The organism is Actinoplanes siamensis, assembly GCF_016862395.1.
GTDB lineage: Bacteria > Actinomycetota > Actinomycetes > Mycobacteriales > Micromonosporaceae > Actinoplanes > Actinoplanes siamensis.
Map to the genome: position 1 here is coordinate 1 of NZ_BOMW01000013.1, position 57,671 is coordinate 57,671.

General features: G+C 72.0%; 49 protein-coding genes (1 of these 49 running past the window's edge). 29 read left to right on the forward strand and 20 right to left on the reverse strand.

The features are described 5' to 3' along the window. The first annotated feature begins 512 nt into the window (after positions 1-512). Positions 513-761 (forward strand): hypothetical protein, encoded by a 249-nt coding sequence (locus tag Asi03nite_RS06150; RefSeq protein ID WP_203677440.1) that lies wholly within the window; start codon positions 513-515, stop codon positions 759-761. A gap of 273 nt (positions 762-1,034) precedes the next feature. On the opposite strand, the gene Asi03nite_RS06155 is transcribed toward Asi03nite_RS06150, so the two are convergent. Then, the gene (locus Asi03nite_RS06155) at positions 1,035-2,030 is read right to left on the reverse strand and encodes a TerC family protein (protein ID WP_203677441.1); all 996 of its coding nucleotides are present in this window, start codon (positions 2,028-2,030) and stop codon (positions 1,035-1,037) included. 163 nt (positions 2,031-2,193) lie between these two features. Continuing rightward, positions 2,194-2,955, reverse strand: a complete 762-nt coding sequence (locus tag Asi03nite_RS06160) for a dioxygenase family protein (RefSeq protein WP_203677487.1) — start codon at positions 2,953-2,955, stop codon at positions 2,194-2,196. 433 nt (positions 2,956-3,388) lie between these two features. Between Asi03nite_RS06160 and Asi03nite_RS06165 the strand changes: the two genes are divergently transcribed. The 10 genes from Asi03nite_RS06165 (at position 3,389) to Asi03nite_RS06210 (ending at position 12,609) form a co-directional block, all read left to right on the forward strand. After that, a complete protein-coding gene (locus Asi03nite_RS06165; RefSeq protein WP_203677442.1) occupies positions 3,389-4,039 on the forward strand; it encodes a GOLPH3/VPS74 family protein in 651 nt (216 codons plus the stop codon). A 52-nt stretch (positions 4,040-4,091) separates the two neighbouring features. Further along, a complete protein-coding gene (locus tag Asi03nite_RS06170; protein WP_239102443.1) occupies positions 4,092-5,627 on the forward strand; it encodes an APC family permease in 1,536 nt (511 codons plus the stop codon). Beyond that, complete coding sequence (locus Asi03nite_RS06175; RefSeq protein WP_203677444.1) at positions 5,624-6,226, forward strand: GNAT family N-acetyltransferase; 603 nt, start codon at positions 5,624-5,626, stop codon at positions 6,224-6,226. Before Asi03nite_RS06170 ends, Asi03nite_RS06175 begins: the two co-directional genes overlap by 4 nt. 220 nt (positions 6,227-6,446) lie before the next feature. Further along, on the forward strand, positions 6,447-6,788 hold the full coding sequence (locus Asi03nite_RS06180; protein WP_239102445.1) for a PfkB family carbohydrate kinase: 342 nt from the start codon (positions 6,447-6,449) through the stop codon (positions 6,786-6,788). Next, positions 6,781-7,674 (forward strand): 5-deoxy-glucuronate isomerase, encoded by an 894-nt coding sequence (gene iolB, locus Asi03nite_RS06185; RefSeq protein ID WP_203677446.1) that lies wholly within the window; start codon positions 6,781-6,783, stop codon positions 7,672-7,674. Before Asi03nite_RS06180 ends, iolB begins: the two co-directional genes overlap by 8 nt. Further along, the gene (locus Asi03nite_RS06190) at positions 7,671-7,940 is read left to right on the forward strand and encodes a hypothetical protein (protein ID WP_203677494.1); all 270 of its coding nucleotides are present in this window, start codon (positions 7,671-7,673) and stop codon (positions 7,938-7,940) included. Before iolB ends, Asi03nite_RS06190 begins: the two co-directional genes overlap by 4 nt. Before the next feature lie 518 nt (positions 7,941-8,458). Then, on the forward strand, positions 8,459-9,436 hold the full coding sequence (locus Asi03nite_RS06195; protein ID WP_203677447.1) for a substrate-binding domain-containing protein: 978 nt from the start codon (positions 8,459-8,461) through the stop codon (positions 9,434-9,436). Next, complete coding sequence (locus tag Asi03nite_RS06200) at positions 9,433-10,503, forward strand: ABC transporter permease (RefSeq protein ID WP_239102447.1); 1,071 nt, start codon at positions 9,433-9,435, stop codon at positions 10,501-10,503. Before Asi03nite_RS06195 ends, Asi03nite_RS06200 begins: the two co-directional genes overlap by 4 nt. After that, positions 10,500-11,321 (forward strand): ATP-binding cassette domain-containing protein, encoded by an 822-nt coding sequence (locus tag Asi03nite_RS06205; RefSeq protein WP_203677448.1) that lies wholly within the window; start codon positions 10,500-10,502, stop codon positions 11,319-11,321. Before Asi03nite_RS06200 ends, Asi03nite_RS06205 begins: the two co-directional genes overlap by 4 nt. Positions 11,322-11,532: 211 nt before the next feature. After that, entirely contained in the window at positions 11,533-12,609 is a 1,077-nt protein-coding gene (locus tag Asi03nite_RS06210) for a Gfo/Idh/MocA family oxidoreductase (protein WP_203677449.1), read from the forward strand. A gap of 143 nt (positions 12,610-12,752) precedes the next feature. Here the strand turns inward: Asi03nite_RS06210 and Asi03nite_RS06215 are convergent, their stop codons facing one another. After that, the gene (locus Asi03nite_RS06215; RefSeq protein ID WP_203677450.1) at positions 12,753-13,391 is read right to left on the reverse strand and encodes a TetR/AcrR family transcriptional regulator; all 639 of its coding nucleotides are present in this window, start codon (positions 13,389-13,391) and stop codon (positions 12,753-12,755) included. Positions 13,392-13,495: 104 nt separating this feature from the next. Here Asi03nite_RS06215 and paaN point away from each other — a divergent pair, with 104 nt between their 5' ends. The 8 genes from paaN (at position 13,496) to Asi03nite_RS06255 (ending at position 20,405) form a co-directional block, all read left to right on the forward strand. Further along, positions 13,496-15,166: a phenylacetic acid degradation protein PaaN gene (paaN, locus tag Asi03nite_RS06220; protein ID WP_203677451.1), complete on the forward strand. Its 1,671-nt coding sequence runs from the start codon at positions 13,496-13,498 to the stop codon at positions 15,164-15,166. Positions 15,167-15,180: 14 nt separating this feature from the next. Next, positions 15,181-16,104, forward strand: coding sequence for a 1,2-phenylacetyl-CoA epoxidase subunit PaaA (gene paaA / locus Asi03nite_RS06225; protein ID WP_203677452.1), 924 nt, complete (start codon positions 15,181-15,183; stop codon positions 16,102-16,104). Next, positions 16,101-16,397: a 1,2-phenylacetyl-CoA epoxidase subunit PaaB gene (gene paaB, locus Asi03nite_RS06230; RefSeq protein WP_203677453.1), complete on the forward strand. Its 297-nt coding sequence runs from the start codon at positions 16,101-16,103 to the stop codon at positions 16,395-16,397. Before paaA ends, paaB begins: the two co-directional genes overlap by 4 nt. An 8-nt stretch (positions 16,398-16,405) precedes the next feature. Beyond that, on the forward strand, positions 16,406-17,365 hold the full coding sequence (paaC, locus tag Asi03nite_RS06235; RefSeq protein WP_203677454.1) for a 1,2-phenylacetyl-CoA epoxidase subunit PaaC: 960 nt from the start codon (positions 16,406-16,408) through the stop codon (positions 17,363-17,365). Further along, positions 17,359-17,850: a 1,2-phenylacetyl-CoA epoxidase subunit PaaD gene (paaD, locus tag Asi03nite_RS06240; protein WP_373872092.1), complete on the forward strand. Its 492-nt coding sequence runs from the start codon at positions 17,359-17,361 to the stop codon at positions 17,848-17,850. Before paaC ends, paaD begins: the two co-directional genes overlap by 7 nt. A 1-nt stretch (position 17,851) precedes the next feature. After that, positions 17,852-18,889: a 1,2-phenylacetyl-CoA epoxidase subunit PaaE gene (paaE, locus tag Asi03nite_RS06245; RefSeq protein ID WP_203677456.1), complete on the forward strand. Its 1,038-nt coding sequence runs from the start codon at positions 17,852-17,854 to the stop codon at positions 18,887-18,889. A gap of 91 nt (positions 18,890-18,980) precedes the next feature. Further along, a complete protein-coding gene (locus Asi03nite_RS06250; RefSeq protein ID WP_239102449.1) occupies positions 18,981-19,760 on the forward strand; it encodes a TIGR03089 family protein in 780 nt (259 codons plus the stop codon). 42 nt (positions 19,761-19,802) lie between these two features. Continuing rightward, positions 19,803-20,405, forward strand: coding sequence for a class I SAM-dependent methyltransferase (locus Asi03nite_RS06255; protein ID WP_203677457.1), 603 nt, complete (start codon positions 19,803-19,805; stop codon positions 20,403-20,405). A 273-nt stretch (positions 20,406-20,678) separates the two neighbouring features. Here Asi03nite_RS06255 and Asi03nite_RS06260 read toward each other — a convergent pair whose 3' ends face one another. The 6 genes from Asi03nite_RS06260 to Asi03nite_RS06285 form a co-directional block, all read right to left on the reverse strand. Beyond that, positions 20,679-20,963: a peptidoglycan-binding protein gene (locus Asi03nite_RS06260; RefSeq protein ID WP_203677458.1), complete on the reverse strand. Its 285-nt coding sequence runs from the start codon at positions 20,961-20,963 to the stop codon at positions 20,679-20,681. Between the two features lie 569 nt (positions 20,964-21,532). Beyond that, the gene (locus Asi03nite_RS06265; RefSeq protein ID WP_203677459.1) at positions 21,533-21,934 is read right to left on the reverse strand and encodes a hypothetical protein; all 402 of its coding nucleotides are present in this window, start codon (positions 21,932-21,934) and stop codon (positions 21,533-21,535) included. A gap of 327 nt (positions 21,935-22,261) precedes the next feature. Beyond that, a complete protein-coding gene (locus Asi03nite_RS06270; protein ID WP_203677460.1) occupies positions 22,262-25,750 on the reverse strand; it encodes an ATP-binding cassette domain-containing protein in 3,489 nt (1,162 codons plus the stop codon). A 133-nt stretch (positions 25,751-25,883) separates the two neighbouring features. Continuing rightward, positions 25,884-27,062, reverse strand: a complete 1,179-nt coding sequence (locus tag Asi03nite_RS06275; protein ID WP_203677461.1) for a metallophosphoesterase — start codon at positions 27,060-27,062, stop codon at positions 25,884-25,886. A 21-nt stretch (positions 27,063-27,083) separates the two neighbouring features. Continuing rightward, a complete protein-coding gene (locus Asi03nite_RS06280; RefSeq protein WP_203677462.1) occupies positions 27,084-27,752 on the reverse strand; it encodes a nucleoside/nucleotide kinase family protein in 669 nt (222 codons plus the stop codon). Between the two features lie 84 nt (positions 27,753-27,836). Then, entirely contained in the window at positions 27,837-28,490 is a 654-nt protein-coding gene (locus tag Asi03nite_RS06285; protein ID WP_203677463.1) for a hypothetical protein, read from the reverse strand. Positions 28,491-28,927: 437 nt separating this feature from the next. Here Asi03nite_RS06285 and Asi03nite_RS06290 point away from each other — a divergent pair, with 437 nt between their 5' ends. From Asi03nite_RS06290 to Asi03nite_RS06300, 3 genes are all read left to right on the forward strand, one after another. After that, positions 28,928-29,881, forward strand: coding sequence for a sulfotransferase family protein (locus Asi03nite_RS06290; protein ID WP_203677464.1), 954 nt, complete (start codon positions 28,928-28,930; stop codon positions 29,879-29,881). Positions 29,882-29,934: 53 nt separating this feature from the next. Next, the gene (locus Asi03nite_RS06295; RefSeq protein ID WP_203677465.1) at positions 29,935-30,846 is read left to right on the forward strand and encodes a hypothetical protein; all 912 of its coding nucleotides are present in this window, start codon (positions 29,935-29,937) and stop codon (positions 30,844-30,846) included. Between the two features lie 256 nt (positions 30,847-31,102). After that, entirely contained in the window at positions 31,103-32,089 is a 987-nt protein-coding gene (locus Asi03nite_RS06300; RefSeq protein WP_239102451.1) for a serine/threonine-protein kinase, read from the forward strand. On the opposite strand, the gene Asi03nite_RS06305 is transcribed toward Asi03nite_RS06300, so the two are convergent. Continuing rightward, positions 32,018-32,878, reverse strand: a complete 861-nt coding sequence (locus tag Asi03nite_RS06305) for a universal stress protein (RefSeq protein WP_203677466.1) — start codon at positions 32,876-32,878, stop codon at positions 32,018-32,020. The two genes, Asi03nite_RS06300 and Asi03nite_RS06305, sit on opposite strands and share 72 nt — an antisense overlap. Then, a complete protein-coding gene (locus Asi03nite_RS06310; RefSeq protein ID WP_203677467.1) occupies positions 32,875-34,326 on the reverse strand; it encodes an amino acid permease in 1,452 nt (483 codons plus the stop codon). Before Asi03nite_RS06310 ends, Asi03nite_RS06305 begins: the two co-directional genes overlap by 4 nt. 230 nt (positions 34,327-34,556) lie before the next feature. Here Asi03nite_RS06310 and Asi03nite_RS06315 point away from each other — a divergent pair, with 230 nt between their 5' ends. Next, the gene (locus tag Asi03nite_RS06315; protein ID WP_239102454.1) at positions 34,557-34,910 is read left to right on the forward strand and encodes an STAS domain-containing protein; all 354 of its coding nucleotides are present in this window, start codon (positions 34,557-34,559) and stop codon (positions 34,908-34,910) included. 305 nt (positions 34,911-35,215) lie between these two features. Beyond that, positions 35,216-36,619, forward strand: a complete 1,404-nt coding sequence (locus Asi03nite_RS06320) for a N,N-dimethylformamidase beta subunit family domain-containing protein (protein WP_239102455.1) — start codon at positions 35,216-35,218, stop codon at positions 36,617-36,619. 148 nt (positions 36,620-36,767) lie between these two features. On the opposite strand, the gene Asi03nite_RS06325 is transcribed toward Asi03nite_RS06320, so the two are convergent. From Asi03nite_RS06325 to Asi03nite_RS06345, 5 genes are read right to left on the reverse strand one after another with little or no spacing between them, the layout of a single operon-like run. Further along, positions 36,768-38,045, reverse strand: a complete 1,278-nt coding sequence (locus tag Asi03nite_RS06325) for a cytochrome P450 (RefSeq protein WP_203677468.1) — start codon at positions 38,043-38,045, stop codon at positions 36,768-36,770. A gap of 29 nt (positions 38,046-38,074) precedes the next feature. Beyond that, positions 38,075-40,273 carry a glycoside hydrolase family 9 protein gene (locus tag Asi03nite_RS06330; RefSeq protein WP_203677469.1) on the reverse strand — a complete coding sequence of 733 codons (2,199 nt, stop codon included), beginning with the start codon at positions 40,271-40,273 and terminating at the stop codon, positions 38,075-38,077. Between the two features lie 13 nt (positions 40,274-40,286). Further along, entirely contained in the window at positions 40,287-41,543 is a 1,257-nt protein-coding gene (locus tag Asi03nite_RS06335) for an ATP-grasp domain-containing protein (RefSeq protein WP_203677470.1), read from the reverse strand. Positions 41,544-41,558: 15 nt separating this feature from the next. Beyond that, positions 41,559-42,260, reverse strand: a complete 702-nt coding sequence (locus tag Asi03nite_RS06340; protein WP_203677471.1) for an alpha/beta hydrolase — start codon at positions 42,258-42,260, stop codon at positions 41,559-41,561. Between the two features lie 9 nt (positions 42,261-42,269). Further along, positions 42,270-43,403 (reverse strand): tetratricopeptide repeat protein, encoded by a 1,134-nt coding sequence (locus Asi03nite_RS06345; protein WP_203677472.1) that lies wholly within the window; start codon positions 43,401-43,403, stop codon positions 42,270-42,272. A gap of 253 nt (positions 43,404-43,656) precedes the next feature. Here Asi03nite_RS06345 and Asi03nite_RS06350 point away from each other — a divergent pair, with 253 nt between their 5' ends. Next, entirely contained in the window at positions 43,657-45,849 is a 2,193-nt protein-coding gene (locus Asi03nite_RS06350; RefSeq protein ID WP_203677473.1) for an ATP-binding protein, read from the forward strand. Here Asi03nite_RS06350 and Asi03nite_RS06355 read toward each other — a convergent pair. Continuing rightward, on the reverse strand, positions 45,786-46,226 hold the full coding sequence (locus Asi03nite_RS06355; protein WP_203677474.1) for a response regulator: 441 nt from the start codon (positions 46,224-46,226) through the stop codon (positions 45,786-45,788). The two genes, Asi03nite_RS06350 and Asi03nite_RS06355, sit on opposite strands and share 64 nt — an antisense overlap. After that, complete coding sequence (locus Asi03nite_RS06360) at positions 46,219-47,847, reverse strand: PP2C family protein-serine/threonine phosphatase (protein WP_203677475.1); 1,629 nt, start codon at positions 47,845-47,847, stop codon at positions 46,219-46,221. The genes Asi03nite_RS06355 and Asi03nite_RS06360 overlap by 8 nt, the downstream gene beginning before the upstream one ends. A gap of 33 nt (positions 47,848-47,880) precedes the next feature. On the opposite strand from Asi03nite_RS06360, the gene Asi03nite_RS06365 reads away from it, so the two are divergent. The 4 genes from Asi03nite_RS06365 to Asi03nite_RS06380 all read left to right on the forward strand — a co-directional run bounded on the left by Asi03nite_RS06365 (position 47,881) and on the right by Asi03nite_RS06380 (position 53,055). After that, complete coding sequence (locus Asi03nite_RS06365; protein ID WP_203677476.1) at positions 47,881-48,309, forward strand: DUF5990 family protein; 429 nt, start codon at positions 47,881-47,883, stop codon at positions 48,307-48,309. A 190-nt stretch (positions 48,310-48,499) separates the two neighbouring features. Then, positions 48,500-51,607 carry a DEAD/DEAH box helicase gene (locus Asi03nite_RS06370; protein ID WP_203677477.1) on the forward strand — a complete coding sequence of 1,036 codons (3,108 nt, stop codon included), beginning with the start codon at positions 48,500-48,502 and terminating at the stop codon, positions 51,605-51,607. Beyond that, positions 51,600-52,403, forward strand: a complete 804-nt coding sequence (locus tag Asi03nite_RS06375) for an SWIM zinc finger family protein (RefSeq protein ID WP_203677478.1) — start codon at positions 51,600-51,602, stop codon at positions 52,401-52,403. Before Asi03nite_RS06370 ends, Asi03nite_RS06375 begins: the two co-directional genes overlap by 8 nt. Positions 52,404-52,482: 79 nt before the next feature. Then, the gene (locus Asi03nite_RS06380; protein WP_203677479.1) at positions 52,483-53,055 is read left to right on the forward strand and encodes a hypothetical protein; all 573 of its coding nucleotides are present in this window, start codon (positions 52,483-52,485) and stop codon (positions 53,053-53,055) included. 59 nt (positions 53,056-53,114) lie between these two features. On the opposite strand, the gene Asi03nite_RS06385 is transcribed toward Asi03nite_RS06380, so the two are convergent. Then, positions 53,115-54,524, reverse strand: a complete 1,410-nt coding sequence (locus Asi03nite_RS06385) for an SDR family NAD(P)-dependent oxidoreductase (RefSeq protein ID WP_203677480.1) — start codon at positions 54,522-54,524, stop codon at positions 53,115-53,117. Positions 54,525-54,651: 127 nt separating this feature from the next. Continuing rightward, a protein-coding gene (locus Asi03nite_RS06390) for an MMPL family transporter (RefSeq protein ID WP_239102457.1) crosses the window boundary here: on the reverse strand, positions 54,652-57,671 show its 3' portion. Its footprint extends 859 nt past the window's final position; the window shows 3,020 of its 3,879 coding nt (coding positions 860-3,879); its start codon lies off the right edge, out of view; its stop codon occupies positions 54,652-54,654.

A 57,671-nucleotide genomic window follows, 5' to 3' on the forward strand; every position in this document is an offset into this window, starting at 1 on the left:
AACCAACAGGGCCAGCCGGGTCGTGTTGGCTCGGCCTGGTGGTTGCTATACGCGCCTTGAAGCAACCATCAGGGCCAGCCCGGCCCGCTAATTAGGGCTGGGACTCATCGTCGTCATTCGAGCGTCGAAGCAACCATGACCGCCAGCGGGCCGCGCCCAGCCCGCGGTGGTGGTGGTTATTCGTCTTTTGGCCAGCTGCTAGTACTTGGACCCCGCCCTCCTCAGGGGGCTGACCCTCGACCATTGTGACCCGGATGGGCGATCTCGGGGTTGGGGCCTGTGGATAAACCGCCACTGTGGAGGAGACGCCCGTCGTGTCTGAGATCACGATACCTTCGCTGACCAGCCGAATTGGTGACGGAAAGTGAGCTGGATTACGGCAATACCGTGGCGACGGTCACTTTCATCTTCCAGGTTTTACCTGGTTGATTTGGGGATGACGCACGAGCCGGGCAATCTTGTAGCCGGAAGCGACGAGGCTTTCTCCGTCACTATCCGTTAAGGAGTGCCCGATGCCGTTCATCCATGAAATCCGTACGACCATCTCTCGCCGGCTCGCCGAGCGCCGCGCGCACCGTCAGCTGTCCGCGGAGCTGGCCGCGTTCCGCACCGCCGCCGAGCGGACCGAGCTGGACCTGGTCCTGGGCCGGCACACCGCCGAGGAGACCCGCGAGATCGAGGCCATCCTCAACCGGCAGGACGCCGAGCGCCGCTACACCGGCGCTGTCCACACCACCGCGGCGGGTATCCACAACCCCTGATGTGCAGGCGTGGCGGTGCCCCGGGCGGCCGGCGACGATGCCGCCGCCAGACCAGGCCGCGAACGTACGGCGAAGTGACCGCCCCGGTCCGCGCGAGCTGACCGCACGACGTCCTCAAACCCACGAGCTCGCCGGCGAGCGCCCCCCGATCCCGACCGTCCCGGATCGCGTGGGTCGGCCGGCAAGCGCCCCCGATCCGGACCGTCCCCGGATCGTGAGGGCCGACCCGGAACCGCCTCCGGCGCCACGCGCGCCGGGGGCGGTCCCACCCCCCTACTTCTGTTGCTCCGGGTGCGATCGCAGACTCCCGGCATGCGCCTTCATCGACGGATCCTGACGGGCTTTGATCAGGCTGGCGACAGTCGTCACGACCAGGATGCCGATGATCACGGCGAGGGACACCGGAGTGCCGACCTCCGGAACCGACGCGCTCAGCGACTTGTGCGCCCAGTGCAGCACCAGTTTCACCCCGATGAAGGCGAGAATCACCGCCAGCCCGGTGGACAGGTACACCAGGCGGTCGAGCAGGTCCTTCACCAGGAAGAACAGGGCGCGCAGGCCGAGCAGCGCGAAGGCGTTGGCCACGAAGACGATGTACGCCTGCTCGGTAACCCCGAACACCGCGGGGATGGAGTCGAGCGCGAACAGGATGTCGGTGCTGCCGATCGCCAGCAGGACCAGGAACAGCGGCGTGACCATCCGCTTCCCGTCGATCCGGGTGATCATCTTGCCGCCGACGTAGTCGTCGGTGACCGGCAGGAAGCGGCGACCGGCTCTGACCAGGCCGTTGTCCTCGACGCTGGGGTCCTCGTCGCGGTGCCGGTAGAGCTGCACCGCGGTGTAGATCAGGATCGCTCCGAAGATCAGGAACATGAACGAGAACAGGTTGAGCAGCGTGGCGCCGAGCGCGATGAAGACGACCCGCAGGACCAGCGCGATGATGATCCCGAAGGTGAGCACCTCCTGCTGGTAGCGCTCGGGCACGGCGAACGTGCTGATGATGATCACGAAGACGAAGAGATTGTCGACGGACAGGCTTTTCTCGACGATGTATCCGGCGAAGTACTCCGCGCCGTAACCCCAGCCGGCGACGCTCGCGAAGACCACTCCGAAGGCGATCGCGACAGCGATGTAGAAGATCGACCATCCGGCGGCTTCGCGGAAACCTACGACGTGCGGACGCAACACCCCCAAGGTCAAATCGAGGGCGAGCAGGGCGACGATGACGCCGATCGTCAGGGTCCAGCCGAGCGCGGTGACCTCAAGCATGCTCAAAGGATCCCCGAATTCCTGCAAAGAACCCCCCGAACTTCCTGCAAGATCCCTGAGGGTACGGGGGTATGTGCCCCCCTGGGGGAATCCCGGGGCGAGGGGGCACCTGGTCACGCCCGGGTGAAGGCACGTGACCAGAAAGACTCCCCGAACGGGTGATTCAGGCGGTCACGAAGGACCGCTTCGCCAGCCCCATCCAGAACCCGTCGATCGGTTGGTCGGGAGCCTGCTCAGGAACCCCGGACGCGCCCAGGGTCAGGAACATCGGGGCGAAGTGCTCGATCGTCGGGTGCGCGTAGGGCATCCCGGGCGCGACCGAGCGGAAGTCGGCCAGCTCGTCGACGGCGCCCCGGGCCAGGGTCTCGCAGGTCCACGCGTCGAACTCGCGGGACCAGCCGGGCGCGGCCGCGTTGGGGCTCCAGTCGCGGAGGAACGGCAGGCCGTGGGTGGTGAAGCCGGACCCGACGATGAGCACACCTTCGTCACGCAGCGGAGCCAGCCGGGCTCCGAGCTCCAGGAGCCGGTCCGGCTCGAGGGTGGGCAGCGACATCTGTAGGACCGGAATGTCCGCTTCTGGATACATTACCGTCAGCGGTACGTAGGCACCGTGATCCAGGCCACGATTCGTCCTGGCGACGGTCTCGCCGTCGGGCATCAGCGCGGCCACCTGATCCGCCAGAACCGGGGCACCCGGGGCACGGTACTGCACCTCGTAGTAACGCTGGGCGAACCCTCCGAAGTCGTACACCAGGGGCACCGTCTCGGTCGCGCCGAGCATCAAGGGGGCCGACTCCCAGTGCGCGGAGGCCATCAGGATCGCTTTCGGCCGGGGTAGGGAGCCGGCGAGATCGCGTAGCTGTGCGACCCAGGTGGGGTCGTCCACCAGGGGCGGCGCGCCGTGGCTGAGGAACAGGGTGGGCATCCGCACGGTGACCTCCGTTGAAGCTTCAACTTTCTACGCACAACCGTACGCCGAAATATTTGATCGTTCAACTATCCGCATGGAAACTTACGTACAGTAGTAATTGATCTTGACTTGTGACGCTCCGCCACCGCGCCGGCGATGTGTACCGGCATCGACCATCGTTCCAGGATGGTTAAGTCCTGGTTGATATCCCAGCTCTCCCCGGGGTTATTGACAGTCGCTCGAAATAGCTGGCAGGCCCTGTGATCAACTTCGCCCACTGTGGATTCGGCTTTTGTCGCATCTGGACGTTGCAAGAAGCGACCGGGTTTGGCAGGCTACACGCGGTCGCGCTACGGGGAGCGCAACGTCATTGCTTCGTGGTACGTCACCTTGATTACGTTCGGTGAACTGCGCGGGCATTCCCAAGGCGTCGAGAGGAGATTGCGCCGTGGCGTCACCGCCGCAGCTACCGCCCGCGGATGATCTTTATTTGACCGCACACGACACGATCCGCGGCAAATCGCTGCTGTCACCGGCCACTCTCGGGCTGGGTCTCGGTGCCGCGCTCCTCGGGGAGCTGATGCTGTGGCGCCGCATCGACCTGGTCGAGACCGAGCTGATCGTCATCGACGAGCGCCCGACCGGTGATGCCGCCACCACCGCCCTGCTGGAGCAGATCCGGCGGGAGGCCGGCCAGCACGGCGTACGCAACTGGATCTCGTATCTCTCCGCGGGCATCGCCACCGACCTGGTCGAGCGTCGTCTCGCCCGCGGTGGCCTGATCAAGCGGGAGGAGAAGCGCGGCCTGTTCGGGACGAAGACGTCCTTCGTGCCGGCCGACTCGATGACCGCAGGCTGGCCGGCCACCCGCATCCGCACCAAGGTCGCCCGCGACGAGCAGCTCGACGTGGCCGACCTGCTGCTGGCCGGTCTGATCCTGGCCACCGGCCTGGACCAGCACGTGCTGGCCACCCTCAACGCCCGCGACCGGGCCCGGCTCTTCGACCAGTTCCGCCGCCTCTTCCCGGCGATGCTGCAGCAGCTCGTCGCGCACGCCGAGGCCGCTGTCGGAGACGCCGTGATGGCCCGCCGCGCATAGCCGCAAACCGTTTTCCTCTACCCCCTCACCCCTGACAACAATGGAGATTCGCGTGTCTTCGACCGCAACCCAACCCTCGGAGAGTCAACTCTCCAACGCCCTGGCCCGGAACCGGCTCGGCGTCGCCGCCGTGGTCTTCTTCGTGATGTCCGCGGCGGCCCCGCTCACCGTTGTCGCCGGTGTGGTGCCGACCGGTCTCGCGGTGACCGGCCTGACCGGCATCTCGATCGCGTTCGTCGCGGTCGCCCTGGTCCTGGCGATCTTCTCGGTCGGCTACGTCGCGATGGCCCGGCACATCTCCAACGCGGGCGCGTTCTACGCGTACGTGTCCCGGGGGCTCGGGCGCCCAATCGGTGTCGGCGCGTCCTGGATGGCGCTGCTGGCGTACAACATGTTCCAGGTCGCCTCCTACGGCGGCTTCGGCGCGATCGGCCAGCCGCTGTTCCAGGACTGGTTCGGCGTGGACATCCCGTGGTGGGTGCTCGGCCTGGTGGCCTGGGCGCTGGTGGCGGTCCTGGGCGTACGGGACGTCGCCGTCAACGGCAAGGTGCTCGCCACCCTGCTGGTCGCCGAGATCGCGCTGACCGTGATCTTCAGCATCGCCGAGATCCTGTCGGACGGCTTCCAGGCCTCGTCCGCGCCGGTCGACGTGTCCAGCCTGACCGGCGCCGGCGCGGGCGCCCTGCTCGTCATGGCGATCACCGGCTTCGTCGGCTTCGAGCAGTCGGTGGTGTTCAGCGAGGAGTCGCGCGACCCGAAGCGCACCGTGCCGCGCGCCACGTACATCGCGATCGCCCTGATCGCCGTGCTCTACGCGTTCGCCTCCTGGGCGATGATCTCCGCGGCCGGCTCCGACAAGGTCGTCGCCCGCGCCGGTGAGGAGGGCCCGGAGCTCTTCTTCAACCTGGCCTCGGGGCCGCTCGGCGGTATCGCGCTGGACCTCGGCCACATCCTGTTCCTGACCTCGCTGATCGCCGCGATGATCTCGTTCCACAACATCATCTCGCGGTACATGTTCTCGCTCGGCCGCGAGGGCGTGCTGCCGCGCCTGTTCGGCAAGACCGTGCCGGGCACCGGCGCGCCGAAGAACGGCTCGCTCGCGCAGTCCGTGGTCGGCCTGATCGTGATCGTCGCCTACGCGGTGGCCGGCTGGGACCCGCTGGTCCAGCTCTTCTTCTGGGGCGGCACCGGCGGTGGCCTCGGCGTCCTGCTGCTGATCACGGTTACCGCGTTCGCGGTGATCGGCTACTTCGCCCGCAATCGCGAGGGTGAGGACGTGCTGCACCGCGTCGTCGCCCCGGTGGCCGGCGCCGTGCTCCTGGTCGTCGTCTCCTACCTGGCGCTGGACAACATCGCCACGCTGCTGGGCGTCGAGCCGGGCAGCAAGCCGGCGATCGTGGTGCCGGCGGCGTTCGCCGTGGTGCTGGTCCTCGGCATCCTCTGGGGCCTGTACCTGAAGAGTTCCCGCCCGCAGGTCTACTCCGGCATCGGCCTGGGCGCCAGCAGCGCGACCGCCGGCACCGGCGGCGGGTTCGCCGCCGCGCTGAACGAGACCGCCGACCCGATCGACGGGGGTTACCACCGATGACCGACTTCACCATCCGCCCGGCCCGCGCCGACGAGCTGCCCGCGATCGGTGCGCTGATCTCGCGCTCGTTCGACCACCTGGACGCCGACGCGTACCTGGTGCCGGTTCCCGAGGACCGCGAGCGGATCCTGGCCGACTTCTTCACCCTGGAGACGGAGTACGCCTTCAGCGCCGGCAAGGTCGAGGTCATCGACGACCCGGCGGGTGGCTACGCGGCCGCCGCGGTCTGGTACGACCGGGTCAACCCGCTGCCGGAGTTCCCGAACTACCTGGATCGGCTGACCACGCTGGCCGGTGACCACCTGGAGCGCTTCGGCGCGCTGGGCGAGTTGTTCGAGAAGAACCACCCCACCGACCAGCACTGGCACCTGCAGTTCCTCGCGGTCCGGCCGGACCTGCAGGGCCACGGCCTGGGCGGCAAGCTGATGAAGAACGTCCACGACATCCTGGACGCCGAGGGCCTGCCGGCTTATCTGGAGGCCACGAACGAGAACAACGTGCGGCTGTACCGGAGGTACGGCTACACCGACATGGACCCGTTCGAGATCTTCCTGCCTGACGGCACGCCGTTCTTCCGCATGTGGCGGCCCGCTTCCTGATTTTTTCACACCGATGGAGGGGTACGGCGTGAAGCCGTGCCCCTCTTTCGTTCCCCACCGGGCTTCTTCCGCTCCTCCGCAGGTATTGACGTGGACGCACTCCCGTAATTACATCGAAAACAGGTCCACTCAGTGTGGCTGGACGATCACCGGCAGCTGACGGGCTCGGTTCACCGCGTCCGCAACCGCCCTTCCCGGGTGGATGGCCGGAGGGACGAACATGCCCGCGTATGAAGTTCTGACGATGGGGCGTATCAGCGTCGTCAACGGCCTGGGCGCGGGTGACGCCTTCGGCGGAGCCCTCTGCCACGGCCTGCTCGCCTGCTGGAGCCTCACGGAGACGATCGACTTCGCCAACGCCGCGGGCGCTCTGGTCGCCTCCCGGCTGGCCTGCGCCGACGCGATGCAGACCGAAGCCGAGGTCCGCGCGCTCCTGACGGGCAGCGGCCGTGGTGAGGCGCGGGTGGCTGGGCTGGTGGTGTGGGCGCTGTGCCGGGCAGCGGCCGTGGGTGAGGCGCGGCTGACTGAGCCGGCGGTGCCGGTGGGGAGTGGCCATGCCTGAGGCTCGGGTCAACCCCCTGGTGCCGCGTGGCTCCACCGCCGAGCCGCCCTTCGACGTCGTGGTCGACCCGGAGAACGCCGGCTGGGCGCACAGCGGGCTGCGTGTCGTTCAGCTTCCGGTCGGGGGCCGCGTCAAGTTCGTCACCGGCGGCGACGAGATGCTGGTGCTGCCGCTGATCGGAGGCTGCGACGTGGCCTGCGACGACGAGCGCCTGACGCTGACCGGCCGCCGCTCGGTCTTTTCCCGGGTGACCGATTTCGCCTACCTCCCACGGGATGCTGTGGTCACTCTCCGCGCGCCCAACGGCGGCCGCTTCGCGCTGCCCGCCGCCCGGGCGCGGCACCGGCTGCCCTTCCGCTACGGCCCGGCCGAGGACGTGCCTGTCGAACTGCGCGGCGCCGGGCCGGCAAGCCGCCAGGTCAACAACTTCTGCACGCCCGAGTCGTTCGAGGCGGACGCCCTGATCGCGGTCGAGGTGCTGACGCCGGGCGGCAACTGGTCGTCGTACCCACCGCACAAGCACGACGAGCAGGGCGACGGCGAGTGCCGTCTGGAGGAGATCTACTACTTCGAGGTGGCGCCCTCGCCGTCCGGCCGGCCCGGCTGCGCCTACCAGCGGGTCTACGGCCACCCGGACCGGCCGATCGACGTCTGCGCCGAGGTCCGCAGCGGCGACGTGATGCTGATCCCGTACGGCTGGCACGGCCCGTCGATGGCGTCCCCCGGTTACGACCTCTACTACCTCAACGTGATGGCCGGCCCCGGCGAACGCCGTTGGCTGATCCGTGACGACCCGGCTCACGGCTGGATCCGCGACGCCTGGGCGGTCCAGCAGGCCGACCCACGGCTGCCACTGACCACCACGCGGGAGCGGAGGCGCATGTGAAGCACCGGCTCACCGTCGCGCTGGCGGTCGTGCGGTTCCTGGCCAATCAGGTCACCGAGCGCGGCGGCGTGCGCCAGCTCGCCGGGGGCCTGTCGTCGCAGGCGTGGTGGGACGTGCCGGTGGCGGAGGTGGCGACGCTGCACAGCACTCGGCACGCCCGCGCCGGATACCTGGAAAGCAAGCGCGACCAGCGGCATCACCCACGCCCCGGGGGCAGACGAGATGGGCCGCATCGAGCACTGGACGGGCGTGCGGTTCACCGGTGATGTTCCGGCCCGCCGTGGGCCGGGCCCCCACCCGGCGACCGGCCTGCGGCGGCGGGAGGTGCTGCCCAGCCGGGTCGCAGGCGTGGAGTGCGGGCGGTCCGGCGCGCCCAGAAATGTGGAACGGCGGCCGTCCGGCAGGGCCGGGAGCGTGGAGTGCGGGCTGTCCGGCGCGCGTCCCCGACGTGCCCGCTGCCCTGGAGGCCCTCGACGCCCTCGACCCGATCCCCGGCACCACGGACCCCGAGAGCCCACCCGCAGCCGGTGATCCCGTTGCCGAGTCCTCGGCTCGTCGCGCTGCGGCGGATCTCGTCCCGGGGTCCTCGGCTCACCCTGCCGCGGGCGATCACGTCGCCGGAGCCGCCGGCCGTCCACGCATCGCTGTTCACCGGGACTCCCAAGAACCCCCAGCGGAGCTGTTCGTCGTGGTAGAGCAGGATATGTACCCGGTGGATTTCGATGTTCCGTTGTCGATCGCCACCCCGTACGCGCGGATATCTGGAAGAGACTGGAGATTTCATATGAGGAAACGCCTGCTCGCCGCTGGAGCGGTGGCGGTACTCGCGCTCGCAGCGTGCAGCAGCGGCGGCCGGGAGGACTCCGGGGCGGACGATTCCGGCGGTGGCAACGCGCCCGGCAGTTCCGGTTACACGATCGCCTTCGTCACCCACGAGACGCCGGGCGACACGTTCTGGGACAAGGTCCGGGCCGGCGCCGAGCAGGCGGCCAAGGACGAAGGCGTCACGCTGAAGTACTCCAACGACCCGGACGCCGGCAAGCAGGCCGGGCTGATCCAGAGCGCGGTCGACGCCAAGGTCAACGGGATCGCGACCACCCTGGTCACCCCCGATGCCCTGGCCGGCGCGGTCAAGTCGGCCAGCGGCGCGGGCATCCCGGTGGTCGGCCTGAACGCCGGCCTCGACCAGTACCGGAAGCTCGGCGCCCTGATGTACTTCGGCTCCGACGAGTCCCTCGCCGGCACCAGCCTCGGCAAGCGGATCGCCGGTGAGGGTGCCAAGCACCCACTCTGCGTGATCCACCAGACCGGCTCGGTGTCTCTCGAGTCCCGTTGCGCAGGCGTCAGGAGCGCTGTGCCCGGTACCGAGAATCTGCAGGTGAACGGTGCCGACGACAGCGCGGTGACGACCACGCTGCAGGCCAAGCTGGCGCAGGACAAGTCGATCGACTACATCGTGACGCTGGGCGCCCCGATCGCCCTCGACGCGATCAACGCCAAGCAGCAGGCGTCCTCCTCGGCCAAGCTGGTCACCTTCGACCTGAACCAGGAGATGGCCAAGCGCATCAAGGACGGCCAGGTCGAGTTCGCCATCGACCAGCAGCCCTATGTGCAGGGCTACATGGCGGTCACCTCGCTGTACCTGTACCTGAAGAACGGCAACGACATCGGCGGCGGTGGTCCCGTGCTGACCGGTCCCTCCTTCGTGGACTCGTCGAACATCGACAAGATCCTGCCGTTCACCGAGAAGAACACCCGGTGATCCCCGCCACCGGGCAGGTGGCCGCGCCGGGGCTGGCCCGGCGCCGCCCCGGCCTGCGGCTCCGCGCGCTGCTCGGCCGTCCCGAGGTGGGCGCGCTGGCCGCCGCCATCGTGATCTTCCTGTTCTTCCTGTTGGTAGCACCGTCGTTCCGCTCGGCGGCATCGTTTCTCACCGTCCTCTACCAGTCGTCCACGATCGGGATCGTCGCGGTCGGCGTGGGGCTGCTGATGATCGGCGGGGAGTTCGACCTGTCCGCCGGCGTGGTCCCGGTCAGCGCCGGCCTGGTCAACTCGATGTTCTGCTGGTATTTCGGCGTCAACCTCTGGGTGGGTGCGGTCCTCTCGCTGGTGTTCTGTCTGCTGGTCGGATTCCTCAACGGCTGGCTGGTGATGCGCACCGGCATCCCCAGCTTCCTGATCACTCTGGGCACGTTCTTCGTGTTGCAGGGCGCGAACCTGGGCGTGACCAAGCTGGTCACCGGCTCGGTGTCGAGTCGTGACATCAGCGCGATCGACGGTTTCGGCTCGCTTCAGAAGGTCTTCGCGTCCAGCTTCGCCGCCGGCTCGGCGACGGTCTGGATCACCGTGCTGTGGTGGGTTCTGTTCGTCGGGCTGGCCGCGTGGACCCTGCAGCGCACCCGTATCGGCAACTGGATCTACGCCGTGGGCGGCTCCGCGGAGAGCGCCCGAGCCGTCGGTGTCCCGGTCGTCCGTACCAAGATCGGGCTGTTCATGACCGTGTCGTTCCTCGGCTGGTTCGTGGGCATGCATTCCCTGTACCGGTTCAACACGCTCCAGGCCGGCAACGGCGTCGGCAACGAGTTTCTCTACATCATCGCCGCCGTGGTCGGCGGCACCCTCCTGACCGGTGGTTTCGGCAACGCCCTCGGCGCCGCGATCGGTGCTTTCATTTTCGGCACGACCAGCCTGGGAATCGTTTACGCCGGCTGGGATCCCAACTGGTTCAAAGCTTTCCTGGGTGTGATGCTCCTCCTCGCTGTCCTGGTCAACACCTATGTCAAACGCCTCTCCACCGCGGTGTCCCCCCGAGAAGGAGGACTGACATGACCGACACCCTGGCCGAACACGCCGACCGCAATCTGCGGCGCGGTGAACCGCTGGTCGAGCTCGTCGGCGTCGGCAAGAACTACGGACCGATCCGTGCTTTGCACGGCATCGACCTGCGGGTCGGCGCCGGCGAGGTGACCTGCGTGCTCGGCGACAACGGCGCCGGAAAGTCCACCCTCATCAAGATCATTTCTGGACTGCATCCGCACACCTCCGGCCGGTTGGCAGTGGATGGCGCCGACCGGCGGTTCGGCTCGCCCCGCGAGGCCCTGGATCTCGGGATCGCGACGGTCTACCAGGATCTGGCCGTGGTGCCGTTGATGGAGGTCTGGCGCAACTTCTTCCTCGGCTCGGAACTGGTCTCCGGCCGCTTCCCGCTCGCCGGCATGCGGATCCGGGAGATGAGGCGGATCGCGGATCAGGAACTCCGCAAGATGGGCATCGTGGTGTCCGACATCGACCAGCCGATCGGCACCCTCTCGGGCGGCCAGCGGCAGTGCGTGGCGATCGCGCGGGCGGTGTATTTCGGTGCCCGCGTCCTCATTCTGGACGAGCCGACGGCAGCGCTCGGCGTGAAGCAGTCCGGCGTGGTGCTGAAGTACATCGCCGCGGCCCGTGACGCGGGGCTCGGCGTCGTCTTCATCACCCACAACCCGCAGCACGCCTACCTGGTGGGGGACCACTTCGTGATCCTCAAACGGGGGGCGACAGTCCTCGACGCCGCGCGCGGCAGCGTCACCCTGACGGACCTGACCACGCAGATGGCCGGTGGTGACGAACTCGCCGAACTGTCGCGCGAACTGGAACGTCCGTCATGAGGCTCGACCTCCTTCATGAGGGCCCTGTTCTCCAGGGGAGCCCTCGTGTCCAGGAGAGTCCCCAGCTTCGCGGGGGCTCTCGTCGCCGGGCTCCATGCTCCCATCTCCGGCCAGGTCCCGGTAGCCGGCAAATGTTTCCGCAACCCCGCCGGCCAGGCATTTCGCGGAAACTTGAGGCACCGGGAGGGGCGCTGGGCAGGAGGCCGGCACGATGACCGCGCTGCGCGTCGGGGTGATCGGCACGGGTCTCATCGGGCGCGATCACCTCCGCCGGATGGCCACCGTCCTCGCCGGCGTCTCGGTGGTCGCGGTGGCCGATGTGGACGCCGTGGCGGCCGCCCGGGCGGCCGCCACGGTCGGCGCCGCGGTGCACCGGGACGGCCTGGACCTGGTGGCCTCCGGCGGGGTCGACGCGGTGCTGGTGTGCTCCTGGGGCGGGACCCACGAGGAGTACGTGCTCGCGGCTCTCGCCGCGGGCAAGCCGGTGTTCTGCGAGAAGCCGCTCGCCACCACCCCGGACGCCTGCCTGCGGATCGTGCGGGCGGAGGTGGCGCACGGCGGCCGGCTGGTCCAGGTCGGCTACATGCGGCGGTACGACGCGGCGTACCGGGCGCTGAAGCGGACGTTGGACAGCGGCGCGGTCGGCGCGCCGCTGATGATGCACTGCGCACACCGCAACGCGGGCGTGCCGGCCAGCTACGAGCCGGAGAACACGATCACCGACACCGCGGTGCACGAGATCGACATGGCCCGCTGGATGTTCGGCAGCGAGATCGCGGCGGTGCGCGTGCTCCGGCCGCGGGCCAGCCGCAACGCCGGCCGCCTGCCGGACCCGATGCTGCTGGTCCTGGAGCTGGCCAACGGGATGCTGGTGGACGTGGAGATCTCGGTCAACGTCCGCTACGGGTACGACATCCGCGGCGAGATCCTGGGCGAGGACGGCACGGTCGCCCTCGGCGATCCGGGACTGATCTCGGTACGGCGGTCCGGGCAGGTGGCCGCCCCCGTGCCGGCGGACTGGCGGGACCGGTTCGGCGCCGCCTACGACGTCGAGCTGCGGGAGTGGGTGGACGCGGTCACCGGTGGCGGCGTGCTCACCGGCCCGGGGTCCTGGGACGGTTATGCAGCCTCGGCGGTCGCGGACGCGGCGGTGCGCGCGCTGCGGACCGGCGAGCGGGTCACGGTCACCCTGGCCGAGCGCCCGGCGCTTTACGGACCGGCGGACCGGCCGGCTGCCGTGGCCGCGGCGTGGGACGTGCGGGAGTCCCACGACCGTACCGCCGAATGATCTGACCAGGACCGGAAGCGGCCTCGCGCCGGCGGGAGATCTGTCGCGGGAGTGTCACCGCCGACACCGTTGGCGGCGATGACACCCGGTCTCCGGGCGGACTCGTCCCGCGGGGTTTTCCACCCGTTGGGGGCAAGGTTAACTCAATATCCTCGTTGACCGCCTTGATCGGGTGTCGAGTCCGTTGTCCGGAGTCCGTCGAAAGCGAGCCGGACCACCGTGTCGGCCAGCACCTCCGGCTGCCCACGGGCCGGGCGGTACCACTCGACCAGCGAGTTGACCATGCCGAAGAGCAGCCGCGCCGCGGTCCGCGCGTCGACGTCGGTACGGATCCCGCCCTCCGCCTGAGCCTCTTCGACCAGCTCGGTGACGACCGCGTCGAACTCCCGGCGGCGTGCCAGGGCGTACTTCTCCACCTTGGTGTTCCCGTGGACCCGCAGCAGCAGCGTGACGTATTCCAGGCGCTCGGCAAGGACCAGGACGCTGTTCCGGACCAGCATCCGCAGGCGTAGGGTCGCGGTGGTATCCACGGAGCGCACCACCCGGGCCGTCTCGAAGAGCCCGTCGACCGCCTGGTCCACCGCCATCGCGAGCAGCTGCTCCTTGCCGCTGACGTGGTGATACAGCGTCGACTTGGTGATGCCGAGGGTCTCCGCGACGTCGAACATGCTGGTCGCGTCGTATCCGTGCGTGTTGAACAGCCGGACCGCGGCGGCCAGCACCGCGTCCACATCGTGACCTGGGCGTCCGCGGCGGCGTGGAGCGGGTTGCGCGGTGTCCATGGAGCGAAATATGTCAGATGTCGCGCGCGGTGTCAGCCGGGGGCTTGAATTACCGACCGATGGGTTGGTAAAACAGAGGGCAGCCGATCGCAACGGAGCGAGGAATGACCACAGCCGCTGACCTGTACGCATCTCACCGTGAGCTACTCGAGCGCGCGATCACGGCAGCCGCCGCCCGCGACTACTGGTCCGCGTTCCCCGAGTCGCCGAGCAAGTCCGTCTACGGCGAGGATGCCGCGCCCGCCGGTGAGCGTGCCTTCGCCGCCCTGCTCGGCAAGCCGTTCCCGGTGGACGTGCCGGGCGCCGCCGGCACGGTCTCGACCGAGCGCTCGCCCTATGGCATCGAGCTCGGCGTCAGCTATCCCAAGGCCGACCCGCTCGCCCTGGTCGCCGCCGCCCGCGCGGCCATCCCGTCCTGGCGGGCCGTCGGCCCCGAGGGGCGCGCCGGGATCGCCACGGAGATCCTGCGGCGGATCAACGCGCGGATCTTCGAGATGGCGCACGCCGTGCAGCACACCTCCGGCCAGGCCTTCGTGATGGCCTTCCAAGCCGGTGGCGCGCACGCGCAGGACCGCGCGCTGGAGGCGATCGCGTACGCGCTGGCCGCCACCACCCGGATGCCGGCGCGGTCGGCCTGGTCCAAACCGCAGCGTGGCGGCGACCCGCTGAGCATGGTCAAGACCGGCACGGTCGTCGGCCGCGGCGTGGCGCTCGTGATCGGCTGCACCACGTTCCCGACCTGGAACAGCTATCCCGGCCTGTTCGCGAGCCTGGTCACCGGCAACCCGGTGATCGTCAAGCCGCATCCCGGCGCGGTGCTGCCGCTGGCCATCACCGTGCAGATCTGCCGCGAGGTGCTGACCGAGGCCGGGCTCAACCCCGACGTCGTGACGCTCGCCGCCGAGGAGCCGGGCGACGGCATCGCGGCGACCCTGGCCACGCACCCCGACGTGCGCATCGTCGACTTCACCGGGTCCAGCGAGTTCGGCGACTGGCTGGAGGCGAACGCGCGGCAGGCCGTCGTCTACACGGAGAAGGCCGGTCTCAACACGGTCGTCCTCGACTCCACCGGCGACTATCGCGGCCTGCTGCGCAATCTGGCGTTTTCCCTCTCGCTCTACAGCGGCCAGATGTGCACCACCCCGCAGAACATCCTGATCCCGCGCGCCGGCATCGAGACCGACGACGGCCACCGCACGCCCGAGCAGTTCGGCGCCGACCTGGCCACCGCGCTGGACAAGCTGCTCGGCGATCCGAAACGGGCCGCCGGCACGCTCGGCGCGATCGTCAACGACGCCGTGCTGGCGCGGCTGACCGAGGCCGCCGGCTCGCCCGGCGTGGTGCACCCGTCCGCCGAGGTGACCGACGATCAGTTCCCCGGCGCCACCATCCGCACCCCGGTGCTGCTGCGGCTGGACGCCGCCGACGAGAAGACCTACACCCGGGAGTGGTTCGGCCCGGTGTCGTTCCTGATCACCACCGACTCGACCGAGCACAGCCTGCGGGTGTTCACCGAGACGGTGCGGGCGCACGGGGCCCTGACCGCGCTGGTGCACTCCACCTCGCCCGAGGTGCTGGCCGCGGCGCGGGAGGCCGCGCTGGACGCCGGCGTGCACCTGTCGGAGAACCTGACCGGCGGGGTGTTCGTGAACCAGACGGCCGCGTTCAGCGACCTGCACGGCACCGGGGCGAACCCGGCGGCCACCGCGTCGCTGACCGACGACTACTTCGTGAGCGGGCGGTTCTTCACGCTGCAGTCCCGCCACCACGTGTGAGACCGGAGACCGGGATGAACGGTGAAGAGACCTTCGCGGACACCATCGCGCGTGACCATCGCGTCGAACCGCGCGACTGGATGCCCGACGGATACCGGCAGACGCTGATCCGGCAGATCGCCCAGCACGCCCACTCCGAGATCATCGGCATGCAGCCGGAGGGGGAGTGGATCACCCGCGCCCCGACGCTGCGGCGCAAGGCGATCCTGCTGGCCAAGGTGCAGGACGAGGCCGGTCACGGGCTGTATCTCTACTCGGCTGCCGAGACGCTCGGCGCCGACCGGGGCGACCTGACCCGGCGGCTGATCGAGGGCCGGCAGAAGTACTCGTCGATCTTCAACTACCCGACGCTGAGCTTCGCCGACGTCGGCGTGATCGGCTGGCTGGTCGACGGCGCGGCGATCTGCAACCAGGTCCCGCTCTGCCGCAGCTCCTACGGGCCGTACGCGCGGGCCATGATCCGGATCTGCAAGGAGGAGTCGTTCCATCAGCGGCAGGGCTACGAGCTGCTGATGACCATGATGGGCGGCACCCCGGAGCAGCGTGACATGGTGCAGGACGCGGTGAACCGCTGGTGGTGGCCGTCGCTGATGATGTTCGGCCCGCCCGACGGCGACTCGCCGAACTCGGCCCGGTCGATGGCCTGGAAGATCAAGCGCCACAGCAACGACGAGCTGCGGCAGCGCTTCGTCGACATGACCGTGCCGCAGGCCGAGGCGCTCGGGGTGACGCTGCCCGACCCGCAGCTGCGCTGGAACGAGGAGCGTTCGCGCTACGACTTCGGCGAGCCCGAGTGGTCGGAGCTGAAACGGGTGATCTCCGGCGACGGGCCGCTCAACCGGCAGCGGATCGAGCGGCGGCGGCAGGCCGATGCCGACGGGGCCTGGGTGCGCGAGGCCGCCGCGGCGCACGCGGAGAAGCAGAGGAGCCGGCGATGAGCGAGGACGTACGGCACGAGTGGCCGCTGTTCGAGGTCTTCGTGCGAGCCAAGCGGGGACTCAACCACGTGCACGTCGGCTCGCTGCGGGCCGCCGACCACCAGATGGCCGTGCAGCACGCGCGGGATCTGTACACCCGCCGCAACGAGGGCGTCAGCATCTGGGTGGTGCGCTCCGACGACGTGGTGGCCAGCGATCCCGACGACAAGGCGGCGTATTTCGAGCCGAGCGCCGACAAGGTGTACCGGCATCCGACGTACTACGCGATCCCCGACTCCGTGCCGCACATCTGAGGTGACACATGGCCTTCGACGACGCGTACGGTGCGCTCACCGACCACGATGACGACGCCCGCTGGGCGTACGGGACCGGCTTCACCGACCCGCTGGCCGGGGTGCCTGCCGGCTTCCCGGAAGGGGTCGACCGGGCCGGGCTCGCGGCGTACTGCCTGATGCTCGGCGACGATGCGCTGATCATGTCGCACCGGCTGCAGCAGTGGGTGACCCGCGCACCCGAGCTGGAGGACGAGATGGCCCTGGCCAACATCGGGCTCGACCTGCTCGGGCAGGCCCGCCTGCTGCTGGCCCGAGCCGGTGAGGCCGAGGGCGCCGGCCGCGACGAGGACGACCTGGCGTATCGGCGGGACCCGCACGAGTTCCGCAACGTCCGGCTCGCCGAGCGGGCCGACGCCGACTTCGCCCACCTGATCGCCCGCCTGCTCGTCCTCACCACGTGGCGGCTGGCGCTCTTCGACCGGCTGGCCGGCTCGCGCGACCCGATGCTGGCCGCGATCGCCGCCAAGGGGGTCAAGGAGCTGACATACCACCGGGACTATGCCGCCCGGTGGACGGTCCGGCTCGGCGACGGCACCGCGCTGTCGCACGAGCGGATGACGGCGGCGGTCGCCGAGGTGCTCCCGCCGGCCGCGGAGCTGTTCCAGCCGCACCAGATCGAGCTGAGTTTGGCCGCGGCCGGTGTCGCCGTCGACCCGGCGACCCTGCGCGCCGAGTTCGACACCGTCCTCGCCGAGGTCCTGACCACGGCGACGATCGACGTGGCGCCCGGCTTCTCGGCGACCGCGGTCGGCTCTCCGGCGGCTACGCCCGGCTCTCCGGCGGCTACGGCCGGCTCTCCGGCAGCCGCGGCCGGCTCTCCGGAGACTGCCGCGAGCGGGCGCGACGGGGAGCACACCGAGGCGCTGGGCGGGATCCTCGCCGAGATGCAGGGACTGGCCCGGGCCGTTCCCGGAGGTGCGTGGTGATCGCGGAGCAAGTGGTCGCGACGGTGACCGACCCGGAGCTGCCGATGGTCACCCTCGCCGAACTGGGGATAGTGCGGGAGGTGCGGGAGCACGGCGACGGTGTCACCGTGACGATCACCCCGACGTACTCGGGCTGCCCGGCGATGGAGAGCATCCGCGCGGACATCGCCGGGGCGTTGCGGACGGCCGGGTTCGGGCGGGTCGAGGTGCGTACCGTGCTGGCGCCGGCCTGGACCACCGACTGGATCAGCGAAACCGGCCGCCGCAAGCTCGCCGAGGCCGGCATCGCGCCGCCCGGCGCCGCGCCGCGCCGGGAGGCCGGCCCGGTCCCGCTCACCCTGATGCCCCGGCCGAGCACGGTCCGGTGTCCGCGCTGCGGCTCGGGGCAGACCGAAGCGCTCGCCGCGTTCGGCGCCACCGCCTGTCGTGAGCTGCGCCGGTGCCTGGCCTGCCGGGAGCCGTTCGAGCACATGAAGGAGATCTGAGGTGGCGTTCCACCCGCTGCGGGTCGCCGCGGTCGACCGGCTCTGCGCGGACGCGGTAGCGGTGACTCTCGACGTGCCGCCCGAGCTGGCCGAGCGGTTCGCGTTCCGGCCCGGGCAGTCGCTGACCGTGCGCCGCGCCGGCGAGCGGCGCACGTATTCGATCTGCGCGGCCGCCGGTGCCGCGCCCCGGATCGGCGTGCGCGAGGTGCCCGGCGGCAAGATCTCCGGCTGGATCGTGCGTGACCTGCGGCCCGGCGACGAGCTGGAGGTGTCGCCACCGTCCGGGACGTTCACCCCCGACCTCGCGGCCGGTGGGCGGCACGTGCTGATCGCGGCCGGTTCCGGGATCACCCCGGTGCTGTCCATCGCGACGTCGCTGCTGCGGGAGCCGGGTTCCGAGGTCGTCCTGCTCTACGGCAACCGGCGTACGGACACCGTGATGTTCGCCGAGGAGCTCGCCGACCTGAAGAACCGTTACCCGGCCCGGCTGGAGTTGGTGCACGTGCTGTCGCGGGAGCCGCGGGAGGCCGACCTGTTCTCCGGACGGCTGGACGCGGCGCGGCTGCGGACGCTGCTGCCGCTGCTCATCGACGTGCCGGCGGTGGATCACTGGTGGCTGTGCGGGCCGTTCGGCATGGTGACCGACGCCATCGCGGTGCTCGGCGAGGCGGGCGTCGCCCCGGAGCGCGTTCACCGCGAGCTGTTCTGGGTGGACGAGGCGCCGCCCGAGCCGGTGCGGCCCGAGACGCAGTCGCACGGGCCGAGCAGCGAGGTGACCGTGCACCTGGACGGGAGGACCACGACGGTCACCGTCGAGGAGGGGACGACCCTGCTCGACGGGGTGCAGCGGTCCCGGCCGGATCTGCCGTTCGCGTGCAAGGGCGGGGTCTGCGGCACCTGCCGGGCGCGGGTGATTGAGGGCGATGTGACGATGCGGCGCAACTTCGCCCTGGAGCAGGCCGAGCTGGCGGCCGGCTTCGTGCTGACCTGTCAGAGCACGGCCGCCTCGCCGAAGGTGGTGGTCGACTTCGACGAGTGACCGCTCCGGATGTCCGCCGGCCGTGGGATTCGGCGGTGGCCGGGGGCGGGCGATGGAGGATACGCGGGCCGGCTCGGTAGGTTGGACGGCCATGGACGCGATGGGTCGGCGGGTGGATGACGCGGTGGAGCAGCGGCGTGCGGATGACGTGGTTGCGCGGCGGCGTGCGGACGAGCTGATCACCTACTACGACGACGCGACCGGGGAGCGGGTCGGGCTCACCTCGGCGGAGCTCGGCGGGTGGAGCGCGGCGGTCGCCTCGCTGCTCACCAACGAGTGCGGGCTCCGGGCGGGCGATCGCGCCGGGGTGCTGCTGCCGCCGCACTGGCAGACCGCCGCGGTGCTGCTCGGGGCCTGGTCGGTGGGGCTCCAGGTGTCCTTCCGCGGCTGGAGCACCGCTGGGCTGGTCGACGGCGGACCCGCGCTGGACGTGACGTTCGTGGAGCAGCGGCGGGTGGGGAGCTGGCTCGACGAGGTTCCTTCCGCCTCGCACCAGTTCGTGCTGGGGCTGGGCGCCGATGGGGCGCCGGCCGCGGACGTTCCGCCCGATCACCGTGATTTCGTGCCCGCGGTGCGCGCGCATCTCGGCGCTGAGCCGCCGCGGCATCGCGCCGGCTTTTCCGCGGCGGCGACGCCGGACGGTACGACGTTCGGGGAGTACGGGGCGACCGCGGCGGAGGTGGCCCGGTCGCGTGGGCTCGTTCGGGGGGATCGGGTGCTGATCGAAACCGGGGTGTCCGAGCAGCCGCTGATCTGGCTACTGGCGCCGCTGACCGTGGGGGCGTCGATCGTGCTCTGCGCCAACCCGGACCGGTCACGGCTCGACGAGCGGGTCCGGGTCGAGGGCGTGACCCGGGTGTTTTCGGTGTGATCTTTCCTCTACTGTGGAGTCTTCGGGCGGTAGCGTTCGCCCATGGAGGTTTTCGACAAACTCGCCGAGAAATACCAGGGCGAGCACAGCCATAATCCATTTCAGTCGGCGCTGATCGAACGGATCAGCAAGACGCTCCCGGCCGGCGCCTCGGTGCTCGATCTGGGCTGCGGCACCGGTGTCCCCACTGCCAAGATCCTGACCGAGTCCCGGCACCGCGTGGTGGGGGTGGACGTCGCCGAGGGGATGCTGCGCCTCGCCCGCGAGCAGGTGCCCGGGGCGGAGTACGTGCACGCCGACTTCGCCGGGCTGCCCGACGACTTCGGGAAGTTCGACGCGGTGACCGCCTTCTTCTCGCTGCTCATGCTCAGCAAGGCCGACATCGAACGGACCCTGGACAAGATCGCCGGGTGGCTCAACCCGGGCGGGTACCTCGCGATCGGCATGGTCAACTTCGATGCGGACAGCATTCCTATCGATTTCATGGGTGTGCCGGTGACCGTTTCCGGCTATCTGGAGCCGGATCTTCGGGCGGTTCTGGAGGCGCATGGATTCACGGTCGACAGCATCGAGACGGTGTTCTTCACGCCGACCGACGGGCCGCAGGAGAGCCAGATCTTCGCTCTGGCCCAGATTCCGGAGTGATCTGCCGGGCCGGGGCGCTCAGCGGCGTCTCGGCCCGATCATGGCGGCCGCGCGGAACAAGGCAGTGCGGCCGTGCGGAAAGAACGGGTGCCGCCGCGCGGAGCAAAGCACTGCCGCCGCGCGGAAAGAACGGGTGCCGCCGCGCGGAACAAGGCCGTGCGGAACAAAGCAGTGCGGCTGTGCGGAAAGAACGGGTGTCGCCCGTGGCGACGAGGCGGTGCGGCCGCGCGGAGCGGATGCTCGCCGGCCATCGGCGCGCGGATGCCAGCCGGATCAGGCGGCGTCCCGGAAGCGGGTCAGTTCGCGAGCCTCGGCGGCGTAGCGGGCGAGCAGGTGCACCGTCTCCGGGCCCGCCTCCCCGTCAGGCTGCAGGCCGAGACGGAGCTGGAAGGCGCGGATCGCCTCCTCGAGATCCGCCTCGTCCGGGCCCACCCGGACGCCGAAGTCGGCGAACAGGCCGCGCAGGCTCTCCGGGTCTGCCGTGGGCGCGGTCTCCGACCAGCCGATCAGGCCACCCACTGCCGTGCCGACCATGGTGAGCACACCTCGTGCGGTCATCGTTACCTCCCCGATTCGCTGTGTCACTCCAGCATCGGAATTTCCGCTGTGGCTGACATCTGCCGAGGGTCTCGATCATCTGTGCGCCGCTACTACTTTCGGCCGACCGAACAGGGGGAGGTGCAGGGCTCTGGGGCCGGATCTGCCCCGAATTGCGGTGAAAAGAAGGCCCTGTGGGCAGAGGTGTTCGGCAGGGGTGGCCACGGGGAAAACCCGCGCGCCGGATGGGTCCGGGCAAAAGCGACACGGGCGAGCAGTGCAGATGGCGCTGGCAGAGCGGATGGCGCTGGCAGAGGATGGCGCTGGCAGTGCAGATGGCGCTGGCAGAGCGGATGGCGCTGGCAGAGCGGATGGCGCGGCAGAGCGGATGGCGCGGCAGAGCGGATGGCGCTGGCAGAGCGGATGGCGCGGCAGAGCGGATGGCGCGGCAGAGCGGATGGCGCACGAAAACCGGTGGCCGTGCGCAGAAGCGGGCCGCCTGCGAAGCGGGTGGTCGTGCGAGAACGGGTGATCGCGGGGAGGGCGCCGCGCCTGTGCAAGGTGATCAGGAGCAGGGATCGCCGGGACGGTCACGGGCAGAGGTCGGCCTGCGCCACCCTGCGGAGTTGTCGTGCCTGCGCGGCGGACACCCCGTACCCGGAAAGGTCCATCTCCGACGAGGCGCAGGCCTCGGCCCCCAGGTCCTCGATCTCCTCGTCCCGCCGGTCCATCGCCAGCTCCGGCAGCTGGGCCCGCACCGCCGCCACGAACCGATCCGGGTCCCCGTCCTCCACCGGCGCCAGCGAGACCCGCGATGGGGAGGTGCCGGAGGAGTCCGGCAGGGCAGTCCCGGGGCCGTCCGGTGACTCGGGTGCGAGGCGCGTGGGCGCCGCCGGCACGGAGACCGGTGGCGGGGAGACCGACGACACGGAGGCCGACGGCGCGGCCCATCCCTCGCCCCAGACGGCGCCGGAGCGCGGGGAGCATCCCATCACCAGCACAGCAAAGCCAGCACACCAGACGATACGACCGGATTTCACCCGGAAGACCGTAGAGCACCCCGGAGGTACGGCCGGTCCGCCGCACCGACCCGGACGGGGGACCCCGCGCGTAGCGAGGTCACAGACCGCTCACCGCCGCGGGTCTTCCCCATCCCGACGGTCATGGTGCGCACGCCGCCGGACCCGCGCTGGAAGCGGCGGATCGCCGGCGGCGCCGTGGTCCTGGTCCTGGTCGGCGGTGGTGGCAGCGCCGGGCCGTTCGGCTTCGGGCCCGGATCGACAGCCGAGGCCGGGCGCGGGCGGCCCGGCCGGCGGACCTCACCCGGCCAGGTGACCCCAGCGATCCTCCAGCTCGCGCCACGTCCCCTGGTCCTCGGCGCGGCCGCCGATCAGCACCACGACCCGGTCGGCCTGCGCCAGCGCCGCCCGCTTCGACGTCGAGCCCACCACGGTCACCCCGTGCGCACGCAACGCCCGCCACAACTCCAGCTCGGTGGTCACGTCCAGAGCCGACGACACGTCGTCCGCGATCAGCAGCTCGGTCCGCGGGGCCAGCGCCCGGGCCAGCGCCAGCCGCTGCAGCTGGCCACCGGACAACCGGGTGCCCTTGTGGCCGATCAGCAGCTGCAGGCCACCGCCGGACGCGGACAGGTCGTGCTCCAGCTGCGCCACCGACACCGCGTCCGCCGCGTCCACCTCGTGCCCGAGCCGGATGTTGTCGGCCACCGTGCCGGAGAGCACCCGCGGCAGCTGGGCGACGTACCCCACCTGGTTCGGCCGCAGGAACAGCTCCGGATCGCGGACCGGCTCACCGTTCCAGCACAGGTCGCCGGTGTGGTGCACGATCCCGGCCAGCGCGCGCAGCAGCGACGACTTGCCGGACCCGACCGGGCCCACCACCAGCACCAGCTGCCCGCGCTGCACGGTGAGGTCCACATCGCGCACCCCCTGGGCTCCGTTCTCGTGGACCGCGCTGAAGCCGCGTAGCTCCAGCGAGCGAAGCGGACTGCGCGACGCCGACGGCGGAGCCGGCGCCGTGCCGGCCGAGATGTCCACGCCGGGAACGTCGGACGAGTACGCCCCGACACCGGCCATCGCCACCGTGCGCGCGGTCCACACCTTCGCCGACGGGAAGTGCGAGACCAGCGACGCCGTGGTCCACGCGAACCACCGCGCCGACCCGAGCGTCGCCACCGCGATCAGCGTGGCGGCCGCGCTGAGCCGCCCGCCGAGGTACAACGCCCACACCGCGATCGGCAGCAGGCCGCTGGCGACCGACGGCGTGGACCGCGCCCACACCTGGATCGCGATCTCCCGCCACTGCAGCTCGCTGCGCTTGGCGTCGAGCCGGGCCAGGTGGCCCAGCACCGGCCCCGTCGCACCGGCCAGCTTCACCGTGCGCGCCGCGGACAGCGACGACACCAGCGCGGTCGCGAACGCCGCGCGGGCCGCCACGGTCCGCCGGGCGGCCCGTTCCAGGCGCGGCCCGAACAGGGTCGCGGCCAGCCCGGACACCAGCATCGTGCCGAGGAAGAACAGGGCCGGCACCGGCGACTGCGAGGTCACCGTCATGGCGATCACGGTGAGCAGGCCGACGCCGTTGTCGACCAGGTTGTCGGCGAGCATCACCACGCGCTCGGTGTCGCCGCCCTGGGCGACCACCTCGGCCGGCGTGTGCTTGCTGACCCGGCGCGGGCCGATCTGGCCGTGCACCAGGCGCAGGCTGATCCGCAGCATCTGCCGCACCCACCACTCCGGGAACCAGGCCCCGGTGTAGTAGAGCGTCGGGATCAGCGCCAGCAGCGCCACCGCGATCCCGGCCGCGGGCAGCAGCGGGCTGCCGGCGCCGTCCACCACGTCCGTCCAGAGCAGCGGCAGCACCGCGCCGTCGAGCCCGAACAGGACCAGCAGCACGAACAGCGAGACCGCGCCCAGGCCGTACCGCGCGTCGTTGGTAGCCAGCCGAGCGATCTCGCGCATCGTCCGGGTCGGCGCGGGCGCCGGCAGCGGTGGCGGCTCCACCGTGGGCAGCGGGTTGCCCAGCGCGTCCGGCCCTAGCTCGACCCGCGCCGCGGTGTCCCAGTCGCGGTCCTCCTCGACCAGCACTCCGCCGCCGGCGTGCGGCGCGGGGGCCGGGACGGCCAGGTTGCTGCTGGCCATCAGCTCGGCGAACCGGCGCGACTCGCGCAGCGGCCCGGACTCCAGCACCTCGCCGTCGGCCAGCACCACGACCTCGTCGCAGCGCTGCACCGAGGAGAGCCGGTGCGCCACGATCACGCCGATCCGGCCGCGCAGCAGCCGGTCGGTGGCCCGCTGCACCCACGACTCGGTGACCGGGTCCATCCGCGCGGTCGCCTCGTCCAGGATCACCACCTGCGGGTCCCGGACCAGGATCCGCGCGAACGCCACCAGCTGCTCCTGCCCGGCGGAGAGTTTGTAACCGCCCTCGCCCAGTGTGGTGTCGAGGCCGTCGGGCAACCCGTCCACCCAGGTGGACAGGCCCAGCTCGCCGACCGCGGCGGCGGCCCGGGGCAGCAGTTCCTCGTCGAAGAGCGCGATGTTCTCGGCCAGGGTGCCGGAGAGGATCTCGGTGCGCTGCGGGACGATGGCGGTCCACCGGCGCAGGCCCTCGACGGCGATGTCGTTGATGTCGACGCCGCCGAGGAAGACCGTGCCGGACGGCACGTCGACGGCCCGGGTGAGCACCTTCGCCAGGGTCGATTTCCCCGAGCCGGTGCGACCGATCAGCGCGTACGACCGGCCGCGCGCGAACGTCAGGCTCACGCCCCGCAGCGCGGGCGGCCGTCCGCTGTCCGACTCGCCGTAACGGAACGTCAGGTCACGCACCACGAGGTCGCCGTCGACCGGAGGCACGCCCTCGGACGGCTCCTGCGCGACCTCGCCGAGCATCTGCACCCGGCCCCAGGCGCCGAGCGCGTTCTGCAGCTCGGGGACCATCCGGGTGACCTGCTCCAGGGTGCCGCCGAAGCCGAGCGCGAGCAGCCACACGCCGGTCAGGCGGGCGCCGTCGATGTGCCCGGTGACCAGCGCCCAGGCGCCGATCAGGACGAGCGAGGCGATCAGGCTGCGGGTGATCGCCCCGGCCCACATGGTGATTCTCGACGAGGCGCGCCAGACCCGGCGCCCGCGGGCCAGGACCTCACGCGCGCGGTCGGCGAAGAGCCGCCGCACGTACGGCGCGGCCAGGCTGGTCCGGACGTCGTCCTGCCCGTGGATCGCCTCCTCCATCACGGCGGCCAGGTCGGACCAGGCCTCCTCCTCGGAGATGCGCACCGGCGAGATCCGCCGGATCGGCTTGTTCATCGTGACGAAGATCAGCACCGTCACGGCGATCATCGCGAGCCCGGCCGGCCACCAGACGACGAAGGCGGTGACGATGGAGAGCGTCGCCACCGCTATCGACTGGGCGATCCGTACGCCGCTGCCGCGCAGCTCGGAACCGACCTGGTACACGTCGGAGTCGATCCGGTCGAGCAGCTCGCCGACCGGCGTGTTCTCCAACGTCGGGATATCCTGCCCGAAGGCGACCCGGTTGAGTCCACGCCGGACCCGGGCCGCCCAGTCGGCGGTCAGCCGCGCGGCGACCAGCCCGACCACGACGTCGCTGAGCACCGCGGCGCCGAGCGCCGCGGCCAGCGCCACGAAGAGCGGAAACGAGCGGTCGACCAGCACCGATCCGGCCAGCGCCAGCGCCACGGACGACCCGGCCGCGCCGATGACTATCAGGAACGCGGCGAGCGCTGTGCGACTTCGGGAGGTGGCCCACAGGTCGCGGAGCAGACGCATAGGAAGTCCTCTGGGATGGGGAAGAAGGCGGTACCCCATCCTGCGTCGCGCCGCGAGCCGCACTCAACCGGTTTATTCCCGGCAAGCCGCCCGACCGGTGGTCACCCGCCGCCGCGAGTGACCACCGTCTCCACTACCCGGCGCGCAGGGTCAGCAGGGTGATCTCGCTCGGGGCGAAGATCCGGAACGGCGGGCCCCAGAAGCCGGTGCCCCGGCTGGTGTAGAGCTGGGTGCGCGCGGAGTGCCGGGACAGTCCTTGCAGCACCGGCTGGTCGATGCGGACCAGGTAGTGGAAGGGCCACATCTGACCGCCGTGCGTGTGACCGGACAGCTGCAGGTCGATGCCGTGTGCGACCGCACCGCCGATCTGCTGCGGCTGGTGGGCGAGCAGCAGCACCGGCAGGGCCGGGTCGGCGCCGGCCAGGGCGGCCTCGTGGTCGGTGTGGTGGCCCGGGACGCCGGAGCCGGCCGCCGTCCGGTCGTCGACGCCGGCCACGACCAGCGAGTCGCCGCCGCGGGAGACGACCAGGTGGCGGTTGTGCAGGGCCTCCCAGCCCAGCGACGACATGTACTCCACCCACCCCTGGGCGCCGCTCATGTACTCGTGGTTGCCGGTGACGTAGACGCGGGCCAGGGCCGCCCGGACGTCGCCCAGCGGGGACGCCTGGCCGATGCGCTGCGGGACCTCGCCGTCGGCGATGTCACCGGTGTGCGCCACGATGTCCGGCCGCAGCGAGTTGACGACCTCCACCACGCCGCGGGACCAGCGGGACCGGTCGATCGGGCCGTAGTGCGTGTCGGTGATCAGCACCACCCGCAGCCCGTCCAGGCCACGCCCGAGCCGGGGGATGGTGACGTCCACCTCGCGGACCCGGGAGACGCGCATCGCCTCCGCGTACCCCCAGAGCAGCAGGACCAGCGAGATCACCAGGACCACCGCCGTGGCGACCCGGGAGCGGACCGGATCGTGCACCCCGGCGAGCGCCAGGACCAGGCCGGCCACCTGGCCGAGCACCGACCAGGTGAACAGCACCCAGACCACGCCGAGCATGGTGTCGGCGATCCGCGCGCTGACGTCGTCACGACGGCCGTGGCCGCGGAACATCAGCACCGGGAAGGCCGCGGCGGCCAGCACGAACAGCAGCGTGCCCAGCACGAACACCGGGGCCGGCCAGGCGTTGCCCGACCAGACCAGCGTCGCCCACGGCACGCCGAACAGCAGCGCGAGCACCGCGACCAGAATGACACCGAACCGGGCAGCCGCCCGGCGCCGTCGCGGCTTCGCCTCGACCGCCGTCTCTTCCACCGACATGCAGGCAAGCATGCCACCGGGTCAGGGCGATCGGAGATCCGCGGGATCAGCTCCCAGCGAACTGAGCAGAGCCGGCGGCACGACCAGGTCGGCCCGCCCGCGCGTGGTGGCGATCAGCGCCGCGTTGCGCTGGTCCGTCCCGGTCGCCCAGGCCACCGCCACGTCCGGAGCCTTGCCGAACCGGACGTGCCGCGCGATCAGCCGCCGCAGCCGTTCCTCCGGGTCCAGGTCGGTGTACCAGACCTCCGCGAACACCTCCCGCAAGCCGGCCCACCGGCCCTGGTCGAGCAGCAGGTAGTTGCCCTCGGTGAGGATCAGGCGGACGTCGCGGGACACCCCGATGGCGCCCGCGACGGGCTGCTCCAGCACGCGTTCGAAGCCCGGGGCGTACACCATCTCGTCCTGGCCGGCCAGGAAGCGGCGCAGCAGCGCCGCGTACCCCCAGGCGTCGAACGTCTCCGGCGCGCCCTTGCGGTCGCGCAGCCCGAGCCGGTCCAGTTCCACGTCGGCGAGGTGGAAGCCGTCCATCGGCACGTGCGCCACCAGGGCCGCGGGCAGGGCCGCGGCCAGCGCCTCGGCCAGAGTGCTCTTGCCGGCCCCGGGCGGCCCGGCGATGCCCAGCACCGCCCGCCGCCCGCCGGCCACCAGCGCGCCGGCCCGGTCCACGAGTTCCGCGAACGTGCTCACCATGCCGACGACCGTAGCCCGCCCGCGGCACGGACCCGCCCGGATCGCCGCCCGGCGAGAGTGGGGAGCCGCGGTGCTGCCGGAGGATCAGCCCAGGCCCAGGCGCAGGCCGGCCACGCCGGCGGGGGAGAGCGGCCGCGCCGTCGCCCGGGACAGATCGGCGCGGACCCCGGCCGGCAGCTCCTCGCCCAGCGCGCGCAGCGCCGGATAGAGGTCGAGCACCTGCCGGTGGCTGAGCGCCCCCGCCCCGATCAGCAGCCCGTTCAGCGCGGTCGGGGTCTGCCCCAGCTCGCCGCAGAGCTCCCGGCGCCAGGCCGGGTCGTGCACGTGGTCGGCGAACTCGCGGGCGATCCGGTTGCCGGCCGGCGAGCGCAGGCCGCCCAGCGTGTTCTGCCGGTGCCGGGTGACCTGCGGCGCGAGCCGGCAGGCGATGCCGAGCCGATGGGCCAGCTGCGGGACGGTGAGCACGTCCAGCCCGGCCGCGCAGCCCTCGCAGAGCCGCTGGTAGGTCTTGGCGTGGATCACCGAGGCGGGCCGCTGGCAGGCACCGTCCAACCCGCACGACGGGTCGAGGATCACTTCGGTGAGGGTGCCCTCGTGGTCGAACCGGCCGACAGCGAAATAGGTGGCCGGAGCGGTGCGGTAACGGGCCAGGGCGGCGCGGGCGCTGACGTATCCGTCGGTGTCGACGCCGATGTGTGGCACACCGGCCTCGGTGTGCAACTGGATGAGCCGGAACATGGGGCACGCTCCCGGGGTGAAGCGAATGCGGTGTCGTATCCCGGTACGCGTGCCATTGCCGTACAGTTCAGTTGTCACTCTCTGTGGTTGATTGGTGACGAGATTTGCGCTGGCAGGCGTGCCGGGGGCAAGCGCAGATTACTCGCCGTAACGTATGTTGGCCAGGGGCAAACGCGGCCGGCGGCGTTCGTGGCATTCTGGTGGGCGATGATGACTGACAGTGCGCTCTGCGTGTGCGGCCATCCTTTCCAGGCGCATCAGCACCACCGGGCGGGCACCGAGTGCGTGATCTGCGCGCCGGGGCGGTGCTTGAGATTCCGGCGGTCCCGGTGGTGGCGGCGCTGGGCCGCGGGCCGGGCGGTCTGAGCCGTCTCCGGTGGAGATGCGAAAACCTAGCAGCTCTGTAGGCTTACCTCACTTTGACGTGAGGGGGAGAGATGGCACTACCCGACTTCCTGGTAGCCGGCGTGCCCAAAGCCGGCACCACGGCCCTGCACGCGGCTCTCGTGGGACACCCCGAGCTGTACCTGTCTCCGGTCAAGGAGCCCAAGTTCTTCCTCTCCGACGGGCCGCCACCGCGGCACGGCGGCCCCGGCGACGTGCAGACCTATCAGGAGCACATCTGGCGGCGCGACGCCTACGAGGCGCTGTTCGCCAAGGCCCCGGCCGGCGCGCTGCTCGGCGAGGCCACCCCGTTCTACCTGCACGACCTGGACGCGCACGACCGGATCCGCAAGCTCACCCCGGACGTGCGGATCATCCTGCTGCTGCGCGACCCGGTGGACCGCGCGCACTCGAACTGGACCCACCTGTGGAACGCCGGCCTGGAACCGGAGGCCGACTTCCTGGCCGCCTGCCGCGCCGAGCCGGCCCGCGTCGCGGCCGGCTGGGCGCAGTTCTGGCACTACCTCGGCCTCGGGCTCTACGGCCGCCAGCTGGAGCACCTCTACCAGCGCTTCCCGCGCGAGCAGGTGCTGCTGCTGCGCTACAAGGAGCTCAAGGACGCGCCGGCCGCCACGCTGGACCGGGTCTGCTCGTTCCTGGGCGTGCGCACCGGCCTGCTCACCGCGATCCCCAGGGAGAACGTGAACCGGCACGTGGTGCAGGACAACCGGGTCAACGCGGTGCTGCGTGCCCTGCTGCGCACCGGCGGCGGCTTCGGCCACCACTTCCCGGTCCCGCTGCGGCTGGCCGCCCGCGGGCCGCTGCTCACCCTGCTGCACCGCAGGAAGGGCGCCCGGCCGGTCACCACCCCGGCCGAGCGGGCCGAACTGCTGCCGCACTTCGCCGCGGACATCGCGCTGCTGCAGGACATCACGGGCGAACGGTTCGACGACTGGCTGAGCGTCGACCGACACGCCCGCGCTCCGCAAACCCCACCAATTTCATAGGCAATGCGGCAAAATTTGCGGGTACGCCGAAAGCCGAGTCCCCGGGAGTCCACGTGACCGTCGGAACCACAGCCCTGCCCCTGCCGCGCTGGGAAGACTCCACAGTGGTGGTGGAGCCGCCCGGAACCGAGCCAGGTGCCTGGTCCGGCGCGCCCAGCTCGATCGCCGCCGACGGCTTCGTCTACCTGGCCTACCGGGTACGGCTGCCGATCGGCGCCGGCCGGGGCGTCGCCAACGTGATCGCCCGGTCCGCCGACGGGCTGCACTTCACCGTGGTGGCGGAGGTGGGCAAGGACCGGTTCGGCGCCGAGTCGCTGGAACGCCCCGCGCTGGTGCGCACCCCCGCGGGGCGCTGGCGGCTCTACGTCAGCGCCGCCACCCCGGGGACCAAGCACTGGCGGGTCGACCTGCTCGAGGCGGACACCCCGGAGGGGCTGGCCACCGCCGAGCCGCGGACCGTGCTCGCCGGTGACGAGGCGGCCGGCTGGAAGGACCCGGTGCTGCACCACGACGAGCGCGGCTGGCACCTCTGGGCGTCGGTGCACCCGCTGGAGTCCTGGGACGACGCGGACCGGATGACCACCGAGTACGCGACCAGCCCGGACGGGGTGCGCTGGACCCGGCGGCGGACCGCGCTGGCCGGCCGGCCCGGCCGCTGGGACGCCCGTGGGGTCCGGGTGTCGTCGGTCCAGGTGGCCGGGGACGAAATCACGGTGACCTACGACGGGCGGGCCACGGCGGGGGAGAACTGGGAGGAGCGGACCGGGGTGGCCCGCGGCACGCGCCTGCCGGACGGCACGTTCGGCGAGCTGACCGCGGAGGAGCACGACCCGGTCGGCAGCCCGCATCGGCCGTACGGGCTGCGCTACCTGAGCCTGGTGGACCTGCCGGACGGCGGGCGGCGGCTGTACTACGAGGCGACTCGCGCGGATGGGGCGCACGACCTGCGTACCGAAAGGGCCTGATCGCGCAGAGTGACGCCTTGGCGGTCCTCAACTCCTGCTCAGGCCGGGTTCAAGCTGAGAGGACCGTCACTCTCCGGTGGGGGCTGTGTCGGGGTCCGGACAGCCTGACCTAGCGTTGTCCCGACGTCAGGTGCTCGCGCACAGCAGCGGCACGGACGATGGCGGAACCGGGCCCACAAGGCTTGGTTCCGCCATTTTTCATGCGTTTGTGCCTTTCCCGCCGGGGTATCGGTCTGCCGATGGGGAAGGGAGTTCCGTGCGGACGCTGGGTGGGCGGTATCAGCTGGTGCACCGGATCGGACTGGGCGGCATGTCCGAGGTCTGGCGCGGCCACGACCGGGTGCTCGATCGCCCGGTGGCCGTGAAGATCATGGCCGCGGCGGTGGAGGGCACCCTGGGCGAGACAGGCGTCGAGCTGATCCGGTCCGAGGCGCGCTCGGCGGCGCGGCTGGCGCACCCGAACGTGGCGAACGTGCACGACTTCGGCACCTCACCGGCGCCCGGCCGGCGCGACGTGCCGTACATCGTGATGGAGCTGGTCGAGGGCCAGACCCTGAGCCGGCACCTGGCCGAGGGCCGGCTGGACTGGCGGATCGGCGTGCGGATCTGCGCCGAGGTGGCGGCCGCGCTGGCCGCGGCGCACGCCGAGCAGGTGGTGCACCGCGACATCAAGCCGGCCAACGTGATGCTCACCCCGAGCGGCGCGAAGGTGCTGGACTTCGGCATCGCGGCGGCGGTCGGCGCACCCGAGCCGAACCCGGACGGCCCGGTGATGGGCACCCCGGCGTACGTCGCGCCGGAGCGTTTCGACGGCGGGCCGGCCACTCCGGCGACAGACATGTTCGCCCTCGGCTCGCTGCTCTACCACTGCCTGGCCGGGCGGGTGCCGTGGACCACGAGGTCGCACACCGAGTTGATCCACGCTCAGCGGTACTGGGACCCGGAGCCGCTGCCGCCCCTCCCCGGGCTGCCGCCCGAGGTCCTCGACCTGTGCTTCCGCTGCCTGCGGCGGGACCCGGGGGAACGGCCCACCGCGCTGGTCGCCGCGCTGCTGCTGGCCGAGGCGGTGGACGCCCGGGTGTACGTGCCGATGATGGAGGTGAATCCGGTGCTGCCCGCCTGGGACAGGCGGGCAGCCGAGGAGCCGACGTACGCCGGGAAAGGCGCCGGCTCAGGCGCGCGGCACCACGACGAGCGGACGGCCGGCCCGTCGCAGAAGCCGCCCCGACACGCCGCCGAGTAGCACCCGCTGGGCCGGGCCGTACCCACGCGAGCCGCAGAACAGCACGTCCACCTCGTCCAGCGCGGCCAGTTCCTCGACCACGTCGCCGGCGCGCACCTCGCACCGCACCTCGACGTCCGGGATGCTCTCCGCGGCTGTGCGCAGCGCCTCCTCGTAGGTCTCCCGCGCGGTGTCCAGGAAGGCCCGCTCGGCGTCGTCGCCGATCAGGAAGGGCAGCGCCGCGTCCCCGCCGGCCACCACGGTGACCAGCAGCAGCGGGTCCCCGGTGCGCCGGGCCAGGTCGGCCGCGGCGTGCAGGGCGGCACGCCCGTCCGGGGTGTCCACGTAGGCCACCCCGATCCGGCGGGTGGCCCCCGGCGTGACGCCGCCGGCCGGCGCCACCGCGACCGGGCAGGCGCTGCCGGCCAGCAGCCGCTCGGCGGTGCTGCCTGCGAAGATCCGGGTGGCCGGCGCGGCCGCGCCGGAGCCGACCACCAGCATCGCGGCGCCGGTCTGCTCGGCCAGGTCGTGCAGGCCGTGCGCGGCCGAGGTGGACGCGACGATCCGGTACTCGGCGCCGGGCGGGTCGTCCAACGTGGACCGGGCCTCGGCGAGCACCCGCTCGGCGGCCCGGTGCTGGTCGGCGATCCACTCGGCGTCGACCCGGCCGGGACCGATCGCGGACGGCGCCGGGTGCACCACCGCGACGACCAACGGCGCCTCGCGCACGCGGGCCAGCCACCGGCCCAGGGCCAGCGCGCCGGCGCTGGCCGGGCTGCGGTCCGCGCCGACGATCACCGGGGCGGTCATGACCCGGGCCTCTGTCCGGGCCCGTCCGCCGGGCCGGGCGGCACGGCGGCCGCCTGCCGCACCCGGGAGTGCCGGTAGCCGTAGAGCCCGTAGATGACCAGGCCGGCCGCGAGCCAGACCGCGAACCGGATCCAGGTGTCCAGCGGCAGGTCGGACATCAGGTAGACGGCGAAGACCACACCGATCAGCGGCAGGACCGGCGACCACGGCACCCGGTACGGCCGGGGCATGTCCGGCCGGGTCCGGCGCAGCACGATCACCCCGATGTTGACCAGCACGAACGCGAACAGCGTGCCGATGTTGACAAGCTCCACGATGGTGCCGAGCGGAACCAGGGCGGCCAGGATCGCGATCAGCACACCGAGCACCAGGGTGAGCCGGGCCGGGGTGCCGAACCGCTGGTTGACCACGGCCAGCCGGCGCGGCAGCAGGCCGTCCCGGCACATCGCGAAGAAGATCCGGGTTTGCCCGTAGAAGATGACGAGCACCACGCTGGTGATCGCGACGACCGCGCCGAGCGCCAGGATCCCGGCCGCCCAGCTCATCCCGGCGCCCTGGTCCAGCGCGGCGGCGAGCGGCGCGTCGCTGTCCTTCATCTGGTCCGGGGTGGCGATGCCCAGCGCCCCGACCGTGGTGAGCACGTAGAACACCGTGCAGATCAGGAGTGAGCCGATGATCGCCCGGGGCAGGTCCCGGGACGGGTTGCGCGCCTCCTCGCTGCCGGTGGAGACCGCGTCGAACCCGATGTAGGCGAAGAAGATGATCGCCGCGGCCGCGGTCACCCCGTCCACCCCGGCCGGCGCGAACGGGTGGAAGTTGCCGGTGCCGAAGTTCGCGAACGCCACCACGATGAAGAAGACCAGCACGACCAGCTTGACCACGACCATCACCAGGTTGGCCCGGGCGCTCTCGGTCACGCCGCGGATCAGCAGCAGCGTGATGGCCAGCACGACGAAGACGGCCGGCAGGTTGAAGACGCCGCCGTCCTCGGGGGACTTGGCGATGGCGTCCGGCAGGCTGACGCCGAAGGCCGCGTCCAGGAACGCGTTGAGGTTGCCGCCCCAGCCGATCGCGATGCCGGCCACCGACACCCCGTACTCCAGGATCAGGTCCCAGCCGATCACCCAGGCGACGATCTCGCCCAGCGTGGCGTACGTGTAGGTGTACGCGCTGCCGGAGACCGGGATCGAGGACGCCAGCTCGGCGTACGACAGGGCGGAGAACGCGCAGGCCACCGCGGCCAGCACGAACGAGAGGACCACGGCCGGCCCGGCGATGCCGGAGCCCTTCCCGATCACCACGAAGATGCCGGTGCCGATGATGGCGCCGACCCCCATGGCGGTCAGCTGGGTGACGCCCACCGCCTTCTTGAGCTGGTTGCCCTCCTGGGCGGTCTCGTGGATCAGTGATCCCACGTCGCGGATCGCGAACAATCCTGGTTTGGCCATGCCATCCCCCTTCCGACGGTTCAGATCACCGTCATCCCGCGATCAGGTGGCGCGCAAGCCGCACGCGGAGACGATCGGCGCGATGTGGGAACTTCCCTCATTCAACTTGCAAAAACCGCTCGGCGTACGCGGTGTGCGCCCTTCCCGCCGAACCGCGCGGCAGCCTGCGAGGGGTACACGGAGGCGGGTACGGTGGAGAGATCGGGCAAATCGCCCGACTCGGATATCGGGTGGGCGAGGTCGCGATGGGCGGGGCCGTGGTCACGACACGGCGGCAGGTCGACGGCGCCATGGTCGTCGACGTGCGGGGCAGCCTGGACGCCGCCACCGTCGAATCATTGCGCGCGACGCTCCTGGAAACGCTGCACCGGGATCGCCCCACGGTGGTGATCGTGGACCTGACGTATGTCACGTTCATGGATTCGGTGGGGCTCCGCGCGCTGGTCGCCGGCCAGCGGGCGGCCCAGGAGATCGGCAGTCGTTTCCAGCTGCGGAACCCGAGTGAATTCGTGCACCGTCAGTTGCGGGTCACCGGCCTGACCGAATTGTTAGGCGTAAGCCTTTCCCGTCATTTCGGCGGTTAGTCGAGATATTCGCGGTTCGACTGAACCGGCGTGCCATTTGTCCCGTCTTGGGGCCCCCATCGTGAATATTTCTTGTGATACCGTCCTGTGCCGCGGCTGTGAGACTGGATTCACGGCTGTACATTCGTTGACCCACGGGACGGATCCCGGTGCCCCGCCGCGCGCGGGCGCCACCGCGGCCGCTTGCCGGTACGTGAGAGGTAGGGGTCTTGGCACGCTCGGCCCGCCGTCGTTCGGTACTCGGAGTCGCCGCTTTCGGCGCCATGGCCTGGGGCTCGGGCCTCAGCGCCACCACACCGGCGCCGGTGAGCCCGGTCGTGCGGGAGAACCGGCGCAAGGGCGACACCGGGTGGGTCGCCTCGGAGAACGTCAGCGACAAGCTCCGCCAGATCCAGGGTTACCCGTCGGCCACCTCGGTGAACGCCGGCGGCTCGATCTCCTTCCACGTCACCGTCGCGGTTCCGCAGACGTTCACCGTCTCCCTCTACCGGCTCGGCAGCTATCACGGCGCGGGCGGCCGGCTCGCGTACACCAGCCCGAAGCTCTCCGGCCGGCCACGGCCGGTGCCGGCGCCCGACCCGGTGACCGGCCTGATCGACTGCGGGTGGCCGTCCTCGTGGACGTTCAAGGTCCCGGCGGACTGGCTCTCCGGGCTCTACCTCGCGGTCTTCAAGACCCGGGACGGGCACCGCGCCGTCACCCCGTTCGTGGTGCGCAACGACGCGCGCCGGGCGGACTTCCTGATGATCGTGCCGGTCACCACGTACAACGCGTACAACGTGTGGCCGGCCGACGGGCGGACCGGCAAGAGCCTCTACAAGGGCTACCTGCCGAACGGCAAGATGGGCGGCGCCCCGGAGCGGGCGTACCAGGTGTCGTTCAACCGCCCCTACTACGGCGGCGGCCGGCCCACCTGGTTCAACCTGGACGTCGCCACCGCGCAGTTCATGGAGAAGTCCGGGTACGACGTCGCCTACGCCACCAGCATCGACCTGCACCAGGGGCGGATCGACCCGGCGAGGTACCGGGCGCTGATCTTCTCCGGCCACGACGAGTACTGGTCCGGCGCGATGCGTGACGTCGTCGAGAAGGCGATCCGCAACAACACCCACTGCGCGTTCCTGGCGGCCAACAACATCTACTGGAACATCCGCGTCGAGGCGGACCCCCGGGGCGTCGCCGGCCGCGTCGTCACCTGCTACAAGAGCGCGCCGGATCCGGCTCCGGACGAGACCGGCGACACCGACCTGTGGCGCAACCTGGGCACCGGGCAGTCGTCGGCCGAGGCCCGGCTGATGGGCACGCAGTACAACGGCATCCTCCGGGCGCCGGTCCCGCTCGTGGTGCGCGGCGCCGGACACTGGATGTGGGAGGGCACCGGCGTGCACGACGGTGACCGGATCAAGGATCTGGTCGCGGTCGAGGCGGACGGCTGGTTCGCCGGGCTGCCGACCGACTACCAGGCCGAGCAGACGTTGCTGTCGGCCAGTCCGTACCCGGACAGCCTGGGCCGTGGCGACAGGATCCAGAACACCAGCATCTGCGAGACGCCGGACGGAACGATCATGTTCACGGCCGGGACCTTCCACTGGCCGTTGGCCCTGGCCAAGTCGGCGTACACCGACGCCCGCATCCAGCGCGCCACGAAGAACCTGTTCGACAGGTTCATCCGGACCGAGCCGGGCGCGCCGAGACCGGCCGTGCGCTGACCGCGCCGCGCGCGGCCGTCCGGCGCGCACGGCTGCCGGTCGCGCACGGCCGCCCGTTGCACGGCCGCCCCTGGTTGCCGGGTCGCGCGTTGCGCGGTTGCCGGGTCGCGCGTCCGTCGAGACGCGCCGCCACCGCCGGGTACGCCGGCTACGAGGTGCTCACCGGGGCTGACCGCGCGCCGGTCTTCTCGACGGCGACCGGCAGCGTGCGCGGGCCGCGGATGATGCCCGCGTCGCGGCGGCGCGACTGGCCGGCCCGGCGCAGTCCGGGCATCCGCTCGGCCAGCAGCCGCAGCGCGGTGCCCACCTCCAGCCGGGCCAGCGGCGCCCCCACGCAGTAGTGGATGCCGCTGGAGAAGGCCAGATGATCGGCCTCCGGGACACGGTGCAGGTCGAAACGCGTGGCGTCCGCGAACACCTCCGGATCCCGGTTCGCCCCGCCCAGCAGGCAGACCACGAACTCGCCACGCCGAATCGTCCGCCCGGCCAGCTCGACGTCCTCCCGGGCGCACCGCGAGGTCCGCTGCACGGGGGAGTCCCAGCGCAGCGTCTCCTCGACCGCCGCGTCGGCCAGCCCGGCCGGGTCGGCGCACAGCGCCTCCCACTGCTCCGGGTGGTCGAGCAACGCTTGCACCGCGTTGCCGATCAGGTTGACGGTGGTCTCGAAGCCGGCCACGAGCAGCAGCCGGCACATCGGCAGCACCTCGTGTGACTGGATCTGATCACCCTCGGCGGCCAGGATCCGGCTCACCGCGTCGTCCGCCGGCTGCCGGCGGCGCAGCTCGAACAGCCGGAGGAACACCTCGTCCAGCGCGTTGCTGGCGGCCATCAGCCGGGCCGCGTGCCGCAGCGAGCGGACCCCGTCCAGCGCGCTGCCGATCACCGCGCCGTGCTCGGCGAACGCATCGGTGTCCGCGTCCGGGATGCCCAGCAGATCGGAGATCACCGCGATCGGCAGCGGCGCGGCGAAGTCGCCCACCAGGTCGAACGTGCCTTTCGCGGCGGCCTGGTCGAGCAGGTCGCCGACCACCCGCTCGACGCGCGGGCGGTAGCCGGCGATCTGCTTGGGACTGAACGCCGGCTGCGCCACGCGGCGCAACCGGGTGTGCTCGGGTGGATCCTTGTCCAGCATCGACATGTCGATCTCGTCGCCCGGGGCGCCCCGCCCGTTCATCTCCACAGCGCTCGGGCCGAACCGCCGGTCCCGCAGCACGGCGTCGCAGACCTGGTGGGTCGCGGTGGCGTAGTTGCCGAGCAGGGTGGGGGCCATCGGCCCGCGTGCCCGGATCTCGTCGTAGATCGAGTACGGGTCGTCACGCCCCTCGGCCAGGTGCAGACGGGACAGTGGGTCCCGCCGCACCCGGCCCCAGTAGTTGATGGCGAGCTGGCGACGGTATAGCGCAACGGCGAAGGACAGAGCCTGCATACGCCGTACGCTACGCCATTTATGGTTATTTAGGACACTTCGGCCACGTACCCGCTCAGCCGGGCGAGTGCCGCGTTCCAGTTGATGGTCAACTCGTTGGTGGACCAGGACTGGATGTCGTCGATGTAGCAGAACTGGCCGACGCAGCCCTTGAGCTTCTCCTGCGCGAGCGGGTCCTGGATCGACGAGTTCGGCCCGCCGGCCAGGCTGCCCACCGGCGGGTGCGGCAGCGCCGGGTCGAGCTGGTGGGCGTACCAGCGGCTGTGCTCGTTCTGCGCGCTGACCTCGCCGTACCCGGTGACGAACGAGATGTTCAGCGCGTTGCGGCCGAGCAGCCAGTCCAGCCCGGTCAGCACGCCGTCGCGGTAGCGGTCACGGCCGGTCAGCTGGTGCGCGGCTGTGATCACCACCAGGTTGTTGGCGACGATGCTGGCCGAGCCCCAGTCCCAGACGTTGTTCGCCGGGGCGTAGGCGACCCCGTACGGGTGCGCCTGCTGGATCGCCAGGTACTTCTCCGCGCCGGCGATCACCTGGGCCTTGACCGTGTCGAGTCCGGGCAGCCGGTTCGGGATCAGCGCGAGGTCGATCTTCGCGGCCGCCGCGGTGGACGCCCAGTCGAACGCGACCGGCCCGAAGACGTCAGCGGTGTGCTCCGGCGAGGTGGTGACGTCTGTGGCGTACTGCTTCCCGCCGGTGGTCAGGAAGAGCTCGGCGGCCGCCCAGTAGAAGTCGTCGGAGACCTTCGTGTCGTTGTACGCGCCGCCGCCGACCCCGTCGGACTCCGGCGCCAGGACGATGGGGTGGGTCTTCGCGGCGGTGTACGCCTTCTTCGCGGCGGCCAGCGCGCGCCGCGCGAACGCCGGGTCGTAGCGAAGGTAGACGCGCGCCGCCTGCGCCGCGGTGGCCGCCAGGTTCAGCGTCGCCGCCGTCGACACGGGGTGCAGCTCGCGCGGCTGCGGGTCCTGCGAGGGCAGCAGCGGCAGGCCGGTCCAGGCCTGGTCGTGGATCTTGTGGTGCACCATGCCGTCCGGCGCCTGCATCCGGAGCAGGAAGTCCAGCTCCCAGCGGACCTCGTCGAGCAGATCCGGCGTGCGGTTACCGCTCTCCGGGATCGCCAGGTCCACCTGCCGCGCGCCGCGCGACTGCTCGAACTCGCCGAGCAGTTCCCAGACCGAGATCCCGCCGTTGACCACGTACTTGCCGTGGTCGCCGGCGTCGTACCAGCCGCCGCGGACGTCCAGCCGGTAGTCGCAGACGCCGGCCTGGCACGGGACGTTCCCGTCACCCTGGTTCGGGGCGACGTCGACGTGCCCGGCCGCGCGGCCGTACCCCGGCCGCAGGTCGTCGCGGATCTCGATGCCGGAGCGCTGGGTGTAGTAGAACTTCAGCGCGTCGGTGCGCAGCCGGTCGTAGGCGCCGCCGCCGATGTCGAACGGGCGGGACGTCTGGCCGTCCGCGGTGAGCGTGAAGCCCGTGCCGCCGCGGGTGTACCGGCTGAAGTCGATGGTGTGGACGTTCTGGCCGGAACTGGCGTCGACGCCGCGCGGTGTGGTCGTACCCCGGGCGACCGGCCGCTGGTTCCTGTCGTTGAGGACCCAGGGCAGGGCGGTGGTCGCGTCGGTGACCACCGTGGCGGCCTTCGGTCCGGAGGGCAGGTAGGCGACCTGGTTGACGCGCACGCGCGGACCGGTGTCCGGCTCGTAGGCCTCCGGCGGCACGCCGCCGACCAGCGAGACGTTGTCGACGCAGAAGCGCCACGGCTGGGCGCTGCCGCCCACCTGGAAGGCCACCTGGCCCTGGGCGGTGCTGGTGGAGGCGGTGAACGTGTACTCGTAGTGCTGCGGGTCGCCGCCGCCGAGGACCGGTGACTGCTCGACATAGGTGTCGTAGGGACTGACCGCGAGCCCGGTGATCGCCCGGACGACGTGCCCGGCGTCCCCGGACGCGTCGAAACTGAACCGGTACGTCTCACCGGCGACCAGGTCGATGTCGTTCTGCCCGATCGCGGCGTCCCAGCGGTTGGTGGTCCCGCCGGGCACGTCCACACAGGCGCGGCCGCCGGAGAGGCCGATCGGCATGCCCGAGGTGGACCAGAACGGGTCGGCGGTGCCGTCGAATCCGCCGTTGACCACCTGCTCCACCTCGTCGGCGAGAGCCGGGACGGCGGCGCCGGCGAGGAGCAGGGCGGAGGTCGCGGCAATGACGCGGGAGCGCTCCCATAGATGCATGGGGACATACTGATTACTGACGTGTTGCCGCGTCAACGCCTTGGTCACGGATCCAGGCATCGATCAGGCCACCGAAGTGGGCGAGGAACTTCTCGTGCTCGTGCACCGGGTACATCGCCCGGACCGTCTCGCGCAGCAGCGAGCGGAACTCCTCCGAGGTCACCCAGTCGTAGACGATCTCGTCCACGTTGCTCAGGTGCTTGTCGCAGAACTCCCGGTAGCGGTCCACCTCGAAATACCTGTCGGCGAGTTCCCGGTACCCGGCGAGCTTCTCCCGGTATGACCGATCCGGATCATCGGCAACCGCGAAGTAGTCGGCCGTGTCGGTGTCCAGGCGCATCCGCCGCCCGGTCACCACGCAGAACACCGTCCAGCGCAGCAGCGCGGTCATCGCCCACGGGAAGTAGTAGTGCAGCGAGGTCAGCGCCACGTCCGGACACGCGTTCGCGTAGTCGATCGGGTGCACGTCGTCGCCGCGCACCAGCGCCTCGCACGAGTTGAACTCCCACCGGAAGAACGCGTTGACCAGCTGCGACACCGCCACCACCTCGTGGCCCGCGGAGTCCGACAGGAAGTTGTGGTCCACCTCGTAGCGGGCGTGCATCGGCTGGTCCGGCCGGAACCGCATCACCATCGTCTCCGGGCCGATGGTCAGCGAGCGGGCGAACACGTCGTAGTCCTCGACCGACGCCTGCAGGTGCATCAGCCGCTCGCCGGACGCGTCGTAGGCGGCGTGCAGCTCGTCCGCGTTGCGGATCTTCGAGACGCCCACCCAGGCGCCGCCGTCGTACGGCTTCATGTAGAGCGGATAGCCGATCGAGGCGGCCGTCGCCTCCAGGTCGAACGGCCGGTTGTACCGGGTCGCGGTGTACGCCCACCGCGAGTTGTCCAGCGGGTTCTTGAACGGCACCAGCACCGTCTCCGGCACCTTGAGCCCGAGCCGCATCATCGCGCAGTACGCCGCGTGCTTCTCCATCGACTGGAACGTGAACGGGCTGTTCAGCAGGTACACCCCGTCCATCAGGGCGATCTTCTTGAGCCACTCCCGGGGGTGGTAGTACCAGTACGCCAGGCGGTCGATGACCAGCCTGTGCCGTGGCTTGTCACGCAGGTTGAACGGCTCGACGGTGACCCGCACCGGGCGGGCCCGATGCGAGCGCCCGTCCGGCGACCCGACCGTGCCGAGCCGGCGCAGCAGGGACTCGTAGGCGCGTGGCCAGTCGTCCTCGGTGCCCAGCAGAAGTCCGATGGTGTGCTCGACGTCGGCCACGGTCGCCTCCTTTGTCTAGTCCGGCCAGGCTTTGCCCAGCAGGGTGGTCAGGTGTGGATCCAGGGCGCCGCGCCAGGTGGCCCAGTCGTGGCCGCCCGGGCCGACGGCGAAGGTCAGCGGGTACCCCTGTTGACGCAGGGCATCCGCCATGTCCCTGTTGTTCGCCAGGTTGTCCTCGGCGTCGCCGCAGGTCAGCGTCGTGGGGACGGCCGGGCCGCGGTGGGCGGTGAGCACCCGGCGGACGTACCGGATGATCCGCGACCAGCGCACGAATCCGGACTCCTGGCGGTCGTACCGCGGTTGGAAGTAGCTGCCGGACTGCAGGAACAGGCCGGCGAAGCCGGCCGGGCGGGTGCGCTGGGCGTGCAGCATGGCCAGAGCGCCGAGGCTGACGCCGGCGCCGACGGCGGGGCGGGCGCCCAGGCGCGAGCGCAGACGGGGGAGGATGTCGTTGCCGAGCGCTTCGGCGTACGCGGGACAGGCCGAGTACCAGTGGTCGCGCTCACCCGGCCGGTCCCCGGGCGGCAGCAGGACCAGGTGGTACCGTCCGCACCGGGCGGCGTGCTCGGCCAGCCCGCCGCGCAGCTGGTACTCCGGGCCGTCGTGGGCGATCAGCAGGCGGTCGGTGTCCTGGGCCGGGGACCAGACCCGGGCGGTGATCGAGGAGCGCAGGGCGGGCAGCGGGAGGCGGATCCGTCGCCAGCGGGCCGCTCCCATGAACGTACGTTAACGCCGCGCCGTGATTTTCGCCGGGTTCTTCGGCCCGGCCGGGGTTCCTTCCGGTTTCGGGCCGGCTGTCTCGTTCGTTCCCCGGCCTCTCTCCGCCCGGGCGTGCCGGCCGTGGCTGGTCTCGTTCGTCGGGTGGCCCCTCTCCGTGATGTCGCGGTGCGCCGGGCCGGCGTTCGTCGCTTTCGTTCTGACCGTTGTCGCTTCGGTTCCGGCGGCCGTCCCGCCGATCTCGGCGATCCGCGCGGCGACGTCCTCGATCAGCGCCGGGTCGCCGGTGGCCGTCGCGGCGGCCAGCAGCGTGTGCAGCGCCGCGGTGTGCCGGTCCAGCGGGCACTCCGGCAGCAGCGCCGGCAGCCGCGCGGTCATCAGCTCCACGGCGGCCCGGGGATGCCCGCCGCGCCGGTACAGGAAATCGCCGCGCATGGTGACCGCCTCCAGCGCGTTCTCCGGGGCGATCGCGTGGTGGGCCGCCACCTCGGCGGCGTGCCGGGTCAGCCGGTCCATCCGCTCGGCGTCGGAGCGCATCTCCGCGGCGTCCGCACGATTCAGCACCGAGCGCAGGTAGTCGTCGACCGCCTCGGGCAGCACGCTGCGGAACAGCCGCTCGGCCGCGGCGAAGTAGCGTTCCGCCTCGCGGAGGTGGGTGTCCGCTTCCGATGGTCTTCTCCGTACCCCTCGCCCGTCCTCGCCGAGGTGGCCGTTCCCGCCACCGCCGCCGTCCGGCCCTGCCTGCGCGTGGCCGGCCGGCGCGTCCCCCGGCGGTGTCCCCTTGTCGCCTCCGCCCGGGGCCGCGCGGCGGGACAGCTCGACCTCGACGACGCCGAGGTTGTCGTAGGTGATGGCCCGTCCGACCGGATCGCCGACCAGGGGACCCACCGCCAGCGATCGCACCAGGCAGCGCCGGGCCCGGGCGAAATCCCCCTGGGCGTACGCGGTCAGTGCCAGATTGTTGAGAATCGCCGAGTGGGTGCCGGGATCGGGCTCTTTCACGCCTGCGAGCGTCTCCAGCGCGCGCTCGAAGTGCGCGGCCGCTTCCCCCGGCCGGCCGGCCCGGCGCAGCATCTCCCCGCGCTCGTTCTCCGCGGCCGCGATGGTGCCGGCGGCGTTCGCGCTCCGGTAGATCTCCGCCACCCGACCTCCAGTCCCCACCAGTATTCGTGATCAAGTATAAAAAACCACAAACCCGAAAAATCCCCCAACCGCCGGTTGTCCCCCCAGTCAGCCACGCCGGCGCGGCTGGCCGTCAGCGGTGTCCCGGGGGCTCCGGAGCGACCTCTCACCGCCAGCCGAGCCGGCGCGGCCGGGCGTTCAGGGGGCGCCGGTCCGCGCCACCTCGTGGCGGGTGAGTGCTCGGGCCGGGCCGGGCGGTGGGTAGGGTCGCGGGATGAGCGATGCCCCCGGATGGCTCTCCGAACGGGCGGCCGCCGCCGAACGCGAGACCGGCACCACCTTCGATCTCACCGCCTGCGTCCGCGAGCCGATCCACCGCCTCGGCGGCGTCCAGTCGCACGGCGCGCTGATCGCGGTCCGCGACGGCCGGATCGCGGTGCTCAGTGCCAACGCGGAGGCCCTGCTCGGCGCGGACCGGCTGCTGGGCGCGCCGATCGACAGGCTGATCGACGGCGAGCAGCTGACCCGGCTCCGGCACCTGGCCGACGCGGACACCGGGCAGACCGGGATGATGCCCGTCCGGGTGTCCGGGACGGGTCAGCGATTCGACGTGACGGTGCACCGCGCCGAGGGCCATCTGGTGCTGGAGTTCGAGCCGGGCACCGCGACCGGGGACGAGTTCGGGGCGTTCGCGGTGCCGGTGCGGCAGGCGCTGATGCGGCTGCAGCGGGCCGGCACGGTGACCGAGGCGGTGCGGGCCGCGGTCCGCGAGATCAAGACCATCACCGGGTACGACCGGGTCGTCGCCTACCGGTTCGAGTCGGTCGACGGTCCCGGCGAGGTGATCGCCGAGGACGTGGCCGGCGACCGGGAACCCTGGCTGGGCCTGTGGTTCCCGGCCACCGACATCCCGCCGCAAGCCCGCAAGCTCTACGAACGCAACTGGATCCGGGTCATCGCGGACGTCGGCGACGCCACCGCGCGGCTGGTGCCGGAGGCGCTGCCGGAGACCGGGGAGCCGCTCGATCTGTCGCTGTCGGTGCTGCGCACGGTCTCCCCGTTCCACCTGGAGTACCTGCGCAACATCGAGGTCACCTCGTCGATGTCGGTGTCGCTGCTCTCCGGCGACCGGCTCTGGGGGCTGATCGCCTGCCACGGGCGGGCCGCCAAGGCGCTCGGCCCGCAGGTCCGGGCGGCCTGCGAGTTCTTCGGCGTGGCGCTCTCGCTGCACCTGGCCTCGCTGCGGGAACGCGACGAGGCGACGGCCCGGGAGCGGTCCCGGATCGCCATCGCCCGCCTGCTGGAGCGGATCTCGGTGGACCTCTCCGGCGGGCTGTCCCCGGCCGGGCTCGGCGAGGTCGTCGAGTGCGACGCGGTGGCCGTGCGGTCCGGCGGGACGGTCACGGTGTCCGGAGCGACACCGGTCGAGGCCGTCGAGCAACTACTGGCCGGTGTGCCGCCGAGGGAGCTCTGGCACAGCGACCGGCTGGGCGGCGACCACCTGGCCGGGGCGCTGGTGCTGCCGGTGGGCGCGGACGGGGACTGCGTCGCCTGGCTACGCGCCGAGCGGACGGTGGCGCGGCGGTGGGCGGCGGATCCGCGTACACCTGTGGTCCTCGGGCCGAGCGGGCGGCGGCTGACCCCGCGCGGGTCGACAGCGGTGTTCCTGGCGACCGTGCGTGGCCGCAGCACCCCGTGGTCGGCGAACGATCTGGCGATGGCTACCGAGCTGGGCCGCTCGCTCACCGAGATCGCCCTGGGCCAGGCGCACCGGCTGGCCGCGCTGAACACCGAGCTCACCCGCAGCAACGTGGACCTGGACTCGTTCGCCCATGCGGCCGCGCACGACCTGAAGGAACCGTTGCGCGGCATCGCCAACTACGCGACGTTCATCGCCGAGGACACCGCGGGGCGGCTGGACGAGCTGACCGTACGCCGCCTGGAGTCCATCCAGCGCCTGGCCGGCCGGATGAACGAACTGCTCAACGCGCTGCTCTACTACTCCCGGCTGGGCCGCACCGACCTGCGCCGGGAGCCGGTCGAGCTGCGCGACGCGGTGGCCCGGGCGCTGGAGGTGGCCGGCCCGCGGCTGGAGGCGGCAGGCGTGAGCGTGGAACTGGCCGGCGACCCGCCGCCGATCGTCGCGGACCCGGTCCTGCTCGACGAGATCCTGGTCAACCTGCTGGTGAACGCGGCCAAGTACGCGCGGGACGAGGGGCCGCGCCGGGTGCTGGTCGGGGTGGAGCAGGCCGGGCCCACGCTGTTCGTCCAGGACAACGGCATCGGCATGCCGGAGCACCTGCGCGAGCAGGCGTTCGACCTGTTCCGCCGGCTGCACCCGGGCGCCGAGGGGTCGGGCGCCGGGCTGGCCATCGTGCGCCGCATCGTCGAGCGGCACGGCGGTCAGGTCTGGGCCGCCGAGTCGCCGGGCGGCGGCACCACGATGCGCGCGACGTTCCCCCAGTAGTCCAGGGTCTGGCTCAGGACCGTCTGGAACAGGGCGAAGTTCATCGGCTTGTAGATGTAGCTGTCCGCGCCGGCCGCGTAGCAGGCGTCCGCCTCGGCCTGGTCCTCCGAGGACGTGAACACCACGATCCGGATCCGGTCGAACGCGGGATCGGCGCGGACCTGCCGGAGCACCGCGAGGCCGCCCTCGCCGGGCATGTTCAGGTCGAGCAGCATCAGGCCGGGCAGCGCCGCGCCGGGCGCGGTGAGCCGGGGCCACACCTCCGCGCCGGAGCGCAGGAACTCCCGGCGCAGCCCCGGGTGGGAGCGGCCGATCGCGCGCTCGATCGCCTCCACGTCCTCGGCGGAGTCCTCGACGACGAGGATCAGATCAGTCACGTGCGACCCCGATCGCCAGCACGGCTATGTCGTCCGCGGTGGTCACCCCGAACCGGGAGGCGGCCGAGCTCAGCTGCCGGACCACTGTCTCCGGCGGCGCGTCCCGGAGCCGCTCCAGGGCCTGCGGCAGCGCCGCGTCCTGGAACATCCGGCCGTCGGGGGCCCGGCTCTCGGTCAGCCCGTCGGTGTACATCACCAGGGTGTCGCCGGGCCCGAGCCGCAGCCGGGACCGGCCCACCCGTAGTTCGGGCAGCACGCCGATCGGCGTGCCGCCGCCCCGGCCGGTCTCCGCGGGCGCGCCGCGGCGAAGGACCAGCGGCGGCGGGTGCCCGCAGGACATCCACTGCACCGTGCAGCCCCGGGGGTCGGTGCGCAACAGCGCGACCCCGGCGGTGAGGAACCGCCACGAGCCCTCCCGGCGCAGCGAGGCGTTCAGCCGTCCGAGCGCGCGGGCCGGCGACAGCCCCTCCTGCAGGAGCGCGCCCAGCGTGTGCCGGGCCATCCCGGTCAGCGCGGCGGCGTCCACGCCGCGGCCGCAGACGTCGCCGATCACGGCGCCGACCACGCCGTCCGCGCGCACCACCACGTCGTAGAAGTCGCCGCCGACCTCCATCACCCGGTCGCCGACGGTGTACGAGGCGGCGACCTCCAGCCCGTCCACGACCGGCAGCCGCCGTGGCAACAGGTGCTGCTGCATCGCCACCACCTCGCGCCGGCGCTGCTCGTAGAGCTCGCCGTTGTCCAGCGCGAGCGCGGCCCGGTGCGCCAGGTCGTGGAGGAACTGCGCGGGCGGCACGTCCCCGGCGTTCCGCTCGAACATGAAGATCAATACTCCGGAGGTACGGCCGCGGGCCCGCAACACCTGCACGTCCACGAACCGGGTCCCGGGCACGATCCCCTCGGCGCGGGCCGGCCGCCGGTCCGGTGCGGCGACCGCCTCGGCGGCGAGTGTCTCCAGCCGCGCGGCCACCTCGTCGTCGGCGAGCAGCGCGGCCAGCCGGCGCATGTCGATGTGCACCGCGCTGCGCAGCTCCGGTCCCTTGTCGTCGCAGAGGTAGACCAGGCAGCCCTCGGCGATCGCGGGCACCGCCATCCGGGCCACCCGGCCCATCGTCTGCGTCCGGTCCAGCACCGCGTCCATCTGCAGCGACGCCTCGGCCAGCAGCGCGTCGCGGATCTGCTGGCCCTGCTCGGCCCGGTGCGCGGCGAGCCGCCGGATCGCCTCCCGGGTGACGTCGGCCACCTGGTGCAGGCAGGTCCGCGCGTGGTCCCGGTCGCCGGTCCCGTCGAGCAGCACCATCATGGTCCCGCCGACGTCGCCGGGGGCGTCGAACCGGGTGACCACCACGTCGTGCACGCCGTGCGCGGCCAGCCAGTCCGGATCGGCCTCGCCGGTCGCCTCCAGAGCGCGGGCCACCAGGTGGCCCACGCTCTCCGGGGGCAGCCCGGCCCACCGGAAGACGCTCGTGGTGTGCCGCAGCCCCCAGGCGCCGACCGCGCCGGGGATCTCCAGCAACGGCGGCAGCACCAGGTCCGCTAGCTGCTCCCGCGACGTGATGGTGGCCACCGAGGCCCAGAGGCGATGGATCGTCGCCGCCCAGTCCCGCTGCTCCGTGGTCACGGGTGGCGACTGTACAGGCTCTATCGTCGTCGGATGCGGATCCGGATCGAGGGGCAGGACCTGCCGCAGTCGCCCGAGCTGAGGCTCAACCGGGTGCACGTCGGGATGCAGCGCCAACGCGAGGTGGTCGGCCGGGTGCCGGTGACCGCCGGGCACGCGGTCTGGGAGCTCGAGGTGACCGCCCGGGAGGTGGACGGGCTGCTCGACGTCGGCGGCCCCTGGGTGCACGGCTCACCCGGCGCCCGCTTCCTCTATCTGAGCTGGGGCGCGGTGGACGGGGACGGCGAGTTCGCGATGTTCCGGCGGGCCAAGCTCATGTTCGGCGACATCCCCGGGGAACTGCTGCGGGCCGCCTTCGAGGACCGCGGCGTGCTGGCCGGCCGGCTGGGCCTGACCGACGAGGCGGGCGGCCCGCGCTGCGCGCGTGTCCGCCCGCCCGTGATCACCTGGTCCCTGGAATGACCCCGCGGCGTTTCCGGGCAGTCGTCCGCGTCCCGCGGCCGGCCTCCCGGGGGAAAGTGTCGGTGGGGCGGCCTAGAGTCGGGCCCGTGCTGAAGCTCTTCGTCGCCGGGACCGCGCCGGGTGGCCGGATGGCGGCGGTCCGTGCCGCGGTCGCGGTCCGCCGCCGGCCGAGGACCATCGAGGTGTACGGGTGAGCACCGTCCTGCCCACCGGCGAGCCCGGCGTCCGGGTGCTGCACGGGTTCGTGAGCCGCGACGGCACGCTGAACCTGTGGGCCGAGGACGGCGCGCCGGGCGCTGTGCCGGCGGCGGAGGGCCGGAGTTCGTCAGGTGCCGCGCCGGCGGATGGCAGGGGTGTGCCGGGTGCCGTGCCGGCGCCGGGGCGAGGTGTGCCGGGCGGTGGCCGGGGCGTGCCGTGGCATCCGTTCGCGGTGCCGGCCGCGGAGTTGCCGGCCGGGGAGCGGCGCGAGCCCGCCCTGTTGACCCTGCCGTCGACCGGGGCCGGTCCGTTGCCGTCGCCGCAGGTCGGCGTGCCGCCCCGGCGGGGGGTGCGCCGCGCCCGGGTGTGGCGGGTGCCCGCGGTCGGCGTGCCGTTCCTCGACGCCGACCTGGCCGCCGAGTTCGACGGCCGGGTCTCGCCGGGCGTGCGCTGGCTGATCGAGCTGTGCGGGTTCGCCGCGAGCCTGGTCCGGCGCGGCCGGGTGCTGCCCGGCGTGCGGCTCGACGGGGCCCGCCCGAAGGCGTGGTGGCGACCGGTTCTGATCGGCGCCGACGCGGCTCGCCACGCCGTCCTGCTGGAGCGCATGCCGCCCGCCTGCCGGGCCGGGACCGCGTCCGGCGCCGAGCCGCGCCCGGCCCGCCGCGACGACCGCGGGACCGGCGCCGCCGGGGCGGCGGAGCTGGTCTCCGCCGCCTTGGAGCGGCTGGTCGACGGCCTGGTGCGGACCCGGCTGGCGGAGACCGGGGTGACGCTCGCCGACAGCGGCTGGCTGGCCGCGCTGACCGGCGAGCCGGAGTTCCACGCGCCGCACGACGAGCTGGACGAGCTGATCCGCGCGCTGGACGCGTGGTTCGCGCAGGCGGCCCGCGGGTCCGAGGTACGGGTCTGCTTCCGGCTCAGCGACCCGCGTGAGCACGAGCCGGCCGTCCCCGGCGAGGTGCGGCTGCCCGAGGGCGCGTGGCGGCTGGAGTTCCTGCTGCAGGCGGCGGACGAGCCGAGCGTGCTGGTGCCGGCCGCCGACGTGTGGCGCGACTCGTCCGCCCCGCTGCGCCGGTGGACCGCGCACCCGCAGGAACGCCTGCTCGCCGGGCTGGGCCGGGCCGCCCGGCTCTACCCGGCGCTCGGCGACGCGCTGCGCGAGGCCCACCCGGCGGAGATGATCCTGGACACCGAGGGTGCGCACGGCTTCCTCAGCCACGCCGGGCTGTTGCGGGAGGCGGGCTACGGCGTTCTGCTGCCGGCCTGGTGGCGGCGCGGTCCCGGGCTCGGGCTGGCGCTGCGGGTGCGCAGCCCGGAGCCGATCGCCCGGGTGCTGCGCGACCGCACGGCCGGGCTGCGCGACCTCGTCGACTACGAGTGGGGGCTGTCGCTCGGCGGGCGCACCCTGACCGAGGACGATCTGGCCGACCTGGCGCAGGCCAAGGTGCCGCTGGTCCGGCTGCGCGGGCGGTGGGTGTTCCTGGACCCCGAGCGGCTGGCGGCCGGGCTGGCGTTCCTGCGCCGTGGCGGCGGGACCATGACGGCCGGGGACGCGCTGCGGGTGACCCGGCTGCTGCCGCCCGAGGAGCTGCCGCTGCCGGTGACCGACGCCCGGGGTGAGGGCTGGCTGGGGGACCTGCTCAGCGGCGAGCTGGACCAGCGGCTGGAGCTGCTCGATCCGCCCGCGGGGCTGAACACCGTGCTCCGGCCGTACCAGATCAGGGGTTTCTCCTGGCTTGCCTTCCTGGACTCGCTGGGTGTGGGCGCCTGCCTGGCCGACGACATGGGCCTCGGTAAGACCGTGCAGCTGCTGACCCTGCTGCTGCACCGGCGGGACGGGCCGGCGCTGCTGGTCTGCCCGCTGTCGGTGCTGGGGAACTGGCAGCGGGAGGCCGCGCGGTTCGCGCCGTCGCTGCGGGTGCGGGTACTGCACGGCGCCGACCGGGACCTCTCCTTCACCGGCGACGCCGATCTGGTGCTGACCACGTATGCGACGGCCGTGCTGGACGCGGACGCCCTCGCCGCGATCGCGTGGGACCGGGTGGTGCTGGACGAGGCGCAGCACATCAAGAACAGCGCGGGGGCGGCGGCCCGCGCGGTCCGACGGTTCCCGGCGCGCAACCGGATCGCGCTGACCGGCACCCCGGTGGAGAACCGGCTTGCCGAGCTCTGGTCCATCCTGGACTTCGTCAACCCGGGGCTGCTGGCGTCGGCGCACACCTTCCGCGCGCGGTTCGCGGTGCCGATCGAGAGGTACGAGGACGAGGAGGCCGCGGCGCGGTTGCGGCAGGCCACCCGGCCTTTCCTGCTGCGGCGCACCAAGGCGGACCCGGGGATCGCCGGCGACCTGCCGGCCAAGCGCAACGTCCGGCACCTGTGCGGGATGACCACCGAGCAGGTCAGCCTCTATCGGGCGGTGCTCGACGACCTGCTGGAGCGGCTCGCGGAGCCGGGCGGGACCCGGCGCAAGGGGCTGGTGCTGGCCGCGATGACCAAGCTGAAACAGGTCTGCGTGCATCCGGCGCTGCTGCTCAAGGACGCGTCGCCGCTGCCCGGCCGGTCCGGGAAGGTGGACCGGCTGGAGGAGATCGTGGACCGCGCTCTGGGGGCGGGCGAGAGCGTGCTGGTCTTCACCCAGTTCGCGAAGTTCGGCGGGATGCTGGCCCCGCACCTGGCCGCCCGGTTCGGGGTGCGGGTGCCGTTCCTGCACGGCGGGACGGCGCGCGGCGCCCGGGACGCGATGGTCGCCGGCTTCCAGCAGGCGGCGGAGCCGGGGGTGTTCGTGCTGTCGTTGAAGGCCGGCGGGACCGGGCTGAACCTCACCGCGGCCAATCACGTGGTGCACCTGGACCGGTGGTGGAACCCGGCCACCGAGACGCAGGCCAGCGACCGGGCGTTCCGGATCGGCCAGCGGCGTGACGTGCACGTGCACACGCTGGTCTGCCTGGGCACCCTGGAGGAGCGCATCGATCAGCTGCTGGCCGACAAGGGAGTGCTGGCGGAGCGGGTGGTGGGCTCCGGCGAGGGCTGGCTGACCGCGTTGTCCACGAGTGAGCTGCGCGACCTGGTCGCGCTGGCGCCGGAGGCGATCGTTGACTGACTTCGCGCCCGCCTTCCTGGGCATGTTCGAGTCGCTGCGGATGGGGCCCACGTTCGCGCGGGGCCGCCGCGACGAGCGGGCCGGGCACGTCCGCAGCCTCACCGTCTCCAGCAGCTTGGCCGTCGCCCTGGTCCGCGGCCCGGACGATGCTGTGGCGTTCCGGTCGCGCGTCGCGGTCCGTGCCTTCGGCGCCGCCGACTGGGCCCGGGTCGAGTCCGCGCTGGTCCAGGAGGCCCGTTTCGTGGCCGGCCTGCTCGACGGGCGGATGCCGGCGGGCATCGAGGCGGTGTTCGCCGGCGCCGGGCTGACCCTGCTGCCGCTGTCGCTGGACGAGGTGGCGATGGACTGCACCTGCGAGCGGTGGCCGATGCCGTGCGTGCACCTGGCGGCGACGGTCTACGCGCTGGCACGGGCTTTCGAGGCGGATCCGTTCGAGGTGTTCACCTGGCGCGGGCGGCATCGGGACGAGCTGCTGATGCGGTTGCGGCGGTTGCGCGAGGAAGCGGCGGTGAACGCCGCCGAGATGGCAGATAGTGCAAAAACGGCCAATCAGTCCGAAACCTCCCCTCCCGAGGAGTCGCCGCTGATCGATCCCGATGACCCCGACGCGTTCTGGGGCCGCTCTCTGGACCTCGGCGAATCCGCTGATCAAAGCATGTCCGGCGGCCGTTCCGACGCGCTGTTGGACCAGCTCGACCCGCCGCGGCTCGGCCACCACGGACGCCCGCTGACCGAGGTGCTCCGTCCGGCCTTCCGGCAGTTGGCCGACACTCCGGGGGTAGGTCGAACGGACTAGTTGGCCGGAAACGCCCAAACCGCCCGGACGGCCATGATGCGCTAGGCACGCAATGGCCATATGTCCGAAAAGGTGTGACATGAAGAAGGCAGAGCGTTTCCTGGCGCTGACCGGCATGAGCCTCGCCGCCGGCGCGATGATCGGCGTGAGCCCGGCGCAGGCCGCCCCGTCCGGCGGCGACGACGCCGTGCGGACCGCGGACTTCGGCAACGGGTACCTGATCGGCTACTACCGCACCCAGTGGTCGTGCGAGAAGGCCGGGTGGACCGGGACGCGGTACGGCGCCTGGACGTACTACGACTGCGCCCCGATCGAGGACGGCCGGCGCGGATGGATGTTCGAGCTGACCGTCGACCGGAACGCCTGGCAGTGGGACGAGTGGCGCGGGCAGTGGCCGGCGCAGTGGCCGTACCGGCCGGACCACGCGGGCCGGCCGTTCCCCGCCGGCGGCGGACCCGGGCCGCAGATGTGGCCGCAGGGTGACCGCGGCCGTCCGGTGGGCGACCGGGGCCGGCCCGCGGGCGATCACGGCGGTCCGGTGGGTGTCCGGGGCCGTCCAGTGGGCGACCGGGGCCGTCCGGTGGGTCACCGCGGGCGTCCGCAGACTCAGCCCCCGAAGGGCGTCCCGCCGCGGGACTGGCCGCGGCCGTAGGTTCCGCGGTTTCCCCGCGGCTTTCCGGGCCGCGCTCCCGCCAGGGGCGCGGCCCGATCTCACCAGTCGACCGGCGCGTAATCCTTGAGGAAGCAGCCGTACACGTCCTCGCCCTGCTCCCCGCGCACGATCGGGTCGTAGACCCGGGCCGCCCCGTCCACCAGGTCCAGCGGGGCGTGGAACCCCTCCTCGTGCAGCCGCATCTTGGTCGGGTGCGGCCGCTCGTCGGTGATCCAGCCGGTGTCCACACTGGTCATCAGGATGCGGTCGGCGAACATGTCGACGGCGCTGGTGCGGGTCAGCATGTTCAGCGCGGCCTTGGCCATGTTGGTGTGCGGGTGACCGGCGCCCTTGTAGCCACGGGCGAAGATGCCCTCCATGGCCGACACGTTCACGACGTACCGCCGCGGGAACTGTGATTGTGTCATCGCCGGCCGGAGCCGGCTGACCAGGATGAAGGGCGCCGTCACATTGCAGAGCTGGACCTCCAGCAACTCCAGCGGGTCGACCTCGTGCACCCGGTCGCTCCAGCTGTTCGTCGGGGTGGTGTCCGGCACCAGGCCGCCCGCGTCGATCGCCACCGATCGCGCGGTCAGCGCCAGCTCGGTGATCTGCTGCGCGGTCAGCGTGGAGGTCCCGGCGGTCAGCACCGCCGCCGGCGAACTGCCCGCGTTCCCGAAGTACTCCAGCTCGGGCAGCTTCCCGGCAGGCAGCGGCTCGGCCTCGGCGGCCGCGATCGCGGCGTAGGACCCGGCCGTCCGGCGCACCGTCTGCGCCGCGTTGTTGATCAGGATGTCCAGCGGCCCGCGCGCCGCCACCGACTCGGCCAGACCCACCACCTGCGCCGGGTCCCGCAGGTCGATCCCGACCACGTGCAGCCGGTCGATCCAGTCCGCGCTGTCCGGCATCGCGGTGAACCGCCGCACCGCGTCGTGCGGGAACCGCGTCGTGATCGTCAGGTCCGCGCCGTCCCGCAGCAGCCGCAGCGCGATGTACATCCCGATCTTCGCCCGCCCGCCGGTGAGCAGCGCCCGCCGCCCGGTCAGATCGGTCCGCGCGTCGCGCCGCTCGTGGTTGAGCTTGGCGCAGTCCGGGCAGAGCTGGTGGTAGAAGGCGTCCACGACGGTGTACCGCTGCTTGCACACGTAGCACCCGCGGGCCTGCTTGAGCACACCAGCGGTCGCCCCGGCGGTCGCGCTCCTCAGCGGGATCCCGGCGGTCTCGTCGTCGATGCGCCCCGGCGCCCCGGTCGCGGTCGCCGCGGTCACCGCCCGATCGTTGTCCAGGACGGCCTGCCGCCGGTCCTTGCGCCGCTGGATCTTCGCGGTCTTGAAGATCCCCGCGGTCGCGCGCCGCACCCGCACCGCGTCCGGATGCTCCACCGGCAGGGTCTCCACCTCGGCCAGGACGGCGAGGCAGACCGCCAGGCGGTCCGGATCCACGCCCAGGGTCGGGTCACTGCCGGTCATCCGTCGTATCTCCTGTTCTGCCGTGCTGCCGCAGGCACTGTATTACCAAGAGGTTCTATCGGCCGCCGCGCGCGTCCCTCAAGCGTCTCCCGTCACGGTTCGCCACGGAAATCGCGGAGGTACGGCGTCATCCGGCCTGGCCGGGGTCGTGATCCTGGCGGCTGCCGCCGGGGGCGGTGCCCGGGGAGTCACCCGTCGACGGGCCACCACCGGATCGGCGCGGGCGGTTGGCGTCCGGGGTGTGGTCGGCGAGCGTGGCCGGGCGCCGGGTGGACGCCGGGGGCTTGCCACCGGGCAGGTCGCCGAGCGTCCGCGGGCGGGGCGCGCCCGAATCGGCCGGGCGGGTCCCGGCGGACAGCCAGTCGTCGAGGCTGCGCGGGCGGGCCTGGGCCGGGTTGCCGTGCAGCCACTCGTCGAGCGTCTGCGGACGCTGCCCGGCCCCCGGGCCACTGACCGGCGTGGCGTCCGCCTCCCGGTCGGGCGAACCTTCCCGCGCGGCGTCCGCCTCCCGGTCGGGCGAACTTTCCCGGGCGGCTTCTTCCGCGGCCGGGTTCTCCGTCGCTTGATCTTTCTCGGCCGGGTTCCGTGGGCCGGAAGTCTCCTCGGCGGAAACCTCACCGGTGGTGAGGTTCGCGTCCGTGGTCTCCGTCGTCGACATGTCCGCGACGGCGGATACGTCGTCCGTGGGCCGCGGCGGGTGGTCGTCGGCGCTGACAGCGGGCCGGGTGCGGCGCCGGGCCGGCTTGGGAAGGTCGCCCAAGGTCGCCGGACGGTTGGCCCGCGTGGGGATCACGTCCGGCTCTTCCCGGGTGCCCGGAGCCGGCGTCGCCGGGTTCGCGAGCCACGGGAACTCCTGACTCGTGGTGGCGGCGTCGGCCGGCCTGACGATTCCGGCGATGCGCGGGTCCGACATCCACGTGAAGGCGTCCGCCACCTCGGCCGGGATCGCAGTGACCGGTGTCGCTTCCTTGGGGGCGCCTCCTTCCGCGGCGTCCGGTTCCGGCAGCGGCCGGGCCGACGTTTCCGCGTCGTCCTCGACCTGCGCGGTCTCCTGGGCCTGCGCGGATTCGTCGGTGGGCGCGGTCTCCTGGGCCTGCGCGGATTCGTCGGTGGGCGCGGTCTCCAGGGCCTGTGCGGTCTCGTCGGTGGGCGCGGTCTCGTCGACGTCCGCGGTTTCGGTGGGCGTGGCCTCGTCGATCTGCGCCGTCTCCTCGGCCTGCGCCGCCTCCGGTGCGGGGGCGGCGGGCTGGTCCGGGGGTGCCGGGGAATCGCCGCCGTCGGACTCCGGCTCGCGGGACTCGGTCGCCGTGTCGTCGTGGGAGGTGTCCGGGTCGGCCGGGGTGGCGCGGTCGGCTGCGGTCTCGTCGAAGAGCGGGGTCGATTCGTCCGGGGTGAATTCCGGCGGTTCCGGATCGTCCGCCGCCAACGGATCGGTGACCTGCGGCGGGACGGTGATGACCTGGGTGGAGTCGAGGTCGGAGGCCGGTTCGGCGGCGACCGGGGGAGTGGAGACCTCGTCGTCTGCCGGGTCCGGCCCGGCCGCGGTCCCGGTGGAGACGACCGGGAGCAGCTGCGTGCGGTCCGGCTCCGGGTCCGGGTCCGGGTCCGGGTCCACAGAGCGTTCGGCGGCGTCCGGGGTGGCGTCGGCGCTCGGTGCGGCGCCGGAGACGGACGACACCTCGGCGGCCGGCTTCGGGTCCGGGTCCCAGACGATGACTGACGTCTCGTCAGGAGCCGTCACCAGCGCGTCGTCGTCCTTGACGGCCGGCAGGACGGCGGTGGCGTCGCCGGACCCGGCGAAGGACACCTCCGGGCGGTGCGCCCCGGCCCCGGCGTACTGCAGGATCTCAGTTCTGGCGTCAGCGGCCGACGGCGTACCGGAAGGCTCCTGCTCTCCGGCGTGTTCCGCGAGCCCGGCCCTCTCCTGGAGTCGCCGCAGCGCCCCGGGCGCCCACCACGCCGCGTCCCCGAGCAGGGCCAGGACCGCCGGGACCAGCAGCATCCGGACGACCGTCGCGTCCAGGACCAGGGCGACGATCATGCCGACGCCGACGAACCGCATGGTGGTGACCGTGGACAGCGCGAACGCGCCGGTCACCACGATCAGCAGGATCGCCGCGGCGCTGATCACCCGGCCGGTGCGGGTCAGGCCGATGCTGACGGCGTCCGCGGTGGTCGCGCCTCTGGTCCGGGCCTCGACCATGCGGGAGAGCAGGAACACCTCGTAGTCGGTGGACAGGCCGAAGACCACGGCCGCCATCAACACCACGATCCCGGCTTCCAGCGGGGCCGGCGTGACGCCGAGCAGGCCGGCGCCGTGGCCCTCCTGGAAGAGCCAGACCAGCAGACCGAACGTCGCGCTCAGGCTGAGCCCGCTCATCACCACCGCCTTGACCGGCAGCAGGAACGAGCCGAAGGCGAGGAACATCAGCAGCAGCGTGGCGCCGGCCAGCAGGCCGATCATCAGCGGCAGGCGGTCGGCGATCGCGTCCAGGCTGTCGACGTTGCGGGCGGTGACGCCGCCCACCAGGATCCGGGTGCCGGCCGGTGGGCTCATCCCGCGGATGTCGTCGACGACCCGGCGCGCCGGGGCGCTGAACGAGTCGGTGCTCCGCAGGGCGGCGTTGAGGACCGTGACGTTCTCGCCGGCCCCGGACGGGTTGACCGAGGCGACGCCGGGGACCTTGGCGAGGCGCGCGGCGAAATCCTCGGCGCCGGCCGGCGGGCCCTGCAGCACGACCTGCACGCCGTCGCTGCTGAACTGCGGGTACGACGCCTTGAGCGTCGCGATGGCCACGCGTGACGGGTCGCCGGCCGGCAGCATCCGCTCGTCGTTCTCGCCGAACCGGACGTCCTTGATCGGCACCGCCAGCACGAGCAGGCCGATCAGGATCGGGACCGCCACCACGACGGGGCGGCGCAGGACGAAGCCGGCCAGCCGCTGCCACCCGGCGCCGGTCCCGGCCGGGCCGCGGCGGCCGGGCAGGCGGACCGGAGCGTTGTCGACGCGCGGGCCCAGGATGGCCAGGGCCGCCGGGAGCAGGGTGAGCGAGAGCAGCATCGCCAGGAAGACGGCGGCGAGACCGCCGTACGCCAGCGACTTGAGGAATCCCTGCGGGAAGAGCAGCAGACCGGCGAGCGCGGTCA

What these genes read in the sequence shown, in the direction of transcription:
- Asi03nite_RS06350 (WP_203677473.1), top strand. Translation starts at nt 43,657, where the DNA reads ATGAGCGATGCCCCCGGATGGCTCTCCGAACGGGCGGCCGCCGCCGAA.
- Asi03nite_RS06365 (WP_203677476.1), top strand. Translation starts at nt 47,881, where the DNA reads ATGCGGATCCGGATCGAGGGGCAGGACCTGCCGCAGTCGCCCGAGCTG.
- Asi03nite_RS06180 (WP_239102445.1), top strand. Translation starts at nt 6,447, where the DNA reads ATGCCCGCGTATGAAGTTCTGACGATGGGGCGTATCAGCGTCGTCAAC.
- Asi03nite_RS06150 (WP_203677440.1), top strand. Translation starts at nt 513, where the DNA reads ATGCCGTTCATCCATGAAATCCGTACGACCATCTCTCGCCGGCTCGCC.
- paaA (WP_203677452.1), top strand. Translation starts at nt 15,181, where the DNA reads ATGAACGGTGAAGAGACCTTCGCGGACACCATCGCGCGTGACCATCGC.
- Asi03nite_RS06270 (WP_203677460.1), bottom strand. Translation starts at nt 25,750, where the DNA reads ATGCGTCTGCTCCGCGACCTGTGGGCCACCTCCCGAAGTCGCACAGCG.
- Asi03nite_RS06205 (WP_203677448.1), top strand. Translation starts at nt 10,500, where the DNA reads ATGACCGACACCCTGGCCGAACACGCCGACCGCAATCTGCGGCGCGGT.
- Asi03nite_RS06285 (WP_203677463.1), bottom strand. Translation starts at nt 28,490, where the DNA reads ATGTTCCGGCTCATCCAGTTGCACACCGAGGCCGGTGTGCCACACATC.
- Asi03nite_RS06310 (WP_203677467.1), bottom strand. Translation starts at nt 34,326, where the DNA reads ATGGCCAAACCAGGATTGTTCGCGATCCGCGACGTGGGATCACTGATC.
- Asi03nite_RS06275 (WP_203677461.1), bottom strand. Translation starts at nt 27,062, where the DNA reads ATGTCGGTGGAAGAGACGGCGGTCGAGGCGAAGCCGCGACGGCGCCGG.
- Asi03nite_RS06380 (WP_203677479.1), top strand. Translation starts at nt 52,483, where the DNA reads ATGAAGAAGGCAGAGCGTTTCCTGGCGCTGACCGGCATGAGCCTCGCC.
- paaB (WP_203677453.1), top strand. Translation starts at nt 16,101, where the DNA reads ATGAGCGAGGACGTACGGCACGAGTGGCCGCTGTTCGAGGTCTTCGTG.
- Asi03nite_RS06385 (WP_203677480.1), bottom strand. Translation starts at nt 54,524, where the DNA reads ATGACCGGCAGTGACCCGACCCTGGGCGTGGATCCGGACCGCCTGGCG.
- Asi03nite_RS06325 (WP_203677468.1), bottom strand. Translation starts at nt 38,045, where the DNA reads ATGCAGGCTCTGTCCTTCGCCGTTGCGCTATACCGTCGCCAGCTCGCC.
- Asi03nite_RS06260 (WP_203677458.1), bottom strand. Translation starts at nt 20,963, where the DNA reads ATGACCGCACGAGGTGTGCTCACCATGGTCGGCACGGCAGTGGGTGGC.
- Asi03nite_RS06280 (WP_203677462.1), bottom strand. Translation starts at nt 27,752, where the DNA reads ATGGTGAGCACGTTCGCGGAACTCGTGGACCGGGCCGGCGCGCTGGTG.
- iolB (WP_203677446.1), top strand. Translation starts at nt 6,781, where the DNA reads ATGCCTGAGGCTCGGGTCAACCCCCTGGTGCCGCGTGGCTCCACCGCC.
- Asi03nite_RS06290 (WP_203677464.1), top strand. Translation starts at nt 28,928, where the DNA reads ATGGCACTACCCGACTTCCTGGTAGCCGGCGTGCCCAAAGCCGGCACC.
- Asi03nite_RS06210 (WP_203677449.1), top strand. Translation starts at nt 11,533, where the DNA reads ATGACCGCGCTGCGCGTCGGGGTGATCGGCACGGGTCTCATCGGGCGC.
- Asi03nite_RS06305 (WP_203677466.1), bottom strand. Translation starts at nt 32,878, where the DNA reads ATGACCGCCCCGGTGATCGTCGGCGCGGACCGCAGCCCGGCCAGCGCC.
- Asi03nite_RS06175 (WP_203677444.1), top strand. Translation starts at nt 5,624, where the DNA reads ATGACCGACTTCACCATCCGCCCGGCCCGCGCCGACGAGCTGCCCGCG.
- Asi03nite_RS06155 (WP_203677441.1), bottom strand. Translation starts at nt 2,030, where the DNA reads ATGCTTGAGGTCACCGCGCTCGGCTGGACCCTGACGATCGGCGTCATC.
- paaC (WP_203677454.1), top strand. Translation starts at nt 16,406, where the DNA reads ATGGCCTTCGACGACGCGTACGGTGCGCTCACCGACCACGATGACGAC.
- Asi03nite_RS06250 (WP_239102449.1), top strand. Translation starts at nt 18,981, where the DNA reads ATGGACGCGATGGGTCGGCGGGTGGATGACGCGGTGGAGCAGCGGCGT.
- paaN (WP_203677451.1), top strand. Translation starts at nt 13,496, where the DNA reads ATGACCACAGCCGCTGACCTGTACGCATCTCACCGTGAGCTACTCGAG.
- Asi03nite_RS06265 (WP_203677459.1), bottom strand. Translation starts at nt 21,934, where the DNA reads ATGGGATGCTCCCCGCGCTCCGGCGCCGTCTGGGGCGAGGGATGGGCC.
- Asi03nite_RS06255 (WP_203677457.1), top strand. Translation starts at nt 19,803, where the DNA reads ATGGAGGTTTTCGACAAACTCGCCGAGAAATACCAGGGCGAGCACAGC.
- Asi03nite_RS06195 (WP_203677447.1), top strand. Translation starts at nt 8,459, where the DNA reads ATGAGGAAACGCCTGCTCGCCGCTGGAGCGGTGGCGGTACTCGCGCTC.
- Asi03nite_RS06215 (WP_203677450.1), bottom strand. Translation starts at nt 13,391, where the DNA reads ATGGACACCGCGCAACCCGCTCCACGCCGCCGCGGACGCCCAGGTCAC.
- Asi03nite_RS06340 (WP_203677471.1), bottom strand. Translation starts at nt 42,260, where the DNA reads ATGGGAGCGGCCCGCTGGCGACGGATCCGCCTCCCGCTGCCCGCCCTG.
- Asi03nite_RS06330 (WP_203677469.1), bottom strand. Translation starts at nt 40,273, where the DNA reads ATGCATCTATGGGAGCGCTCCCGCGTCATTGCCGCGACCTCCGCCCTG.
- Asi03nite_RS06160 (WP_203677487.1), bottom strand. Translation starts at nt 2,955, where the DNA reads ATGCCCACCCTGTTCCTCAGCCACGGCGCGCCGCCCCTGGTGGACGAC.